Source organism: Clostridium sp. NSJ-145, assembly GCF_021044725.1.
Lineage (GTDB): Bacteria > Bacillota > Clostridia > Clostridiales > Clostridiaceae > Clostridium > Clostridium disporicum_B.
In genome coordinates this window covers 1-57,671 of sequence record NZ_JAJNOS010000011.1, presented here as the reverse complement: position 1 = coordinate 57,671, position 57,671 = coordinate 1, and the positions used below count along the sequence as shown (strand labels likewise).

Annotated in this window: 58 protein-coding genes (1 of these 58 running past the window's edge); 12 read left to right on the top strand and 46 right to left on the bottom strand. The window is 31.6% G+C overall.

The features are described from left to right. The 9 genes from LQE93_RS10995 to LQE93_RS10955 all read right to left on the bottom strand — a co-directional run. On the bottom strand, window positions 1–521 hold the 5' portion of the coding sequence (locus LQE93_RS10995; RefSeq protein ID WP_231073617.1) for a glycosyltransferase family 4 protein. Its footprint begins 517 nt before the window's first position; only the first 521 of its 1,038 coding nucleotides appear in the window; the start codon lies at window positions 519–521; its stop codon lies off the left edge, out of view. A 9-nt stretch (window positions 522–530) separates the two neighbouring features. Next, window positions 531–1,259: a WecB/TagA/CpsF family glycosyltransferase gene (locus LQE93_RS10990; RefSeq protein ID WP_231073615.1), complete on the bottom strand. Its 729-nt coding sequence runs from the start codon at window positions 1,257–1,259 to the stop codon at window positions 531–533. Between the two features lie 63 nt (window positions 1,260–1,322). Next, window positions 1,323–2,552 (bottom strand): nucleotide sugar dehydrogenase, encoded by a 1,230-nt coding sequence (locus LQE93_RS10985; RefSeq protein WP_231073614.1) that lies wholly within the window; start codon window positions 2,550–2,552, stop codon window positions 1,323–1,325. Between the two features lies 1 nt (window position 2,553). Beyond that, window positions 2,554–3,693, bottom strand: a complete 1,140-nt coding sequence (gene wecB / locus LQE93_RS10980) for a non-hydrolyzing UDP-N-acetylglucosamine 2-epimerase (RefSeq protein WP_231073612.1) — start codon at window positions 3,691–3,693, stop codon at window positions 2,554–2,556. Between the two features lie 16 nt (window positions 3,694–3,709). Beyond that, window positions 3,710–4,366 carry a sugar transferase gene (locus LQE93_RS10975; protein WP_231073610.1) on the bottom strand — a complete coding sequence of 219 codons (657 nt, stop codon included), beginning with the start codon at window positions 4,364–4,366 and terminating at the stop codon, window positions 3,710–3,712. Between the two features lie 506 nt (window positions 4,367–4,872). Further along, entirely contained in the window at window positions 4,873–5,523 is a 651-nt protein-coding gene (locus LQE93_RS10970) for a CpsD/CapB family tyrosine-protein kinase (protein ID WP_231073608.1), read from the bottom strand. Between the two features lie 11 nt (window positions 5,524–5,534). Then, window positions 5,535–6,212 (bottom strand): YveK family protein, encoded by a 678-nt coding sequence (locus LQE93_RS10965; RefSeq protein ID WP_186837691.1) that lies wholly within the window; start codon window positions 6,210–6,212, stop codon window positions 5,535–5,537. 34 nt (window positions 6,213–6,246) lie between these two features. Then, entirely contained in the window at window positions 6,247–6,918 is a 672-nt protein-coding gene (locus LQE93_RS10960; protein WP_231073607.1) for a YveK family protein, read from the bottom strand. A gap of 249 nt (window positions 6,919–7,167) precedes the next feature. Beyond that, window positions 7,168–7,407, bottom strand: coding sequence for a hypothetical protein (locus tag LQE93_RS10955; protein WP_231073605.1), 240 nt, complete (start codon window positions 7,405–7,407; stop codon window positions 7,168–7,170). A gap of 288 nt (window positions 7,408–7,695) precedes the next feature. On the opposite strand from LQE93_RS10955, the gene LQE93_RS10950 reads away from it, so the two are divergent. Next, a complete protein-coding gene (locus LQE93_RS10950; protein WP_231073603.1) occupies window positions 7,696–8,361 on the top strand; it encodes a sigma-70 family RNA polymerase sigma factor in 666 nt (221 codons plus the stop codon). An 18-nt stretch (window positions 8,362–8,379) separates the two neighbouring features. On the opposite strand, the gene LQE93_RS10945 is transcribed toward LQE93_RS10950, so the two are convergent. Continuing rightward, the gene (locus LQE93_RS10945) at window positions 8,380–9,138 is read right to left on the bottom strand and encodes a thioester domain-containing protein (RefSeq protein ID WP_231073601.1); all 759 of its coding nucleotides are present in this window, start codon (window positions 9,136–9,138) and stop codon (window positions 8,380–8,382) included. Window positions 9,139–9,356: 218 nt separating this feature from the next. Here LQE93_RS10945 and LQE93_RS10940 point away from each other — a divergent pair, with 218 nt between their 5' ends. Together LQE93_RS10940 and LQE93_RS10935 are read left to right on the top strand one after the other, a co-directional pair. Further along, on the top strand, window positions 9,357–9,602 hold the full coding sequence (locus tag LQE93_RS10940) for a DUF4190 domain-containing protein (protein ID WP_055268287.1): 246 nt from the start codon (window positions 9,357–9,359) through the stop codon (window positions 9,600–9,602). A 93-nt stretch (window positions 9,603–9,695) separates the two neighbouring features. After that, entirely contained in the window at window positions 9,696–10,475 is a 780-nt protein-coding gene (locus LQE93_RS10935; RefSeq protein WP_231073600.1) for a prolipoprotein diacylglyceryl transferase, read from the top strand. A 149-nt stretch (window positions 10,476–10,624) separates the two neighbouring features. Here the strand turns inward: LQE93_RS10935 and LQE93_RS10930 are convergent, their stop codons facing one another. Together LQE93_RS10930 and LQE93_RS10925 are read right to left on the bottom strand one after the other, a co-directional pair. Continuing rightward, the gene (locus tag LQE93_RS10930; protein WP_231073598.1) at window positions 10,625–11,380 is read right to left on the bottom strand and encodes a tyrosine-protein phosphatase; all 756 of its coding nucleotides are present in this window, start codon (window positions 11,378–11,380) and stop codon (window positions 10,625–10,627) included. 491 nt (window positions 11,381–11,871) lie between these two features. Further along, complete coding sequence (locus LQE93_RS10925) at window positions 11,872–12,468, bottom strand: ATP/GTP-binding protein (protein WP_186837685.1); 597 nt, start codon at window positions 12,466–12,468, stop codon at window positions 11,872–11,874. A 207-nt stretch (window positions 12,469–12,675) separates the two neighbouring features. On the opposite strand from LQE93_RS10925, the gene LQE93_RS10920 reads away from it, so the two are divergent. Further along, entirely contained in the window at window positions 12,676–12,954 is a 279-nt protein-coding gene (locus LQE93_RS10920; RefSeq protein WP_231073596.1) for a DUF4491 family protein, read from the top strand. A 65-nt stretch (window positions 12,955–13,019) separates the two neighbouring features. On the opposite strand, the gene LQE93_RS10915 is transcribed toward LQE93_RS10920, so the two are convergent. The 22 genes from LQE93_RS10915 to LQE93_RS10810 form a co-directional block, all read right to left on the bottom strand. Beyond that, window positions 13,020–14,420, bottom strand: coding sequence for a glycoside hydrolase family 1 protein (locus LQE93_RS10915; RefSeq protein ID WP_231073594.1), 1,401 nt, complete (start codon window positions 14,418–14,420; stop codon window positions 13,020–13,022). Between the two features lie 364 nt (window positions 14,421–14,784). Beyond that, a complete protein-coding gene (locus LQE93_RS10910; protein WP_231073592.1) occupies window positions 14,785–15,219 on the bottom strand; it encodes a EutP/PduV family microcompartment system protein in 435 nt (144 codons plus the stop codon). 168 nt (window positions 15,220–15,387) lie between these two features. Beyond that, window positions 15,388–15,741 (bottom strand): ethanolamine utilization microcompartment protein EutS, encoded by a 354-nt coding sequence (gene eutS / locus LQE93_RS10905; protein WP_055268303.1) that lies wholly within the window; start codon window positions 15,739–15,741, stop codon window positions 15,388–15,390. Between the two features lie 56 nt (window positions 15,742–15,797). Beyond that, a complete protein-coding gene (locus LQE93_RS10900) occupies window positions 15,798–16,346 on the bottom strand; it encodes a BMC domain-containing protein (RefSeq protein WP_148315782.1) in 549 nt (182 codons plus the stop codon). 3 nt (window positions 16,347–16,349) lie between these two features. After that, window positions 16,350–17,678: a 4Fe-4S dicluster domain-containing protein gene (locus LQE93_RS10895; protein ID WP_231073743.1), complete on the bottom strand. Its 1,329-nt coding sequence runs from the start codon at window positions 17,676–17,678 to the stop codon at window positions 16,350–16,352. A 183-nt stretch (window positions 17,679–17,861) separates the two neighbouring features. Continuing rightward, window positions 17,862–18,104, bottom strand: a complete 243-nt coding sequence (locus LQE93_RS10890; protein WP_055268271.1) for a EutN/CcmL family microcompartment protein — start codon at window positions 18,102–18,104, stop codon at window positions 17,862–17,864. A 415-nt stretch (window positions 18,105–18,519) separates the two neighbouring features. Then, complete coding sequence (pduL, locus tag LQE93_RS10885) at window positions 18,520–19,155, bottom strand: phosphate propanoyltransferase (RefSeq protein ID WP_231073590.1); 636 nt, start codon at window positions 19,153–19,155, stop codon at window positions 18,520–18,522. 24 nt (window positions 19,156–19,179) lie between these two features. Then, the gene (locus LQE93_RS10880) at window positions 19,180–19,458 is read right to left on the bottom strand and encodes a BMC domain-containing protein (RefSeq protein WP_055268299.1); all 279 of its coding nucleotides are present in this window, start codon (window positions 19,456–19,458) and stop codon (window positions 19,180–19,182) included. Window positions 19,459–19,842: 384 nt separating this feature from the next. Further along, window positions 19,843–20,139, bottom strand: a complete 297-nt coding sequence (locus tag LQE93_RS10875) for a BMC domain-containing protein (protein WP_055268267.1) — start codon at window positions 20,137–20,139, stop codon at window positions 19,843–19,845. Window positions 20,140–20,767: 628 nt separating this feature from the next. Beyond that, window positions 20,768–21,046 (bottom strand): BMC domain-containing protein, encoded by a 279-nt coding sequence (locus LQE93_RS10870; RefSeq protein WP_055268265.1) that lies wholly within the window; start codon window positions 21,044–21,046, stop codon window positions 20,768–20,770. Between the two features lie 479 nt (window positions 21,047–21,525). After that, entirely contained in the window at window positions 21,526–21,831 is a 306-nt protein-coding gene (locus LQE93_RS10865; RefSeq protein WP_186837677.1) for a BMC domain-containing protein, read from the bottom strand. Between the two features lie 171 nt (window positions 21,832–22,002). Then, a complete protein-coding gene (locus LQE93_RS10860) occupies window positions 22,003–23,199 on the bottom strand; it encodes a zinc-dependent alcohol dehydrogenase (protein ID WP_231073589.1) in 1,197 nt (398 codons plus the stop codon). Window positions 23,200–23,755: 556 nt separating this feature from the next. Next, window positions 23,756–25,228 (bottom strand): aldehyde dehydrogenase family protein, encoded by a 1,473-nt coding sequence (locus tag LQE93_RS10855; RefSeq protein WP_231073587.1) that lies wholly within the window; start codon window positions 25,226–25,228, stop codon window positions 23,756–23,758. 394 nt (window positions 25,229–25,622) lie between these two features. Continuing rightward, window positions 25,623–26,057 carry a GlcG/HbpS family heme-binding protein gene (locus LQE93_RS10850; RefSeq protein WP_231073585.1) on the bottom strand — a complete coding sequence of 145 codons (435 nt, stop codon included), beginning with the start codon at window positions 26,055–26,057 and terminating at the stop codon, window positions 25,623–25,625. Further along, window positions 26,050–26,418 (bottom strand): hypothetical protein, encoded by a 369-nt coding sequence (locus LQE93_RS10845; RefSeq protein ID WP_231073583.1) that lies wholly within the window; start codon window positions 26,416–26,418, stop codon window positions 26,050–26,052. The genes LQE93_RS10850 and LQE93_RS10845 overlap by 8 nt, the downstream gene beginning before the upstream one ends. 479 nt (window positions 26,419–26,897) lie before the next feature. Next, on the bottom strand, window positions 26,898–28,559 hold the full coding sequence (locus LQE93_RS10840) for a diol dehydratase reactivase subunit alpha (RefSeq protein ID WP_231073581.1): 1,662 nt from the start codon (window positions 28,557–28,559) through the stop codon (window positions 26,898–26,900). Between the two features lie 254 nt (window positions 28,560–28,813). Next, the gene (locus LQE93_RS10835) at window positions 28,814–29,203 is read right to left on the bottom strand and encodes a diol dehydratase small subunit (RefSeq protein WP_186837673.1); all 390 of its coding nucleotides are present in this window, start codon (window positions 29,201–29,203) and stop codon (window positions 28,814–28,816) included. Further along, a complete protein-coding gene (locus LQE93_RS10830) occupies window positions 29,200–29,835 on the bottom strand; it encodes a propanediol/glycerol family dehydratase medium subunit (protein WP_186837672.1) in 636 nt (211 codons plus the stop codon). Before LQE93_RS10830 ends, LQE93_RS10835 begins: the two co-directional genes overlap by 4 nt. A 16-nt stretch (window positions 29,836–29,851) precedes the next feature. Beyond that, a complete protein-coding gene (locus LQE93_RS10825) occupies window positions 29,852–31,513 on the bottom strand; it encodes a propanediol/glycerol family dehydratase large subunit (protein WP_231073579.1) in 1,662 nt (553 codons plus the stop codon). A gap of 6 nt (window positions 31,514–31,519) precedes the next feature. After that, on the bottom strand, window positions 31,520–32,299 hold the full coding sequence (locus tag LQE93_RS10820; protein ID WP_055266175.1) for a class II aldolase/adducin family protein: 780 nt from the start codon (window positions 32,297–32,299) through the stop codon (window positions 31,520–31,522). Window positions 32,300–33,072: 773 nt separating this feature from the next. Next, the gene (locus LQE93_RS10815; protein WP_186837670.1) at window positions 33,073–33,852 is read right to left on the bottom strand and encodes a DeoR/GlpR family DNA-binding transcription regulator; all 780 of its coding nucleotides are present in this window, start codon (window positions 33,850–33,852) and stop codon (window positions 33,073–33,075) included. A gap of 124 nt (window positions 33,853–33,976) precedes the next feature. Then, window positions 33,977–35,404 (bottom strand): rhamnulokinase, encoded by a 1,428-nt coding sequence (locus tag LQE93_RS10810; protein ID WP_231073577.1) that lies wholly within the window; start codon window positions 35,402–35,404, stop codon window positions 33,977–33,979. A 214-nt stretch (window positions 35,405–35,618) separates the two neighbouring features. On the opposite strand from LQE93_RS10810, the gene LQE93_RS10805 reads away from it, so the two are divergent. Then, entirely contained in the window at window positions 35,619–37,397 is a 1,779-nt protein-coding gene (locus LQE93_RS10805) for an L-fucose isomerase (protein ID WP_186837668.1), read from the top strand. A 194-nt stretch (window positions 37,398–37,591) separates the two neighbouring features. Here the strand turns inward: LQE93_RS10805 and LQE93_RS10800 are convergent, their stop codons facing one another. The 4 genes from LQE93_RS10800 to LQE93_RS10785 all read right to left on the bottom strand — a co-directional run bounded on the left by LQE93_RS10800 (window position 37,592) and on the right by LQE93_RS10785 (window position 42,479). After that, window positions 37,592–37,948 (bottom strand): four helix bundle protein, encoded by a 357-nt coding sequence (locus LQE93_RS10800; RefSeq protein ID WP_070205687.1) that lies wholly within the window; start codon window positions 37,946–37,948, stop codon window positions 37,592–37,594. Window positions 37,949–38,740: 792 nt separating this feature from the next. Then, a complete protein-coding gene (locus LQE93_RS10795; protein ID WP_231073575.1) occupies window positions 38,741–39,877 on the bottom strand; it encodes an ABC transporter substrate-binding protein in 1,137 nt (378 codons plus the stop codon). 45 nt (window positions 39,878–39,922) lie between these two features. Next, entirely contained in the window at window positions 39,923–40,975 is a 1,053-nt protein-coding gene (locus LQE93_RS10790; RefSeq protein WP_055266161.1) for an ABC transporter permease, read from the bottom strand. Between the two features lie 16 nt (window positions 40,976–40,991). Further along, window positions 40,992–42,479 carry a sugar ABC transporter ATP-binding protein gene (locus LQE93_RS10785; RefSeq protein WP_055266159.1) on the bottom strand — a complete coding sequence of 496 codons (1,488 nt, stop codon included), beginning with the start codon at window positions 42,477–42,479 and terminating at the stop codon, window positions 40,992–40,994. A gap of 183 nt (window positions 42,480–42,662) precedes the next feature. Between LQE93_RS10785 and LQE93_RS10780 the strand changes: the two genes are divergently transcribed. Next, a complete protein-coding gene (locus tag LQE93_RS10780) occupies window positions 42,663–43,088 on the top strand; it encodes an RbsD/FucU family protein (RefSeq protein ID WP_055266157.1) in 426 nt (141 codons plus the stop codon). 630 nt (window positions 43,089–43,718) lie between these two features. On the opposite strand, the gene LQE93_RS10775 is transcribed toward LQE93_RS10780, so the two are convergent. Continuing rightward, window positions 43,719–45,314, bottom strand: coding sequence for a peptide chain release factor 3 (locus LQE93_RS10775; RefSeq protein ID WP_055266155.1), 1,596 nt, complete (start codon window positions 45,312–45,314; stop codon window positions 43,719–43,721). Between the two features lie 509 nt (window positions 45,315–45,823). On the opposite strand from LQE93_RS10775, the gene LQE93_RS10770 reads away from it, so the two are divergent. From LQE93_RS10770 to LQE93_RS10760, 3 genes are all read left to right on the top strand, one after another. Further along, window positions 45,824–46,627, top strand: a complete 804-nt coding sequence (locus LQE93_RS10770; RefSeq protein WP_231073574.1) for a Cof-type HAD-IIB family hydrolase — start codon at window positions 45,824–45,826, stop codon at window positions 46,625–46,627. A gap of 99 nt (window positions 46,628–46,726) precedes the next feature. Beyond that, window positions 46,727–47,845 (top strand): acyltransferase, encoded by a 1,119-nt coding sequence (locus LQE93_RS10765; RefSeq protein ID WP_231073572.1) that lies wholly within the window; start codon window positions 46,727–46,729, stop codon window positions 47,843–47,845. Window positions 47,846–47,980: 135 nt separating this feature from the next. Beyond that, a complete protein-coding gene (locus tag LQE93_RS10760) occupies window positions 47,981–48,553 on the top strand; it encodes a hypothetical protein (protein WP_231073571.1) in 573 nt (190 codons plus the stop codon). Between the two features lie 155 nt (window positions 48,554–48,708). Here LQE93_RS10760 and manA read toward each other — a convergent pair whose 3' ends face one another. Genes manA through LQE93_RS10740 form a run of 4 tightly spaced genes read right to left on the bottom strand, consistent with a single transcriptional unit; the run spans window position 48,709 to window position 52,067 of the window. Then, window positions 48,709–49,644 (bottom strand): mannose-6-phosphate isomerase, class I, encoded by a 936-nt coding sequence (gene manA / locus LQE93_RS10755; protein ID WP_231073569.1) that lies wholly within the window; start codon window positions 49,642–49,644, stop codon window positions 48,709–48,711. Between the two features lie 47 nt (window positions 49,645–49,691). After that, a complete protein-coding gene (locus LQE93_RS10750) occupies window positions 49,692–50,327 on the bottom strand; it encodes a YczE/YyaS/YitT family protein (protein WP_055266147.1) in 636 nt (211 codons plus the stop codon). 55 nt (window positions 50,328–50,382) lie between these two features. Next, window positions 50,383–51,207 carry an HAD-IIB family hydrolase gene (locus LQE93_RS10745; protein WP_231073566.1) on the bottom strand — a complete coding sequence of 275 codons (825 nt, stop codon included), beginning with the start codon at window positions 51,205–51,207 and terminating at the stop codon, window positions 50,383–50,385. Window positions 51,208–51,260: 53 nt separating this feature from the next. Further along, window positions 51,261–52,067 (bottom strand): HAD-IIB family hydrolase, encoded by an 807-nt coding sequence (locus tag LQE93_RS10740; protein WP_231073565.1) that lies wholly within the window; start codon window positions 52,065–52,067, stop codon window positions 51,261–51,263. 167 nt (window positions 52,068–52,234) lie between these two features. On the opposite strand from LQE93_RS10740, the gene LQE93_RS10735 reads away from it, so the two are divergent. Next, on the top strand, window positions 52,235–52,492 hold the full coding sequence (locus LQE93_RS10735) for a hypothetical protein (RefSeq protein ID WP_231073563.1): 258 nt from the start codon (window positions 52,235–52,237) through the stop codon (window positions 52,490–52,492). 222 nt (window positions 52,493–52,714) lie between these two features. Then, on the top strand, window positions 52,715–52,879 hold the full coding sequence (locus LQE93_RS10730) for a hypothetical protein (protein ID WP_156334262.1): 165 nt from the start codon (window positions 52,715–52,717) through the stop codon (window positions 52,877–52,879). Window positions 52,880–52,969: 90 nt separating this feature from the next. On the opposite strand, the gene LQE93_RS10725 is transcribed toward LQE93_RS10730, so the two are convergent. Next, window positions 52,970–53,920 carry a metallophosphoesterase gene (locus LQE93_RS10725; protein ID WP_231073562.1) on the bottom strand — a complete coding sequence of 317 codons (951 nt, stop codon included), beginning with the start codon at window positions 53,918–53,920 and terminating at the stop codon, window positions 52,970–52,972. 176 nt (window positions 53,921–54,096) lie between these two features. On the opposite strand from LQE93_RS10725, the gene LQE93_RS10720 reads away from it, so the two are divergent. Continuing rightward, entirely contained in the window at window positions 54,097–55,821 is a 1,725-nt protein-coding gene (locus tag LQE93_RS10720) for an ABC transporter ATP-binding protein (protein ID WP_231073561.1), read from the top strand. Window positions 55,822–55,912: 91 nt separating this feature from the next. Here the strand turns inward: LQE93_RS10720 and LQE93_RS10715 are convergent, their stop codons facing one another. Continuing rightward, entirely contained in the window at window positions 55,913–56,854 is a 942-nt protein-coding gene (locus LQE93_RS10715; RefSeq protein ID WP_231073559.1) for a hypothetical protein, read from the bottom strand. Between the two features lie 372 nt (window positions 56,855–57,226). Then, entirely contained in the window at window positions 57,227–57,463 is a 237-nt protein-coding gene (locus LQE93_RS10710) for a hypothetical protein (protein WP_231073557.1), read from the bottom strand. Window positions 57,464–57,671: the final 208 nt, after the last annotated feature.

The following is a 57,671-nucleotide window of genomic DNA, read 5'->3' as shown; positions in this document are numbered from 1 at the left end:
AAGCAAATAATTTCACCATTTTCATTGTATTTATATTCATCAATTGATACAGCATTATTTATTACCACTATTTTATTATTAGTAATTTTTTTGTAAAATTCTTCCCATTGCTGGCTCAATACAATTAACTTATTTGGTAAACTTAAAATAAATTTAATATAAATTCTAATAATAATATTACTTTTTTCATAAAATTTATCGAATTGCGAGGCATGTATATGTAATAATACTTTTTTTCTAAATAACTTAGCTATAATAATAATTAAAGATTTTCTATAAAAACTTCCATCCTGAGCTACATGTATATGTAATATATCTATTTTTTCTTTAATTATAATCTTTATTATTTTCAATATAATTGATATTGTGAAAATAAGTCTTTCTCTTAATTTTCCTTCTTTCCAGGTTGCCATATAAATTATGTTTATATCATCAAATTTAAAATTCTCATAAAAATTTTTAATAACTGTTGAAATTCCACCCATAGAATCTTTACTTGGCCCTAACATTAATACATTCATGTAAATTACCTACCTACTATTTAAAACTAATTTAAGAAATTTTAAATTTCCGATTATATATCTTTTAAACATTCTTTTTGGTTCTTGAATAAATCTATGAAACCATTCCAGTCCACACCTTTGCATCCATTTCGGTGCTCTTGTTGTTTTACCTGCAATAACATCAAAACTACCACCAACCCCCATGGCAAATGGAACTCTCATAATATCCATATGTTCTCTTATCCAAAATTCTTTCATTGGAGAACTAAATGCTACAAATAATATATCTGCATCTGAATTTCTAATTTCTTCTGCAATATTCTTAGATTCTTCCTCTTTAAAATACCCATTTCTATATCCTGCAACATTTAATGTAGGATACTTTTCCTTAAATATTTTTACTACTTCTTCTACAACTTCTTGCTTAGCTCCAAAAAAATACGGTCTATATCCTTTTTCAGCCGATACTTTAACCAATTCTGTAAATATATCTATTCCTGCAACTCTTTCTGGTAACGGATTCCCTAAGAATTTTGATCCCCATACTATAGATTGCCCATCTGCATTAATTAAAGGACATTCATTAATTATTTTAGTTAGCTCTTCATTTTCCTGCATTAAATTAACTTTACTTGCATTAATTACAACATGCTGTACGCATTCTTTACTTTCTATATATTTTTGTATTTGATCTAATGTTTCATCCATAGTTAATGCATCAACAAATGTATTTAAAAACTTAACTCTTTTGCTCATTAAATTCTATCCTTTTCTTATAAAATGTTAGGTTACAAAAATTGTAACCTAACATTTTTTATTTTATATTCTATAAACTTTTTTACCTGAATGAATTACATTTCTTGTATCATAAACTATCTTTCCATTTATTAACTCTTGATTGTTTCTAATCTCATCATGATTTACTAAAACTACTACTAATTCAGTATCACTTAAGAAATCATCTAAATTCATAACTTGATTTTCAAATTTCTTTTCTTTTATAAATGGATCATATATTTTAACTGTATCTATATTATACTTTTCAAATATATCCAATAATTGTAATGTTGGACTTTCTCTCATATCATCAACATTTTCTTTATATGTTAATCCATATAATCCAACCTTTGAATAATCTTTAACATTATTTTCCTTCATTATTTTATGTATTTTATCAAATACATATTGTGGCATAGCATCATTAACTTCTCTAGCACCTAGTACAACATTAACTATATCAGGATAATCACCAACTAAGAACCATGGGTCAACTGATATACAATGTCCTCCAACTCCTGGTCCCGGAGTTAATATATTAACTCTAGGGTGCTTATTAGCTATTCTTATAAGTTCATATACATCCATACCTTCTTTATCACACATCTTAGCTAACTCATTAGCAAATGCTATATTAATATCTCTAAATGTATTTTCTACAACTTTACTCATTTCAGCAGTTTTTATATCAGTAACAACTATTTCATTTTTACAGAAACTTTCATACCAAGATTTAACTTCTTCTCCAACTTCTCTTGAGTCAGCGCCTATTGTTCTTGAGTTATGCTCTAATTCATAAACCATTTTTCCTGGTATTATTCTTTCCGGAGCGTGAACTAAATGAATATCTTGTCCAATTTTAAATCCAGACTCTTCAATTATCGGTCTAACAAATCTATCAATTGTTCCTGGTGAAATTGTTGATTCGATGACTAAAATCGTATTTGGTTCACAAACTTTTAGTACTTGCTTAGTTGCTGCAATAACATACTTAGCGTCTATCTTTTTTGAGTCAGCTATATATGGAGTTGGTACTGTAATTATGTATCTATTAGTTCTCTCATATTCCTTTTTAAATGTAATACCTTTATCTAAAGCAGTTCTAAAAACTTCTTCTAAGCCTTCTTCTTCAAAAGTTAATTCTCCTCTATTTAAAGTATCAACTAATTTTTCATTTAAATCAGTCCCTACTACTTCAACTCCATTAGCTGCAAACATTAAACTTGTAGGTAGTCCTATGTAACCTAATCCTATAATATTTAATTTGCCCACTCTATTTTCCCCCTCCAATAAAATTAAAATTTTCTTCTATTATTTCTAAAATTCTGCCACATGCTCTCCCATCCCCGTATGGATTAGTTGCTTGTGCCATGGTTTTATATGTTTCTTCATTATTTATTAATTCATTTGCTATATTAATTATTGTTTCTTTATTAATCCCTGCTAACTTAACAGTTCCTGCTTCAACTGCTTCCGGTCTTTCCGTTTCTGTTCTTAAAACCATAACTGGCTTTCCTAATGCTGGAGCTTCTTCTTGAATTCCACCTGAATCAGTCATTATTAAGTAAACCTTAGCCATTAAGTTAGTAAATTCAACATATTCTAATGGTTCTATTAAGTGAACTTTATCTAAATATTCATCAAAATATTTATGTGCTAATTCTCTAATCGATGGATTTTTATGCATTGGGAATATTACTTCTACATCATCATTACCACTAATTAGTTCAATCATAGCTTTAAAGATATTCTCCATTGGTTCACCCCAATTTTCTCTTCTATGAGTAGTAAGTAATATAACTTTTTTATTTTCAAAATCAATATTATTTAAAGTTTTATCTTGAAATATATGATTTTCATTAACAACACTTAATAATGCATCTATTACTGTATTTCCAGTTACATATATCTTTTCTTTATTTACACCTTCAGAAAGCAAGTTTTTCTCATTAGTCTTTGTAGGCGCAAAATGTAAATTAGTTATAACACCAGTTAATTTTCTATTAGCTTCTTCAGGAAATGGTGAATATATATCATAACTTCTTAATCCTGCTTCAACATGCCCTACTGGAACTTTATTATAAAAGGCAGCTAAAGCTCCATTTAAAGTAGTTGATGTATCTCCATGAACTAATACAATATGTGGAGTACATTGCTTTATAACTTCATCTACTCCTTTTAGTACCTTATTAGAAATATCAATTATAGTTTGACCGTGAGCCATTATATTTAAGTCATATTGTGGTTTAATATCAAATATCTCCAAAACTGAATCTAACATCTCTCTATGTTGTGCTGTTACATAAACAATAGATTCAAATCTTTCATCTTTTTCAAGAGCTTTTACTAATGGAGCCATTTTAATTGCTTCTGGTCTAGTACCAAATACGCTCATAACCTTTATCTTTTCCATATTTTATCTCCCTTTATTAACTTGCATTTTTATCCCCAAACAGCACCAACACTGTTTTTAAAATCAATTTAATATCTATTAATAAACTTCTTTCTTCAACATATTTAATATCAAGCTTCATCCACTCTTCAAAATCAATGTTATTTCTTCCGCTTACTTGCCAATAACAAGTTAATCCTGGTTTTACTTCATGTCTCTTATTCATCCAAGATTCAAACTGTTCAACCTCTTTTGGCAAGCTCGGTCTCGGTCCAACAAGACTCATATCTCCTTTAAGAATATTTACAAGCTGAGGTATTTCATCTAAGCTTGTCTTCCTAATAAATCTTCCAACTTTAGTAACTCTAGGATCATCTTTCATTTTAAACATTGGTCCTGACATTTCATTTTGTGCTTCAAGATTTTTCTTTAACTCTTCAGCATTTACTACCATTGATCTGAATTTGTACATTTTAAATTTCTTCCCATATCTCCCTACACGCTCTTGAGAAAATATTACTGGACCTTTAGATTCTAACTTTATTAAAACCATAGTTACTAAAAGTATTGGGCTTAATAAAATTAATCCACATAATGAAGCAATTACATCTATACCTCTTTTAAGAAACTTATAGTTTTTGCTCTTTTGCAGTACAATATCACATTCATTAACGCTATATTGTAATTCCTCCATAACATAGCACCCCTAACTTTTTATATTTATTAATCAAAAACAAAAAAACACTATAAAATTAATTAAAACAACTAAAAAACTCCATAAAAAATTCCGGTATTCCCCCAAATACCGGAATCTAAAACATACCAAAACAAACTTACTGCACTTGTTTTAAATGAAACCTCTCTTCCTAATATCAGAAGTATAGTTTCAAATACCCAAATTCCGTGTATTCTATGGTAAAAATTAAATTTGAATCTTTAATCACTCAATTTTATGTAAATATTTTTCACTGCAAACTAACCTTTCACTTTACCTCTTTTGCGAAGCAAAACTATCGCACTCAGCATAGCTATGCTTTAGACCTTTACGCCAGCAAAACCTTCCCCCTGACATAGTCACTTCCCCGCTAAACATAACTACATTTTTACTTTAACTCTTTTGCCAACCAAAGCTACTGCCCTTAGCGTAGCTGACTTTTTGGCTTTTGTGCTAGCAAAACTTTCCCTTCGAGTCAGAAACTACTAATTCCCATAATAGTAATAGTATTTATTCTTACTATTTTCTACCCCATTAAGAACAGTTCCGATAATATTTCCATTAACTTTCTTTATTGCATTAACAGAGTTCATAACAACATCTTTCTTCGTTTGTCCAGCTTTTACAACTAAGATTGTCCCATCCACCTTTGTTGAAAGTACCTGTGAATCTGTTACAGCACCAATTGGAGGTGTATCCATTATTATGTAATCAAAATGCTTTTTCATTTCATCTAAGAAAGTCCCCATAGCTTTTGAACCTAGCATTTCTGAAGGATTTGGTGGTATTTTACCAGCTGGTACTACCGTTAATCCTTCATTATATTTAACAGCTACATCTTCCATAGTCTTTCTATGTAATAAAAGGTCTGATAAACCGTAATTATTTGATATTCTAAATAATTTATGAAGTGAAGGCTTTCTCAAATCACAATCAATTAAAAGAACTTTACTTTCGCCTTGAGATATTGCTAATGCTAAATTTCCTGAAGTTGTACTCTTTCCTTCACCCGGTTCTGAACTTGTAACTACTATAGTCTTATATTCTTTATCAAAAGAAGAATATTGAATATTAGTTCTAAGAGTTCTATAAGCTTCCGCTGCTATAGATTTAGGTTTTTTATCAACTATAAACATTCTTTTACCTCCTAAACTTCATCTAAATTTGGAATAATTCCAAGTACAGGTATTTCTAATTCTTTTTCTAACTGTTCTTTATTTTTATAAGTATTATCTAAGTATTCAAGAAGGAATACTAAACCTACACTTACCATTAATCCTAAAAGAAAAGCTATTGCTATATTCATAACTTTATTTGGACTTACTGGGTTCTTTGGAGTTTCTACAGCTTCTATTACTCTAACATTACCATTTGGTACTAACTCCTTAGCTGTTTTTATAAAATTATTTGAAATAGCTTTAAGCATTACTTCTGCTTCTTTCGGATCTTTACTTTGATACTTTATTTGTAATATTTGAGTATCTGTAACTGGCACTACTGTTAAAGCACTTGATACAGTTCCAACTTCTAAGTCATATTTCGAGTCCTTAATTGCACTTGTTAATAAATCTCTAGTCTTAATTGTTTCTGAATAAGTCTTTAATAGCTTTTGATACATAGCTATATCATTGCTATTATATGTTTCTGTTGAATTTTCTTCTTTACCAACAAAAAGTTTTGTGCTTGCTTCGTATACTGGATCAATTATAAAGAAACTAAAAACCCCTGCTATAACTGTAGCCAAGATAGTTATTAAAGCTATCATCTTCCAACGTTTCTTTAAAGCTTCAAAAATCTCTTCAATGCTTATCACTTGTTCTTCCATTAAACTCACTCCTATTTTAAATTTTATAATGTCATTACTTAATATTTGGAATCATACCTAAACAAGGTATATCTAAACTCTCTTCAATTTCGTCCTTACTATTAAAACTGTTGTTCATAAATTCTTTAAATAGCGCTATTCCAACACCAATAGCTAGTCCCAAAATTAGGCCAATTAAAATATTTATAACCTTATTTGGCCCAATGGGATTTACTGGAATTATTGGTTGCTGAGTAATATGTACATTCCCATTTGGATAAAGAGTTTTTGAAAGTTTCATAAATTCCTCTGTTAATCCATAAATCATATTATAAGATTCTTCTTTACTATCACTTACATACTTTAACTTAAGAATCTGAGTATCTGAAATAGGTACTGCACTTGATTTACTCATAGCCTCTTCCACAGTCACATCTTCACCCACATTGCTTATAGCTTTACTCATGAGATTCTTTGTCTTAAAAATCTCGCTATAAGTCTTAAGCAATCTTTGATACAAAGTAATCTCTTCATTAGTATAATCAGAAGATACATTTTTAAAATTCTCTTTACCTATAAAAACCTTAGTAGTAGCTTCATACTGTGGTGATATAAAGAAAAAAGTTATAATTGCAGTTACTAAAGTTACGGTTAAAGTAGATATTAAAATTAATCTAATATTATCTTTTAAACTTTTTATAATATTTTCAATCTTCAATTCCCTCATATAACATCCCTTTGCTGTTTTATTTTTCCAAATCAAAACACTATTCATATAGATTGCATACAGAATTATATCAATTAATAATTATTTTGAAAACATTATTCGACATTTTTCTTACATCCTCTTTTTGTTATTTTTTATGTTTTTTTAATCTATATTAAAACATTTCAATTAATTCCAAAAAAATGTAGTTTATTTTTATAATAAACTACATCTCTTATTTTATTAATAAAAAAACGATTATGTATTTGACTACATAACCGTTTCTATAACACTATCATAATTAACTACCTTTAATATAACTTTTTTAAATAATTTACCACACTCTTCTTTTATAGCATAAAAAGAATTATCAGTTCCAATCCTAAAATTTTCTGTTTCTTTATTCTTTTTAATATAATATATTTTAGAATTAAAGATGTCCTTACCTATAATATAATTTTTATTCTCCTTTAAGAAAATACATCTATAAAGTTTCAATTCTTCCCTCATATATTTGCATCCTCCTTCTATAATTTCACGGAAAAACCTTATACATTTACATTAATCCGGTATTCACTTTAATTTATTTTTATATTTCACTATTTTCAGAAACTTTTTATCATATGCAGACTAATTATAATTTATAGAGATAATTTAGTAAACATACTTACACTTTTTATATTTTTCCAAATTAACATATATTTTTCTTTATCTCTTCATATTATCACCAAAATATGTTATACTTTATTTAGAACATATGTTTTCTATTCTAAATTTGAAAGGAGCTTTTTCTTATCTATGAAAAAATCTAATATCATCTCTAATCTTGATATGAATAATCAATTCACATCATCTAAAAACTCACCTAAAGTAAATTCTCACTATAAAAAGGAAATAAATTTAGTAGAAACTCTAAAAAAAGCCAAAGAAAAAGACCAGGGTTCAATACTTACCTTAATTAATAAGTACTATCCCCTGGTAGATAAATATAGTAATATATATAAATTAAAGAATTATGAAAAATCTGACCTAAATCAAGAAGGCAATATAGCAATTCTTAATGCCATAAACAAATTTGACCTTTCTAAAAATCTAAATGCCTTTGATGGATATACTATTAACTCTATAAGAAATAAATTTGGTACTCTTGCTAGAATCCATATTAAAAGAAATACTGAATCAAGTCTTAATATTTTGGGCAACGATGAAGAGCTGGTAGAAATAATTGACCTTATCGAAGATCCTATTAATATTGAAGAAAACTATATCAAATCTGATGAATCCTCAAGAATACACTCTGCTCTTAATACTCTCTCAAAAGAAGAACTTACCTTAATAGATGCAATCTATCTAACTAAATCTCATTCTCTTTTAAAATACTGTAAAGAAAATAATCTCACCTACCATATAACTAGGAGAAAATTAAAAAAGTCACTAGAAAAACTTAAAACATATCTCCAATAAGGTTGCTCACATCTATTATTACTTTCCAAGCGGAGCATCATTTTGAATATTATCGTTAACTCCAGCTGTACCTTCATCTGTTGTATTATTATTATTATTGTCTACTGTTGGTTTTTCATCATTTGTTGGAGGTATTACTTCTTCTGGTGGAACTACCACAGGAGGTACTACTTCTGTAGGTGGTATTGGTTTTATCTCTATCGGTTGTTTAACGTATATAACAATACCTTGAATATTGCTGTCATTAGTTCTATAAAGAATTGTATCATTTTCTAATTCATATCTTTTATTATTTATTACATTATTATATATATTTCTTGCAGCTGCATTAACTTCAGCATTGCCAGTATCAATCTTTTTCACATTATACCCTTCAAACAAAGTCCATAATGCAACCTGAGTAGCTAAATAAGCTTCATCTTCATCATTTACACCTAACTCTTCAACACTTCTATTTGGATATCCATTTGATAGTATAATATTTATATCACCATTTGCCGGTCCATCAGATTTAAACCTCTCTCCAGTAGGATAATCTTTATCTAAATCAAGACAATACCCAAGGCCTGCTGCTGAAACTATCTTCTGAACATTAACAACAAAATCATCATAATAGAATTTACCTATTATATTATCTTCAGTATTTATAAATAATCCTTCAGGTGCTACACTATAATTTTCATTATTAAGTGCAAATCCACTCACTGTTGTACTTAATAAAACAAATGCTAATACTAAAATAATAACTTTAAACTGAAAAGATTTAAAAGCTTTCATAATTATCACCTCTGTACTTTTTTATCATTAGCTTTTATTAGTGTTACTTAACAGTTATTAATAGTATTAGAATTTTTTATATAATTATTACTTATTCTTTCAAATTTAGTATTCTCTAAAAATTTATAAAAATTTAATCTATTACATGTAATATTTCAATAATTAACCTTATATATTTAAATGTCTAACTTTTTATTAATTTTTGAAAGGAGTATTTTATGGCAGTAGCTTCTCTAGTACTCGGAATAGTTTCCATTATCTTTAGTTTCTTTGGTGGAATTAATTTCTTTGGTGGAATCATAGGTATTGTTGGAATCATATTAGGTGTTTATGGCAAAAAAGATGAATCAAAAAAAGGCATGGCAACAGCTGGTTTAGTATGTTCTATTATTGGAACTGTTTTATGCTTTATATTCTATGTAGCTTGCGTTGCATGTGTTGGAAGCCTAGGAGCAATGTACTAATAAAAATTATCATTACTAATATTCAAACGGCTATCTCAAACTTTAAAGTTACTATATTTTGAGATAGCCTTTTCATTATTTAAGGAGATATATATGAATTATTTTAGTTTTTTTAATATAAATATTCCATCTTATAGTATTATGATACTTATTGGATTAATTATAGGAAATGTTTTTGCGTTTTTTATAATAAAAAAAAGAAATTTAATCCTAGACGATTTTATACTCATTGAAACATACGGATTAGCTTTTGGAATGCTAGGAGCTAAATTGCTATACTTATTTATTTGTAGGAAAGAAATTGATTTTACTAGAATTTTAGATTGGAATTATATTCAGCCATATATAAAAGGTGGCTTTGTATTTTACGGTGGCTTTATTGGTGGTCTACTCGGAATTTACCTGATTAAAATTATTCATAAAATAGATGTACTAAAATATTTATCAGAATTAATATTCTGTATACCATTAGTCCATGGTTTTGGAAGAATTGGATGCTACCTATCCGGTTGTTGCTATGGAGTTCCCTATGACGGTCCTTTCAATATCGAGTATCATAATATACCTTATACATTATGTGATGTTAAGCTATTTCCAATACAATTAGTTGAAGCGATATCATTATTTTTACTTGCCATGATATTCTTTTATTTAATATTAAAATATAGAGGCTCAATAAAACTAATTTTATATTACTTCATTTCATATAGTATTCTTCGTTTTTTTATAGAATTTTATCGATACGACTCAGCAAGAGGTGGAATATGGATACTATCAACATCACAATGGATTAGCTTAATTATACTTATTATTAGTATTATAATTCTAATTTTTAATAGAAGTTTATGTACTAAGGTAACGAATGCAAGGTAATTAATGGTAATCTTATATACCTCAAATTAAAACTATAATTTTCATTTTATAGATACGAAAGGACAAGTTATATAACTGTATATAACCTGTCCTTTTATTATTTTGTAATCCATCTATCTAAATAGACAGCCCCATTTATCATATCAAACTTAAAAAATTCCTAATATCTTCTTTCTTTCTTTAATAGTATTTCCTACAAACTCAACCTCTTCATTATTTAACATAGCTTCTGAAGACTCTTTGAATAAACTTATATCTTCTTTTTCTACTATATTTAAAAATTTAGTTAAATCAGTATCTCTCTTACTATCTCTATGCCCATCAGAACCTACAAAATTATAAACTCTATTCATCAAATAAATTTCAGCTGTTTTCTTAACATCTTTACCAAATCCACCTGTAACACTTCCAGCATTAAGTTGGAATAAACATCCCTCATTTATTAGCTTGTTTATTAATGATGGTTTCTTTATAAATGGTCTATATCTTTCAGGATGAGCTATTATAGGGGTTATCCCTTTTAGCTGTAACTCATATAAATTATCTATAACTTCATCTAAATTAAACTCTAACATCGGCAACTCAATTAACATATATTTTGTTCCATTAATTGTACCAATAATCCCTGCATCATAATATTTAATTATTCTGTCTGCATAATAAACCTCTTGTCCTTGGTATATCTCAATGTTTATATTATTATCCTTAGCTAACTTCCTAAGCTTATCTACTTCTCCAGTAACTTCGCTATACTCATAAGCAAATCTTCCTCTCATAAAATGAGGAGTTGCCACTATCTTTTTAGTGCCACATCTTTCAGCTATCCTTAACATTTCCAATGCCATTTCCTCATTTTTTGCCCCATCATCAATTCCTGGTATAATATGCGAGTGTATATCAATCATACTTTCTATATCCCTCTCTTTAAAAATCCTTAAATATTACCTATTTTATAATCTAATATACTAAACATTATACAATATAATATATGATTTTAACTATAGCATTTTTATGTACAAACTGTTACTAAAATACAATTATCATTTTAATATCCAGAATCATAGCTTTCAGTTATTATATTTATACATATTATTCTATATAGCATTTATCTATAAATCTGACCCATATAAAAAAGACTCAGTCAGATAAAAATCCAACTGAGTCTATACTATTCTTTCCCCTTGCCGAAGGCAACCTTTCACTTTTAACGAAGTAAAACCTTTCCCCTCACCGCAGGTGACCTTTCACTTTTGCGAAGCAAACCTTTCTCCTCACCACAGGTGACCCTTCACCTTTGACAAAGTCAAACCATCACCTCACCACAGGTGACCTTTCACCTTTGACGAAGTCAAACCATCACCTCACCACAGGTGACCTTTCCCCTCGACGTAGTCGACTAAATCGCTTCTTCTTCAATAGCTACTGGTTGTACTACTTCTTTGTTAATTCCAACTATCTTCATGATTTGCTCTGATCTTTCCTTAGTTGATCCTTTGATTACTGAGTATTTAACATTTTCAGCATCTAAGAATCCTAAGATAGCCTTGTCCACAGCTTGAGCAACTTCCTCATCTTGCCATCTTACTCCGTCTTTCTTATATCCAAACTCTCTTGGTACGAAGAATATGTAATCATATTGTGGTAAATCTCTTAAAGCTAAGCTATATAAATCTTTTAATATTTCGATTTCCTTCTTAGATCTAACTTTATCTCCAAGCATTAATCTTCCATATATATATGGTACAAATGTAGCATAGTCAGTTACCGCATAATCAAAGCTATCTAAGCTTTTTTCTAAATGTAACTGACCTAAATATATTCCGTATTGTTCAGAGATTGATTCAATCATTCCCTTTTCTCTTAAGTAATCTGTGCTATATTCTGTAGCAACACCTACATTTATATCTCTAATCTTTAAGTCTACATATAGTTGTTGAATTAGTGTTGTCTTCCCACATCTAGGTCCCCCTAGGATTGCAATTCTTACTGGCATTGGCAACTCCTCCAAATATTTATAATAAATTTCAATCAATTATTCGTTATAATAGATTTTAATTATAACAACAAAATTCGACTTTTTCAACCTTTAAGGTAAAAGTAATAATTAGCAATTAAAGTATCATATTTTATCATCTCATTTGTCATAATATAACTCATCACTTCATATTATTAATTAAATTATTTATAATTGGAGGATATCTTGAATTTTGATGGTATTATTATTGGTTTAGTTTCTTTTCTCATAATAGGATTATTTCATCCTATAGTAATAAAAGGTGAATATCACTTTTCTAAAAATATTTGGCCAATTTTCTTAGTAGTAGGAATTGTATTTCTTGCAATATCACTCTACATTGACAATTCTATACTCACTGCTTCATTAGGGGTAACAGGCTTTAGCTGTCTTTGGAGCATAAAAGAATTATTTGAACAAGAAGAAAGAGTTAAAAAAGGCTGGTATCCTAAAAAGCATAAATAATATAACTACTATTTTAATATATAAAAAACAGCGCTACTTAAATGTAGCACTGTTTTTTATATTGATTATTCTACTATTTTAGTTTCAGCAACCTTTGCAATCCAATCCGCTGATTTCTTTTTCTTTCTCTTATATCCATCCATAAGGTCTACTGAAACAAATCCATATCTATTCTTAAATGCATTCATCCAAGACCAGTTGTCTATAGCTCCCCAATAATGATATCCTACGCAGTTTGCTCCATCTTCAATAGCTTTTACAACCCACTCAAGATGTTCTTTAACAAACTCTATTCTATAATCATCTTGGATTACTCCATTTTCATCTGCATATTTAGCTTCGCCTTCAACTCCCATACCATTTTCTGATATGAAGAATTCTAAGCCTGGACACTCATTTTTAATCTTCATTCCAAAATCATAGATTCCTTTAGGGTATATCTCCCATCCTCTATGGACATTCATCTTTCTATCTGGCCAGATATATGGGTCTGAGAATATTGGATTTCCCTCTTCATCAAACTTTTTAGCTGGAGCTTGTACTCTTGCTGGTTGATAATAATTAAATCCTAACCAATCAACTTTACCCAAGGATATTATTTCTTTATCTCCTGGTCTAATATATGGAGCTATTCCGTACTCTTCTAATGTATCAAGTACATCTTGAGGTAATTCCCCCTTGCTTACAACATCTAACCACCATCTATTATGAATTCCATCTTCCATTCTAACTGCTTCTAAATCTTCAGCTGATGGATTTTCCTTAGTATATGGAGGTGCAAAACAGTTTATTAAACCTATCCTTGCTCCTTCGCATAATTCCCCTGCTTTTTGAGCTAATCTAAACTCATTAACAGCTAAACAGTGAGCTAAAGTTATATGATATTGTACTGTCATAGCTCTTTTTTCATCTCTTATATATGGATACCATAAAGCTTGATGGAATGTACACATTGGCTCAACTATTGGCTCATTAAATGTAAACCAATGCTTAACCTTAGAGCCAAATTCCTTAAAAGCTTTTCTAGCATAATTAGCATAAGCTTCTATAACATCTCTACTTTCCCAACCACCTCTATCACAAAGGTAAGCTGGCATATCAAAATGATAAAGATTAATAAAAATATCTAATCCATTTTCTAAAGCACAATCTATTACCCTATGATAAAATTCTGCTCCCTCAGGATTTATGTTTCCATCTCTATCTAAAAAACGAGACCATTGTATTGATGTTCTAAAAGAATTAAAGTTTAAAGACTTTAACATCTTTATATCATCTTCATATTTATTATAAAAATCATTTCCCACATAACTTCCAACATTATTATGGAACTTATTAATTTCTAAGTCAGAATATCTGTCCCAGAAGCTTGGTAACTTTCCACCTTTGTTATGAGAACCTTCAGTCTGCGGACCAGACATTGCTGCTCCAAAGAAAAAGTCTTTTGGTAATCTACAATCTTTCATAAAAACTTCCCTCCATCAATAAATTAGCTAATATACCCACTCTCTAAAAGTATTAATAACTCTAATATAGTTAATAGTTATAATGACTATATTTTTAATATCAACACTATTTAGTACAAGTTCTAAAATTACTAGCCAACTTGTCCCTATTTACACTTTTATACTATAATAAATAGATATATCTGTAAACAATTTCAGGATAGTTTTCAATTTTTGAAAATTAACCTATGTTCCACACTATTCAGTTTATTACTTTCTTTTATTGTTTATAATAAATCATCTTTTATTTTATAATTATCTATTTACTCATAAATCTTATCTATTACTTTCTATAAAGATGGTCTTACCCTGCCAATAGGCCTTTTTATAGTCCATCTACATATCTCTTCAATTCTTCTATTCCTTCAGTAGAATAGGCTGAAACCTTAAAGACCCTACTAACTCCTGCAACTCTCAATTGTTCTTCAATAATATCTATACTATCTTCACAACAATCTATATCAATTTTAGTTATAATGCCTATAACTTCTCTACCAAAAGTCCCTGCAAATCCAGGTGGCATTATAGAAATCGTATCCCCACACTCCTGAACTAAAGCAATTATATTAGCCTCAGCAGCTGTTGTTATTAAAGCACTATAATAATTTCTATTCTCCAAATATTCACCAGGAGTATCAATAGAATCAACATATAAATCTATAAACTGAGTCTTCTTATACCTAATCTCCTCCCCCTGAAGTCTCTGACAAAGAGACGTTTTACCACAACCACTTTTACCTATAAATATAACCTTCTTCATAATCTCACCAACTTTAACTATTAATAAAAATTGCTAATATATAATACTTACACAGGTAGATTAATCTATTTTATATGTTTTAAGGAGGAAATCATATAAATTATATCTTATCTATAAACTACCATATTAAATATTACATATTAGCAATACTTTAAACTTTAATATATTTTAAGACCTTGTTATATTTGTTGCTGTAAACTTAAGCATATCTCCAAGAACCTTCATAACTTCCCTTAAAGATTCTTCAACTGAAGATACAGAACCAACTATAACTAAAGATCCACTAAACCTATCAATAAATCCAATAGACACATCAGAAGCCTTAGTTGCAATATCAGCAGCTATTATAGTCCCTTCACTTGGAGTTATTGTCATTATCCCAATAGCTCCCTTTTGATTAGTTACCAAACCTAACTTTTGATACAATTCAGGCACAGGATTAGCAATAACATGAGCCAAAGTAACCTGCTTACCAGGAACAAACTCCTGAATAATTCTAGTAGTCTCGGATTTTTCAAATATATTATCCACAAATCCCACCACCTTAATTTCCAATTTTCTGGACCTTCGAGGTCCAATTAATACAAGTTCTCTATAAAGTTATCTGATGGATTTGCAATTACTGCTGAGTCTAGTAGCATTCCACTCTCCATTAGATGCTTCTTTGCATTTTCTACTGACATTTCAACGGCGGATAATTCTCCATTTATAATAAAGAAGCTTTTTCCACACATCCCTCTTGCAAGTCTAACTTCCACAAGAGTAACTGCTGATGTTTTTGCTGCTATATCTGCTGCTTCAATTATAGATGCAACTGAATAGCTCTCAACTATTCCAACAGCTCCCTTAATTTCTACAGATGTACTTCCTGATATTGCACCATATATTTGCTCAGTAGGATTTCCTAATAAGAATGAATCTATCACATTATGCTCAAAGCCTATCGTTCCACCTTCTATGGCAGCCTTAACATCTGATAAGTTTCCCTTAAATAATACAATATATTTCCCAGGACATACTGTTGCAGCATGAATAATGTCTATATTTGATGTCTTTGACATTTTATCTGCAGCCATCATCCCTGTTGGAATCTTTAAATATTCAACTAATCCTAATGCACTAACCAAGAATTATCCCTCCCTTCTTATTACTAAATAATCTTTATTTATTTCACTAATAATTCCATCTATAGGACTATGTAAAAAGACTCCTAAAGACTTCTCATCTATACTTCCTATAACTTGTCCACTAGTTACCTTATCTCCCTTATTAACATTAAATGTTACTGGAGCACCTATTGATTGTCTGGCTTTTATAGTTAAAATATTTGGCTCTAAAGTCATCTCATTTAGAGGAGCATCAACGTTGTACTGGGTTAACTTTAACCTTGCAACAACTCTACCTACAGGCACTCTTCTAAATTCCTTTTCCTCTTTAACCTTACTATCAACCTTTGCTAACTTAACACCATTAGCTCTAAGTCTTCCTTTTAAATCAGCTATAATTGCTTTAGGATTTAATCCTTGATGACAAGAATAAGCTGAACAAAGATTACATTCACAACATGCCAATGCATTTACAAAAACTTCTGAATTATAATCAAGTCCAAAAGCTAACGAATTCATAATTTTATGTGGCTCAATTGAATGTCCTAATAAATTTCTTGGACATAAATCTGTACACATTCTACATTGAGAGCAGACTCCCATGGCTCTCTTTAAAGCAATTTTCAATCTATATTCTCTAAGCTCAATTATTGGATTGTCCATTGGTAATACAAATATACCCTTTGTAGTTTTAGTTACAGTATCATTTAAGTTCCCTATTACACCAGTCATTGGTCCACCAACTAGAAGCTTATAACTATCTATAGATGGTCCACCAGCTTCTTTAAGTAAATCACCAAACTTTGTCCCTATTGGAACTCTTAAAGTCTTTGGCTCATTAACTGCTCCCCCAACTGTTAAATACTTGTATGTAACTGGCTCCTTCTTTTCTACTGCATTATAAACATTTAGCGCTGTTTCAACATTCATAACCATTGCCCCAACATTTATAGGAATTCCTCCTTGAGGTACTACCCTACCTGTTGTTTCATAAACTAAAACTACTTCATCACCTGCTGGATATCCATCCTTAAGCAATTTCTTTCTAAGTCGTGGGTACTTATAAATAACTCTCTCAATAGCTTCATCAGCATCATGATAATGTTCCTTATAAGCCAATATTCCTTCCTTCGCTCCTACAGCTTCAACAACAAGACTCAATCCTGTCAAAATCTCATCTGTATGAGTTGCTAACAAATTCTGATCAACCCTAAATAAAGGTTCACACTCTGCACCATTTAAAATAACAGTGTTTACATCATAAGATAACTTCGCATAAGTAGGGAAACCCGCTCCCCCTGCACCAACTATCCCACTTTCCTTAAGTAAATCCTTTAACTCCTGAAGCACCATCTCAATCACTTCCTTTACCTCTATACCTTATGACCAAACAATTCCATAATCTTTTGCGTAAGCAAAACCATCCTCTTGCCACAGGTAACCACTACCTTTGACGAAGTCAAACCATCACCTTTGCGCAGCAAACCATAACTTCGCTATAAGCGACCATCACCTTTTGCTTCAGCAAAACCATCACTAATCTACGATTCCAACAATAGCTGCATCAGCTGGTACCTCTTTATTAAGTCCTAACCTAGCACTAGACCCAGTAGTAACTATAACCTCAGTATTTATCCCAGCTCCTACCCTATCAATTGCAACTATATTCTTCCCATTATTATAATCATCAGCAGGCTTAACTATCAAAAGCTTATACCCCATCAAATTATCCTCTTTTCTAGTACTAACAACATTCCCAATAACAGTACCAATAAACATTTTTTTCTCCTTTCAAGAAAAAACAAGACTTGTCCAATCTTCATCCTTGTCCAAATCAACTTCTGTTACTTTCTTCATTAACCTTAAGACCTTTTATATCAAATCCCTTAAGAAATTTTTAGTATTTTTTGTTAGTTATGTATGTTTATATTTGATACATACACAGGAATATCATGAACTAACATCTAGAATTTCATTATTTCTGGAATGAAAATTACGTTAAAAAGTTTGTGCTGTTTTTTTAATGAAGCTCCTTCTCCTAACGTCGAATGAGTAAGTTCGATTAACAAAATTAAAATTTTGAATCTCACTTAAGTTCACAAACTTTAGTAATTTTCATGTAAGAAATAATAGAAATTCTTATGCTAGTGAATTAATTCCGAAGTATGAAGCAAATATAAACATTTTTCTAACATTAAATAATTTCTACAAAGCTTCCATTTTTGATTCCTAATGCATTAGCCTCATCTGTATCTATATGCATTTCAAAGTGGAAATCTTCTCTTACTCTAACGTCTACGTTTTCTAATATTCCAGCTCTATCGCCTTTTATTCTTACAGATACAACTCCTTCTCCAATTCCAAGTCTCTTAGAATCTTCTGGATGCATATGTATATGTCTTTTAGCAACAATACATCCTTCATCAATTCTTACAGTACCCTTTGGTCCTACTATAGTTATTGGTGAAGAAGACTTAGTATCTCCTGAAAGTCTAACTGGAGCCTTAACCCCTAAGGTTATTGCATCTGTAGCTGATATCTCAACTTGAGTTTCTTTTCTTACTGGTCCTAAAATTCTTACTTTTTCAATACTTCTTAACTTAGGTCCAACTATTGTAACAAGCTCCTCTGATGCAAACTGATCTCCCATTAGATATTTCTTAACATTTAACTCATACCCCTTACCAAATAAAACTTCTAAATGTTCCTTTGATAAGTGTATATGTCTTGCAGAAACCCCAACCTTCACCTCTTTTTTAGATGAAGGTTGTTCATTTTTCAATACGTCCATTACTTTTTCAGTTATAAGTTGTACTAATGTTTCGTTCATTTAAATCACCAAACCTAACTAAAATTAAGCTTGTTTTGGTAAAATTGATTCTACAGTTGAGTGTGGTCTTGGAATTACGTGAACAGCAACTATTTCACCTAATCTTGAAGCAACCTCCGATCCAGCTTCAACAGCAGCCTTAACAGCTCCAACATCTCCTCTTACCATAACAGTAACTAATCCAGATCCTATTTTTTCAGTTCCTACTAATTCAACATTTGCAGCCTTAACCATTGCATCTGCACCTTCTATAGCAGCTACTAATCCTCTAGTTTCTAACATTCCTAATGCTTGTTGTCCCATTTTAATTCCTCCTAAATTCTCATCTTTTTTATTAAAAACTTCTTCTTTATTAATCTCTAAAATAATCTCATCTTCAGCCTTATCTTCCTTGCTGACTACTTCAATAACTTCAGCTTCTTTGACATCAATTCCATCTTGAACAATATCATCTTTATTTACAGCATCTGCTGCTTTTGATTCTTCAATATTAACTTCCTCTACCTTTGAAGCCTCAACCTTAACCTCTTCTACTTTAACATCTTCAACCTTTGCTTCGTCAACTTTAGCTTTAGACTTTTTAGGCTCTTTTACATCTTTCTTAGCAGATGTTTTTCTGCCTCTTTTAGGCTTTTTTTCTACAGACTCTTCAGTTGATTTTTCAATATTCTTTTCATCCATAAACTATCATCTCGCTTTGTTAAATTTCAAGCTACTCCTATCTAGCAAAGCCATTATTTCTTCATGTGGTCTTGGAATCACAGCATGAGCAACACATTTAGTTATAGAATCTGCAGTTCTCGTTCCAACCTCAACAGCAGCTTGAACATCTTCCACAGAACCTTCTACAACTATTGTTACTAATCTTCCACCAAGCTTCTTCTCCATAGTCTTAAACTTAACATTAGAAGTCTTAGTCATACTGTCCAAAGCCTCAACCGAAGCCACAACCCCAACAACCTCAACTATACCTATTGCATTCATTATAACCACCCTAATTTCAAAACACTTTTTTTAAACTTAAACCTTCACCTTTTGCAAAATGAATCTATCTAATTTAAAAATAAATCTATCCATCTCACAAAAGATGATTATTAAACTCTAGCCTAAGAAAAACCTTATCCTCACTGAGTGTGACTCCATGCCTTTAACGTAATTCAGAACTTACCACTCAAAAAAAGATAATCCTCAGTCTTTTGCGCTAGCAAAACTATTACCCTCAGTGAAGCTGACTCTTGTACTTTTACATCAGCAAAACTATTCTCCTAACCTCAGCTTACTCTTGGACTTTGGCGTTAGCCAAACTTTTGCCCTCAGCGAAGCTGACTTTGGGACTTTTGCGCCAGCAAAACCATTCATCTAACCTCAAACTTACTCTTGGGCTTTGGCGTCAGCCAAACTATTGCCCTCAGCGAAGCTGACATTTGGACTTTTGCGCCAGCAAAACCATTCTTCTAACCTCAACTTACTCCTGGACTTTGGCGTTAGCCAAACTATTGCCCTCAGCAAAGCTGACTTTGGGACTTTTGCGCCAGCAAAACCTTCTCTTTTCTCTTCACCATAAGTGACTTTTCACCTCAGCGAAGCTGACCTTTCTCCTCGACGCAGTCGACTAGCCTAATGTTGGTAATATTTTTTCTACATCTCCATTTGGTCTTGGAATTACATGTACAGCAACTAACTCACCTAAATTAGCTGCAGCGCTTGCTCCAACTTCTGTAGCAGCTTTAACAGCTCCAACATCTCCTCTTACCATAATAGTTACTAATCCAGATCCAATCTTTTCAGTTCCAATTAAAGTTACGTCTGCTGCCTTTACCATTGCATCTGCTGCCTCTATAGCTGCTACTAATCCTCTTGTTTCTACCATTCCTAAAGCTTCTTGTTTCATAATAAAATCCTCCTAAATCTTTCTTTTTAATATTTTAATTCGATAATTTTTATAATAAATTTTAATTTAATACATAATATAATCTTTTCAATTTAACCCAATCAGCCATCTCTATTCTTAACTAAACTGATATTGGGTCTTTTAAGTTATCAAAGTCTTCTCTTTTCATATCATAACTAGATTCCCTTTGGTCTTTTGCGATAGCAAAACTATTGCCCTCAGCGAAGCTGAAATTGGGACTTTTGCGCCAGCAAAACCTGCTCTTTTCATATCATAACTAGATGACCTCTGGTCTTTTGCGCTAGCAAAACTTTTGATCTCAGCGAAGCTGACATTTGGACTTTTGCGTCAGCAAAACCTTCCCTTTTCTACTCAGCAAAGCTGACTTTTCCCTTTTGACGAAGTCAAACTTTTCACCTCACCGAAGGTGTCTTTTCACCTTTTCCGCCAGGAAAACCTTTCACCTGGCCGCTAGGCCACTAACCTATACAGCTTGTATCTACAAACCCTTTAATTCCTTCATCTACTCTAGGTATTACATAACTACAACTAACTCCTGAAACCTTATTAGCTGCCGCTATTCCAGCTTCAATAGCCATTTCAACATCACTTACAGTACCTTCAAACTTTATTACAATAAGAAGTGGTACCTCAAGCTTGTCAGCATTGCCAGGTTTATTCTTATCTATAGTAACAATCCTAACATCCCCAGCCTTACAAGCAGCATCAGCAGCTACCAGTGCCGTAGTTAAACCAAACACCTCTAATAATCCTAAAGCCTTCACCCTATAGCACCTCATTCAAACATTTCTTCTTACTCTCTGACGAAGTCAAATCTTTACTTCAATCTCAGCAAATCTGACTCTTGGACTTTGGCGATAGCCAAACTCTTGGTCTCAGCGAAGCTGACATTGGGACTTTTGCGCCAGCAAAACTTTTCACCTCGCCTCAGTCGACTACTTATTTATAATCGCTATCTTTATTCCTTCTTGTCTAATATTTGTTTCAAGCGCTTCTTGTAATTGCTCTAGTGGGAACTCATGAGTTATAAGTTCTTTTATTGGTAATCCAATTCCATTAGCTCTCTTTAAGAAATCAAATGTTGTTAAGTAATCTTGTGGTGTATAAACCCAAGAACCTACAGCTGTAATTTCTTTATTACAAAGGTCAAAGTGTGGGTTGATTGTAGCATCTCCATTATTTACGAAGAATCCTACTTCACATAGTCCTCCACCTCTCTTAACAAGCTTCCAAATTCCTGCATGAGCCTTTGGAGAACCTGTACATTGGAAAGCGAAATCTGCTCCAAGTCCATCTGTTAAGTCTTTTATTTTCTCTATAGTTTCATCAAATGAACTGCTCTTCATTACATTTACAGTTGCAGTTGCACCTAATCTCTTAGCCATTTCTAATCTCTTTTCATTTCCATCAAGAGCTACTATGTTTTCAATTCCCATAGTTCTTAATACGCTAAGTAATAATAATCCTATTGGTCCACACCCTTGAACTAAAACCTTAGAGTTAAACTTTAAAAGTCCAGTTGTCTTAGCTCTTTCAACAGCATGTACAACAACTGCTGCTGGTTCTATTAATACTCTTGAGTGTAAATCCATATCAGATACATTAAACACTGTTGAGTTCTTTCTTATTACTATATAATCACCAAACCATCCATTTAAATGAACATTGTCATCAGTCATTAATCCATATATACCTTGATTTTCACAAAGGTTAGTTCTTTCAGGATGTTGTAAGCAAGTTGGACATTCTCCACAAGGAATAATACAAGTTACTATCTTATCTCCAACATTAAGTGATTTTCCTGCCGAATCTCTCTTGATGTTTTTACCCATCTTTATGATTTCACCAGTTCCTTCATGTCCAAGAACTACTGGAATTAATTCAAATGGGTCATTCTTATATTCATGTACATCTGTACCACAGATTCCACAACCTTCAACCTTAACTAACATTTCATCGTCGCTAATTTCAGGTATGTTGAATTCTTTTATTTCAATTCTTTCCTTAGCTGTCATCATACCAACCTTTGCAGTGTTAGCATTAGAAACAGCCTTTGGAGCTTCAGCCCCTGTAGTCATTTCTTGAAGTATACTTTTAACTATAGCTTCAATATTTATATTATTAATTTCCATATCCCTCTCCCCCTTTATTTCTCTTTACCCAAATCAAACTATTGCTTTGCCACAGCCACTCTCAAAAATTTGTGTAGTAAATCTTTTGGACTCAGCATAGCTGACTTTTGGTCTGCTGTAGGCACATTTGGACATTTGCGTCAGCAAATCTTTTCAATTACTTCCTCACCTTAATTTATACCTACAAATCACATTTGACTATTTAACTAAGCCAAATTACTTCACTGTCGTATTAATTCTCGGACATTTACGCAAGTAAATCTCTTGGTCTCAGCGTAGCTGACCTCTGGACTGCCGTAGGCACATTTGGACATTTGCGTCAGCAAATCCTTTCCCTTACTTCCTCACCTTAATTTATACCTACAAATCACATTTGACTCTTTAACTAAGCAAAATTACTTCCCTGTCGTATTAATTCTCGGACATTTACGCAAGTAAATCTCTTGGTCTCAGCGTAGCTGACCTCTGGACTGCCGTAGGCACCCTTGGACATTTGCGTCAGCAAATCCTTTCCCTTGACGCAGTGATTTTTCACCTTTGCGTAAGCAAACCATCTCTACTTTATTGAAAGTGAATCCTTAAGCACACATCTCCTTGCCTTAGTAAATGTCTTTGCTGAACTTAATCCTTCACCAGTTTTACTTGCAATTGTGAATGTTGGATAACCTTCAGCCCCTACCCCTAAAGCAGAGTATGATGGTGCATTCTTAACAAATATTGCAGTATCAACTTCTCTTGCAAAGTAAGTTAATCTATCTATATTCTTTGAGTGCATATGAGCTGAATGTCTATTTCCATGCTCTAACTCAACAGCAACTTCTACAGCTTCTTCAAAGTCCTTAACCGTTACTATTCCTAGTATTGGCATCATTAACTCTTCAACTACTAGTAAATGCTTTTTGCATCCTTTAAAGATAATGCATCTTACTGAATCTTCAGCATAAACTCCTATAGCATCTAATATAACCTTGGCATCTCTACCAACAAACTTTCTATTTAAAATTCTCTTATCACCTTTTTTAATTAGAACTGTATCTACTAGCTTTTTAACTAACTCTGGATCTTCTAAAAGATAAGCCCCATTCTTTTGCATTTCCACTATTAATTCATCACATATTTGCTCAACAGCTACTACCTCTTTTTCAGCTATACAAGGTAAGTTATTATCAAAAGTTGCCCCATCTATAATATCTCTTGCTGCTGCTTTTATATCTGCTGTTTCATCTACTATTACAGGAGGATTTCCTGCTCCAGCACCTATTGCTCTCTTTCCTGCTGAACAAGCTTGTTTAACAACTCCAGGTCCACCAGTTGCTGATATAAAAGGTACATCCTTGTGATTCATTAACGCTGAAGTTATCTCAATGCTCGGATTATCAAAAGTAACTACAATGTTCTTTGGTCCCCCAGCTTCTATTGATGCTTCATTTACTAGCTTAACTGCAAACTTAGAGCACTCCTTAGCACCTGGATGTGGTGCAAATACTACTGTGTTTCCTGCTGCTATCATTCCAATAGAGTTACAGAAAACTGTAGCTGTTGGATTTGTTGATGGAGTTATAGCTGCAATTACACCAAATGGTCCTTGCTCTACTAAAGTTAATCCACCATCTCCACTCCAAGCTGTAGTTGTTAAATCTTCAGTCCCTGGAGTTTTTTCTGCTACTAATAAATGCTTTGTTATCTTATCTTCAACTCTTCCCATACCTGTTTCATCAACAGCCATCATTGATAATCTCTCAGCGTATGTTAAGCACTTTTCTCTAATTTTTTGTATTATCTTTTCTCTATCTTTAATTGAAAGAGTCTTTAATTTCTTATAAGCTTCTTTAGCTGCTGCTACTGCTGAATCTACATCACTAAATATGTAATCCTCATGACTCTTACAGCTACCATCACCTTTACAGCTACCCTTGCCACCACATCCACCATTACAGCCACATTTTTTATCTGCAACAACTTCAGTCTTAGACATTTCCTTCATTATCTTAGCCACAATCTCTTGCACTAATTCTGTACTAGTCTCCATACTACTCCCTCCCATCTCATTTCTCTTTGACTAAACCAAACTCTTACACCAAATCACACTTTGCTTTTTAACAAAATCAACTCTTGCTCATTTGCAAAGCAAATCTTTTAGTATGACGAAGTCAACATATCGCTCTGCCTTATAAGCTCTTGCTCTCAGCGAAGCTGACTTATAAACTGTAGTAGTCACCTTTGGACATTTGCGTAGCAAATCTTCTTGGACTGCCGTAGGCACATCTGGACATTTGCACAGCAAATCCTTTCCCCTTTGCATAAGCAAACCTTTCACTTACTGAAGGTACTTTTCACTTCAGTGCTAGCTGACCTTTCCCTTTTTGACGAAGTCAAACTATTGCACTGCCGTAGGCACATCTGGACATTTGCGCCAGCAAATCCTATCCTCTTTGTGCAGCAAACTCACTCCATATTTCTTTTCCGATATAAGCTAACTTATTATCGTAGTCAGCAGTTCCTCCACTTACTCCAACAGCTCCAATAACTTTTCCACCAACCTCTAAAGGAAATCCTCCTGGGAAAGTTACTATTCTTCCATTGTTAGTGTTCATAATTCCAAAAAGTTCTCCACCGTCTCTTGATAACTCCTTAAGCACTTCTGTGGATAATCTTACAGTTGCACTTGTGTAAGCTTTATTAACCGCTATATCATAACTTGCAGGAAGTGCTCCATCCATAAAATGAACTGCTATTGGAAGTCCCCATTCATTAGCTATAGCTATTACAATAGGTGTTCCTAACTCTTTTGCAGCATTCTCAACTTCCTTCATAACTTTCGTTGCTATATCTAGATTAAGATATTTTAAACTACTCATACCAATCACCCTTTAGTGGAATTTTCTTAATATACCTTCCTACATCAAGGCCAAATTCCTTAGCTATTTTTTTATTATTAATAGTGACTTTAAAATTTACTACCCCCTTAAAATCACTAGATTTAAGTTCTACATTATTCTGATTCAACTCTATAGCCATGTTAAAAGGAACCTTTGCAAGGTTTAATTCACCAATCAGCTCCAGAGCCAAAACTTCATATCTTATATTCTGTTCCTCAAGACCATCTAACACAAAACCTAAATACACATTATTTTTATCTGAATAAACCTTCAAAAAATTATTATCCATTCTAATGCTTGTCCTCACATCATCCTCTTTAAGGTAAACTCCTATTTTCAAAGAAAATCCTTTCACCTTTTCCGCAAGGAAAAACTTTCACCTCACCGAAGGTAATCTTTCCCCTTTTCGAAGCAAATTATCGCTCTGCCTTATCAACTCTTGGTCTCAGCGAAGCTGACTTATGGACTACCGTAGGCACATTGGGACATTTGCTCCAGCAAATCTTCTCATCCTAGCAAAATAACCTTTGGACATTTGCGTAGCAAATCTTTTGGACTGCCGTAGGCACATTGGGACATTTGCGCCAGCAAATCTCTTCACCTTGGCAAATCAAACCTTTCACCTCACGCTAGCGACTATCGCTCTGCCGTAGGCACATTAGGACATTTACTCCAGCAAATCTTCTCATCCTAGCAAAGTAACCTTTGGACATTTGTGTAGCAAATCTTTTGGACTGCCGTAGGCACATTGGGACATTTGCTCCAGCAAATCTTTTCCCCTTGGCGAAGCAAACCTTTCCCCCCGACGCAGTCGACCTCTTACGCCAACCAATCCAGCACCAATCCTGTTGACACTGCATGTCTTGGTCCTTCTGTATTTCTTATATTTCCTGACCCTGCTATAATTCCGTAATTTGAAAGTTCCAAAGATACCATATCTGGTACCTCAAAATCTAAAGCTGATCCTCCTACTAAAACTACATTAGGTATTGAATAAAGATTTCCCATATCACTTACTATCTTTAATCCTCTAATTATATTTTTAATAAAAATCTCTTCCTTAGCTCTTCGTCTTACCTTAATAACTCTTTCTATAGTTACGTCATTATATATAGGAAGCAATTCATCATCTTTTACTACAACTACTCTTCCATAAAGCTTTGAGTTTAATGGTTTATCGTAAAATCTTACCTCTCCATTTTCTAACCTAAGAGTATAAAGTGATTCAACCTTACCAACTATATGCTTCTTAACCTCTTCAGCTAAGTTCCTATCATTTAGTCCAAGCTCTAGATTAATCATCATTGTCACTAACTCTCCAGCTCCTGCTAGATGTATAGTTTTTACTGTACCTTTTTCATCTAACAGTGCTACATCAGTGGACCCTCCCCCCATATCTACAATAGCTATAGGAAGTTTTGTACCTCTTGTAGTCAATGCTCCAATTGATGCCATAACAGCTTCAACTCCATTTATTTCAACCTTTACTTTAAAGTAATCTTCAAGCTCCTCTTTAATCTTCATAAGTGGTAGTTTTTCAGTTTTAACCATAGCTGCTATTGCAACAGCCTTTTCTCTATATCTTTCTCCTGCTATTCCACCTTTAATTTCTAACGGAACTGTTGTATCTATTGCCAATAAATCTTTTATTTTAACCTTTTCCATATCTAAGCCTGTTAATTTAGCCATAGAATCTTTTATAGATTTAATCATAAAAGATATATTAGTCGCTCTTTCACCTTCAATATCCTTTATCTCACCAACCTGTGATAATTTTCTCATGATATTGTAAGCTCCAGAATTTATATCAATTTCTTCAATAGACTTATTTCCTATTATTCTAAGCTTTCCAGCCTTAACCTTGTGCTCTTTTACTTCACCTGATGGAGTCCTAATAACTACACCAGATCTAAGTCCAATTAACCCCTTAGCTATAGGTGTGATTTTCTTAGTTTCCTCTGGGTTTAAACCAAAGATACCTGCAATTCCATATGGATTACATAAAACCTTTAAGGTTTTTCCTGGCTTTGCAACTTCAATGGCAGCTTTTCGCCCTATGGGAACTTTTTCTATCTTTTGCACTTCATCTATAACTGGTATTTTTTTATCTAACCTATTATTTAGAAGCACACCTTCATCTTCTTTTAATATAACCCCTGTTATATTCACACCATTTTCAACTAATTTATTTATTAATTTTGAAGAATTATCATAATTAAAATTTTCATCAATAACTACGATATATTCCTTATTAGAATCATCAGCTTGTACTTTATCAAACCCACAAACTTCATAACTTGGTAAATTGCTATTTTTATCCACATTATTCCATAAGTTCATATGATTTTGTCCACAGTATTTTCCACTTAATGTTTCTAATTTTATTGTTTCTCCAAAAGCTACCCCAAAACCACCTGGAGTATCTGGATTATGTCCAATCATTGCAGAATCTGTTATTATCGTTTCTGATATTGTCTCCATGGCACTTTCACCTATAACTGGTGATGCTTCATTTATCTTTATAAGGTCAATATCATTAACTCTTAAGTTTGCTTTATCTAAAGCTCCCTGTATACAAACTCTAACACCTGTTACATTATCTCTAGTTCCTTTTACCCCTGTTGTTTTTACCCGATTTGAACTTATATACTTTATATTTTTTAAACTCTCATATATCTCACAAATAGTAACTTCTGTTGATGAATTACCAATATCTACACCACATATTATTTTCTTTATTTTAATATCCCTCTCTTACTGTATACATTTACAGCATCCATAATAAGATTACTACAAGCTATAGCATTATACTTGTCTCTTATTTCCTTTGCCTTATTAAGAAGCTCTTCCTTTGTACTTCTGTTAGGCCTTAACATGTTATAGATAATTAGTAACTCTTCATCTGGTATATCAACAAGTTCGGAAGCTCTCTCAAAATTTTCTCCTAATTGAGTTCTACCTTCTTGCCTTGCTATTTCACCTTGAAGCCTTAATGTTTCCTTAGATATCTTTATATCTTCACCAGTTACTCTTCCATTAATAACTTCATCAATAGTTATTTGGTCTATTGATTTTCCACTTTTACTCTTTATATCTATGTCACTTTTACTTAATGGATATTTCATATAAGCTCCTCCAATGGTATTTCTATTGATTTAGCTCCTCTTACTACCTTTTCAGTATCTTTTATATGAAAAAGAGCTGCTTTTACTTGAAATTTTGGTCTGCTCATACAATCACTTTTTACTCTTATAGGTATTGGATTATCAAGCTTTGCATACTTTGCTGCATTCTTGCCTATATTCCTATATGTCTTTAAATCTATAAGTGGTGCTTGTGGAAATAATTCTAAGTTACTTAATGGATATAAATCCTTTTGATGAATTACTGCTGTTCCTTTAGCTTGAAGACCTATTCCTATACCTGAGCCACTAAGTGTAGCTGCTTCTTTTCCTATAAAAGCAACATCTGCACTTGTAAAAACTTTAATAACTCTAGCTTTTAAGCCTTCTTCTTCAATTCCAGCAACTATTTCTTTAATTACATCTTTGTGATTTGCTCCAGATAAAGTTTGCTTTACTTCTTGATTAAATGTTGGACTAATACCTATTACGACCTCATCCTTACCTTCACCAATCTCTGCTTGCTTTTCTTCAATAGCCCTTTGGAATAGATTATCTAAAGATACCTTATTATTATTTTTTAATTCTTCTATTACTAATTGTGTAATTCTCTCTACTAATACACTTTGGTCCATCTCATACCTCCTAACCCTAATAGGAGTTTCTATCTATAATATTATTTAATTTTTTAACCTTTTCCCATTCTTCACCGTCTAATCTATATCCAGTGCCAGGTCCAAGATAATCATTTTTATTATTAATTGCAGATATTACATTGAATTCTTCATCAAGTATTGCTGATGTTTGGAGATAATCCCCTGAAACCCTTTGCTTAAGCATTTCCAATATGTCACTTGCCACATCTCTATGCCCTGCATTTATCAGAGCTCTTACTATATCAATACCTGTAATACCTTTTTTCATTAATTGTTCGATAGCTTCAAAATCCTTTATAACATCTCTATCTGGAACATCATTGCTTCCATGTGCATAAGCTACAGCTATAACTTCTTCATCTTTAACAACTGCTAAATCAAGCTCTCTAAACAAGTCTTGAATTACCTTTGCTGCTTTTAATCTAACCTTTACAACTTCCTCTTCTTTAACTGGTCTTAATCCACCGTCAACTCTTAAATCTCTTTGAAGTACGTTGTAATCATCAAAATCTTCAGCATCGAAGTTTGAACCTGCAAACATATTGTCATAGTTAGGTGTTCCACTATATCCTGAGAATATAAAGTCTGTTCCAGGTAAGAATTGCATCAATAATCTCGCTGTTCTTCTTATATCACTATGAGAAAATGTTTGGTCATTTGACGATGCCACTTCCAAATCAAGCATTGCTGCTATAAGATTTTCACCTAATACTGCTCTTATACCTGATGGTACCGATGAGGTAACCCCTATAGTAGATACTGAACCATTTTGTATTCCTTGTGCCCCAGCTCCCTTAGTAACCATCAAACATCTTGTTTCTAGGTAAAGCATTGATTTTTTATCTGCATCACCCATTAAAACTTCTGAACCAGTACCTGAAGTAAACCTAGTTTTTAATCCTCTTGAAGCATATGCTGCATTTAAAAATGCCTTTGAATATGGAGTATCATCTCCATCTATAAATACATTTTCTGTACCATATACAGACATTGTCTCTGCATATGTTGTAAATCCTCTCATCCCAAGCTCTAATTCAGTAGCTTCTTCGACGGCACATTGAGTTAAAACTCCTTTTTTACCTATTTGAGAACCTATGAATAAAGCTATTGCATTAAAAGGTGCATATCTAACTATCCCAACTGTTGTTTCCTCTTCCCTAAAGCCTCTTAATGCACCTTCAGCTGCATCTGCTGCTATAAGTAAAGGATTGTCCTTTAAATTAGTTATATGTGCTTGGTTAGCAGGAGTTTTCCTCGCTCTAACCTTTTGCATAGCCATCATCATTTCAACAACATTAAGATGATTAACTATTTCTAATATCTTAGCTGGTGTAAAACCTTTTACTATCCTTATGATGGCCTCTCTTGGAGTTACTGTATCAACAAGAAGTCTTGCAAATAATAATGAGTCTAACTCCATAGCTTCCTTTGCCATTTCCTTATCTATAGCATAATCAGCTATGAAATAATCAAGAAAGTCAAAATCTTCCCTCTTCTTTCCATCAAGCTCAGTTATCACATTTCCTTCTATTTTTATCGAAGGTTCTGGATCATAAGGACTTCTCATCGCTACAAACCCTTTTTCAGGCCATTCTTCCATGAAAACATCCTGATTTATAGGTCTTTTTCCTAAAGCTTCAAATCTCTTTGATTTCATTTTTCACTATTTACCTAAAATCTTAGAAGTAACTTCTTTAGCAATTTTAGCTATAAGATCTTCATCGACTGCTGGTTCTTCATTATTAGCTTTGCATGTGCATGCTCCACCTTTTTGGCATAAAGCTGGATGTTTTCCTGTTAAGTTCATTGCTTTTCTTATATCTATTAACTTATCAACTTGAGTGTTGTCTAATACTTGAGGTTGTCCGATTTGGCTAGAGATAAACATTAACTTAGCATAGAATTCTAAAGATTCCATTTTGAAGTATGCTGCCATTAAGTCTGGTCCGTAAGTTAATGCACCATGGTTTTCTAAAAGAACTGCATCATAGCATTGTAAATACTTAGCTACTGCATCTGGAATTTCTTCTGTTGATGGAGTACCATATTCAGCTATTGGAACTGCTCCTAAAGCTATAACTGCCTCTGGCATTATTGGCTTATCTAGTGGAATCCCTGCTATAGCATAGCTTGTACCATAAGGTGGATGAGCGTGTACTACTGATTTTACGTCTGGTCTTTCTTTATATACTCTTAAATGCATCTTTACTTCTGAAGATGGCTTAAACTTTCCATTAGCTTGAAGTACATTACCATTCATATCAACCTTACAAATCATATCTGGAGTCATATACCCTTTTGAAACTCCTGTTGGTGTACAAAGTACTTCCTTATCATTAATTCTTACTGAGATATTACCATCATTAGCAGCTACAAAGCCGTTTTGGTATATTCTCTTACCTATTTCACAAATTTGTTTTTTGATTTCATATTCTGAAAACATAAATTCCCCTCCCAATTAACCTTTATTTGATTTTATTTCTGTTTATCTGTATTTATGTTTGTTTTTATCTTTGTTTATCTTTATTTTACCAATATAAGTATTCATAGTCAATATTAGGTGAGATATTTTCTTTATTTATTATTGTTAAAATTTAGCTTTCTTTAAAATACAAAACACTTAAGAACAGTTTTTCTCTCCTCAAAAGTAGACTTTTCCTTATTTTTAAGGCATTTAAAACACATTTTATGTTGCAAATTGATAATTTTTGTTTAATATGTTGTTTTTGATACAAATTCAACATAAAACTTTAAATACTTCCAAAATATTTACTTTATAAATTCAACCTAAATCCAAATTAATATGATTAATAACCATATTGTTAATCCTTTTTAAACAAAAAAAATGCCTGTAGTATAAATTAATCTATTCATACTACAAGCATATTTACTAACAACTAAGTGAATACTTCACATTTACTTTCGATATTAGCCAATTCCCTTGGACATTTGCACAGCAAATCCTTTGACCTCAACGTAGCTGACTTTCGGACATTTGCGTCAGCAAATCTCTTAACCTCTGTATAACTAACTTTGGGACATTTGCGCCAGCAAATCTTTTGCCCTCAACGTAGGCTACTTTTGGACATTTGCGCCAGCAAATCTCTTAACCTCTGTATAACTAACTTTGGGACATTTGCGCTAGCAAATCTTTTGCTCTCAGCGTAGCTGACTTTTGGACTTTTGCGTCAGCAAAACCTTTCCCCTAATCACAAATTACCCATTGCAGATATTTACTTTAACATCATTTTCTCTTAATACTTTTTCCCATTTCTTTGATAATGGTTCATCCGTATATAAATAGTCTATCTGATCAAAATCAACTATATTTACAAAGGAGCTTCTATCAAACTTCATAGAATCCACAACTAAGAATACCTTATCCGCAGATCCTGCCATAAGCTTCTTAACTTCAGCTTCTTGTTCGTTAGAATCCATTACTCCTCTATTTATATCCATACCTTTACAGCATATTATAGCTTTATTTACATAATAATTTTGAATTACACTTTCAGACCACTTTCCAACAAATGATTTAGCACTTTCTCTAAAGCTTCCACCTGCTAATATAAGATTTACATCTTTAGTATCCTGTAACTCAATTAATACCTTTAATGAATTTGTAATTATGGTAACTCTCTTCTTGCTTTTCTTTATACATTTTGCAACATAGAAAGCAGTTGAAGATGAGTCTAGCATTAATGTATCACCTTCTTGTATGCTTTGGGAAACTTGTTCAGCAATCTTCATCTTACCTTCTTTATTAGATATTTCCCTCATATCTACTGGCATATCTACATTAGTGCCTTGATTAATTATCGCACCACCATAAGTTCTTTTTAGTATTCCTTGCTCTTCTAACTTTTCTAAGTCACGACGAATAGTTTCTTCAGTCACAGAAAAATTAGCAGCCAATTCCTGCACTAAAACCTTCTTTTTATCCTGGATGATGTCAACAATCTTCTGTCTTCTAACTATTGCTAACACTAACTTCACAACCTTTTCTTTATTCTATCTTTAAATTATACCTGAAATTTTGTAAATTTAAAGTATATTTTTCAATTTTTGATATAGTATTAGTTAGACTGTTATTATTTTTAACTGTTATGATAATTACAATTTACTCTAAGACAACCTCTTGAGAATATACTTCACAGCTGAATGCATTAAAGATAAGTTCTCTACCTTCTTCAATAGATTCTATCTCATTATTTGCTATAGCTTGTATCATAACATTTCCTAATACAGCAGCTTCAATAGGTCCTGCTATTAAAGTTTTTCCTGTTCTTTTCATTGTTAACTCACATAAAAACTTATCTTGAATTCCTCCACCAACAACGTTGATACCTGGAATCTCTCTTCCTGAAATCTCTTCTAATTCTTCTATTGTAGCTTTGTACTCACTAGTCAATCCATTATATATAGCCATAGCTATTTCCCCTAACTCTGTAGGTTCACCTTGTCCATGTTCTATACAATATTCTTTAATTGATTTAATCATATTCTTCGTATTCATAAGTCTTTGGTCATTTGTATTAACTTTAAATGTACAATCTTCATACTTTTTAGCTTCTCTAATTATATCTGGGAATCCTATTTCCTCATGGAATTCACACCAGTTCTTTCTTAATTGTTGAAGTAACCATGTACCATTTATATTTTTTAATAACCTTATCTTATTTCCTACTCCACCTTCATTAGTTAATGATGCTTTAAATGTTTCTTCACTAATTATTGGTGAATCTATTTCTAACCCTAGAAGTGACCATGTTCCAGAGCTTAAAAATGCATTACCTTTATTTTTAAATGGTGTACCTGCCACAGCTGATGCAGTGTCATGTCCACCAATTGCTATTACAGGAACTCTATCCATTCCTGTTTCATCCATTACTTCATCTGTTAAATATCCATAAGTTTCTCCTGGCTCAATTATATCATTAAAGATATTTTCAGGAATTCCTAATGCATTTATTAGTTCCTTATCCCAAGTTCTATTTTTCATATCTAAAAGTCCTGAAGTTGATGCTATTGTAAATTCATTTTTCTTTTCATTAGTTAAATAATATGCAAAAAGGTCTGGCATAAATAATAAAGAATCTGAATTCTCTAAAATCGTATTTCTTTTTAATCTATCACCAACAAGTTGGAATGCTGTATTAAAAGTATTATTCGAAATACCAGTTCTTAAATAAAGACTTTCTAAATCAATTTTCTTTTCAACCTCTTTTACGCCTTCATAATTTCTTTCATCTCTATAATGCATAGGCATCCCAATTAAATTATTATCTTTATCTAAAAGGCCATAATCAACTCCCCATGTATCTATTCCAATAGAAGTTATTTTTGTTCCTGATGCTACTACTTTTTTAAGAGCTGTCTTAGTTTCATTTAATAATCTAGGAAAATCCCAAACATATTTATCTCCTAAGAAAACTGGTTCATTAGGAAATCTATGTATCTCCTTCATATCAATGTAGTCCTTTTCAATCTTAACCAAAATAGCTCTTCCTGAAGATGCTCCAAAATCAAATGCTAAAAAATTGCTCATAAATTCATATACCCCCGCTTAACTTTATGTAAATATTTACCTGTGTATTTATATAATACAACATAAAAACAACATAAACAATATTTTTTACATGTTTTTTTCTGTGTTTATTTTGGTTTTGATTGACTTGTCCATTTTTTTGTTGTAAACTAATTATTGTAAAATATGTATACGTTTAGAATGTATATGTTTTAAATATGGGAGGGTTAGAATTATGGGATTAAATACTAAATATCCAAAGATAGGTATTAGACCTACTATTGATGGTAGAAGATTAGGTGTTAGAGAATCATTAGAAGAACAAACTATGAATATGGCAAAGCAAGTTGCTGATTTATACTCTTCTACATTAAGATATCCAAACGGTGAAGCTGTAGAATGTGTTATTGCAGACTCTACAATAGGTGGAGTTGCTGAAGCAGCTAGATGTGCAGATAAATTTGCAAAAGAAGGCGTAGGCTTAACTCTTACTGTAACTCCTTGCTGGTGTTATGGTAGTGAAACTATAGATATGGATCCACATAGACCAAAGGCTATCTGGGGATTCAATGGTACTGAAAGACCTGGTGCTGTTTACTTAGCTGCTGCTCTTTCTGGACATAGCCAATTTGGATTACCTGCTTTCGGTATATATGGAAGAGATGTTCAAGATGCTAACATGACAGAAATACCTGAAGATGTTAAAGAAAAATTATTAAGATTTGCAAAAGCTGGATTAGCTGTTGCTCAAATGAAAGGAAGATCATACCTTTCAATTGGATCTGTTTCAATGGGTATTGCAGGTTCAATTGTTGATCAAAAGTTCTTCCAAAAATATCTTGGAATGAGAAATGAATATGTTGATATGAGTGAAATCAACAGAAGACTTGATAGAGGAATATATGACCCAGTTGAATACGAAAAAGCTTTAGCATGGGTTAAAGAAAACTGCAAAGAAGGAACAGATAAAAATGCTCCTGAAAATCAAAGAACTAGAGAAGAAAAAGATAAAATTTGGGAAACTGTTGTTAAGATGACTCTTATTGCAAAAGACTTAATGGTTGGAAACCCAAGACTTGCTGAATTAGGATTTATTGAAGAATCAGAAGGTCATAATGCTATAGCTGGTGGATTCCAAGGTCAAAGACACTGGACAGACCATATGCCAAATGGTGACTTTATGGAAGCTATACTTTGCTCTTCATTTGACTGGAATGGTATAAGAGAAGCTTATGTATTAGCTACAGAAAACGATTCATTAAACGGTGTTGCAATGTTATTTGGTCACCTTTTAACAAATACAGCTCAATTATTCTCAGACGTAAGAACTTACTGGTCTCCAGATGCAGTTAAGAGAGTTACAGGAAAAGAATTAACTGGACGTGCTGCTAACGGTATTATCCACTTAATAAACTCAGGGGCTACTACTATAGACGCTACTGGAAGACAAACTGATAAAGAAGGAAATCCAGCATTAAAACCATTCTGGGAAATCACAGAAGCTGAAGTTAATGATTGCTTAGAAGCTACAACATGGTGGCCAGCAGTTCACGAATACTTCAGAGGAGGCGGATATTCTTCTAAATTCTTATCAAAAGCTGGAATGCCAATGACAATGTCAAGAATATGCTTAGTTGATGGATTAGGACCTGTTCTTCAAATAGCTGAAGGTTATACTGTTGAATTAGATCCAGAAGTTCACCAAACTATAGATAATAGAACAGATTCATCATGGCCAACAACTTGGTTTGCTCCAAACCTAACTGGAGAAGGTGCATTCAAAGATGTTTACTCAGTAATGAATAACTGGGGAGCTAACCACGGTGCTATATCATATGGACACATAGGAGCTGACCTAATAACTATGGCTTCAATGTTAAGAATTCCAGTTGCTATGCACAACGTACCAGAAGAAAAAATCTTCAGACCAAGTACTGCTGGAATGTTTGGAACTAAAGACTTAGAATCTGCAGACTTTAGATTCTGTCAAAACTTTGGCCCTTTATATAAATAAAATAGATTTGCTATCGCAAATGTCCAAGATGTCGACTTCGTCGAGTTCAAATGTGCCTGCGGCAGTCCAAGAGATTTGCTTCACAAATGCGCAATATTCGCTATCGCAAATATTCAATGTGGCTTTGGCTCATTTATAACTATTAATAATACATTTGCTAATAATTATCTTAATATTTTTAACCCTCAGTTTTATTATTTACTGAGGGTTTTCTTTGTTGTTTTTATAGTAGCCCATAGTAACCTTTTAATGCTAAAACAATTATTATATAATCTTTTAATTATGATCTCATCTTCAATTATGCTATTATCTTTAATAGTTCTTATCCAAAAAATACTTTCACTACATTCTTTAATTGAAATATTCAACTTATGTATAAAATCCCTCTTACTTTCAGCATACATAGCTTCACCTATGTTAGCTCCTACACTAGTACAAGACCTTTTTAATTGATCAGCAATTGAGTATTCTCTCAATTTAATTAATTCTCTACAAATATAGATAGAATCAGTAGCAATACTTCTACTTAACTCCAAAATCTCTGAATTCATAAAACCACATCCTAAACAAATACTCCTATTATAAATAACTCTCTCCATATTAATAATGTAATAAACACAATTATAGAGTTTATTTATCTCGGACTTTTGTATCAGCAAAATATTTGCTCATATATTTGCTCTTTTGCACTCCCCAAACTTGTCCATCTTGCCAAAATACAATCTTGTTACTCAAAAATAACTTATCCTCTTTAACCTAATCACTCAACGCTCTCAGCAATATCTGACTATGGGACTTTTGCGTCAGCAAAATTATTGCCCTCGCGTTAGCGACTACTGCTCTTTTGCGCCAACAAAACCCCTCATTACTTCATAAATCCAATCTTGTTACTCAAAAATAACTTATCCTCTTTAGCCTAATCACTCAACGCTCTCAGCAATAGCTGACTATAGGACTTTTGCGTCAGCAAAATTATTGCCCTTGCGCTAGCGACTACTGCTCTTTTGCGCCAACAAACCCCCTCATTACTTCATAAATCCAATCTTGTTACTCAAAAATAACTTATCCTCTTTAGCCTAATCACTCAACGCTCTCAGCAATAGCTGACTATAGGACTTTTGCGTCAGCAAAACTATTGCACTCGCGTCAGCGACTCCTGGACTTTTGCGCAGCAAAACTATTGGTCTCGCTTCAGCGACTTCTGGACTTTTGCGTCATCAAAACTATTGCCCTCGCGCTAGCGACTACTGCTCTTTTGCGCCAGCAAAACCCCCCCCTCTCTCATAAAATAAAAAAGAATACTGCCCATAAAAAACAGTATTCTTTCTTTATTTCATTAAATTCTAGTCATATAATAATTGGTTTATATCTTCATCATTGAAGTTAGATTGATTGTACCATTTAGCACCTGTATCAACATCTGATACTTCTTCACCGTTCATAGCTTTAACAGCTAAAGCAACAGCTTGGTAACCGATTTGGTATGGATCTTGAGTAACTGATCCTAAGAACCAACCTTTTTCAACTGCAGTTTTTTGTCCTTTTCCTGAGTCAAATCCAACAGCAACTATATCTTTATATTTACCGTTTTCTTTGTTGAAGTCGCTTCCGTCGTTAGAAGCTGCTAATATACCATCTACTCCACCTTGGTTAGATCCATATATAGCAATTAGGTTTTCTGTTGCTAATACAGCTTGTGCAGAGTTTTGAACGTCTGTAGCTGAAGTTGTTGGAGGAACGTTTACAACTATCTTAACTATTGCTTCTCCTGTAGCTTTTTTGTTGTAAGAATCATGTCCTACAACTTCTACATTTCCAGCCCCTACTAATTCTTCGCATTTTTCAAATGCTCTGTCTATAAATCCTTTAGTTCTGTCTATAAGTGAAGCACTTGTAGCATCTTGAGAAACTACTCCTATAGCAACTGGAGATGCTGCTGTAGCTCCCTTAATTTTTTCTACTATTGTTTCAACTTCTAATAATTTGTCTGCTGGTATTGTAGCTGCATTATAGTTGTCTGTTGCTGCATTTGCTGCAACTTGTCCTTCTGGAGCTCCTGGAACACCTGAGTCAAATCCTACTACTGGAATTCCTTGTTTTTGAGCTTCTGCTAATTGTGATGATACAGCTTGTGTATCAAGTGCTGCTAAAGCTAATGCACTTGGTTTTTTAGATAAAGCTGAATTTATCATGTTAACTTGGTCGTTTATATCACTTTCTGAAGCTGGTCCTTCAAAAGTAATAGTAACTCCTAAATCTGCAGCCGCTTGGTCTGCACCTTTTTTAACTACTTGCCAGAATTGATGTTGGAATCCTTTAGAAACTACTGCTACATAAGGTTTGTCTCCACTTGAATTAGATGTATCTCCTCCTTCAGAAGTTCCTGATGATCCTGATGAGTTTGATGATCCACACCCTGCTAAACTTCCTACTAATGCAATAGTAGCTGCAAGACTAACAATTTTTTTGATTTTCCTCATAAATATACCCTCCCATTTTTACCTTATAAATATATTTTCAGCATTTTACTGCTTCAAAGCACCACTAGTTGATTTCACTTCTCTAACCTTTTTACTTTCTTTTTTGTCTTTCTTAACTTCGTTAGCCTTTTTGTTTCTATATATATCTATTAATACAGCACAAATAACAACTACACCTGTAAAGAATACTTGCCATTGTCCTTGAAGGTTCATAGACATTAATCCATTTTTAAGGACGCTCATTACGTAAACACCAATTATTGTTCCAGTTATTGACCCTATTCCACCAGCTAGTGATGTTCCTCCAATAACTACCGCTGCAATTGCTTGTAATTCTATACCATTACCTGTACCAGGTATAATAGTTGTATATGTTGCAGCATACATTATTCCTCCAAGTCCTGCGAAGAATCCACTTATTACATAAACCATTATCTTCCACTTATCTACGTTTACACCTGAAAGTCTAACTGCTTCTTCATTACTACCTATAGCAAAAGCATATCTTCCTATACGAGTTTTGTTTAATATTATAAATGCCACTATAAAGAATATCGCCAGGAATATAATTCCCATTGGGAAGCCACCTTCAGTTTTGAAGAATACTGATTTAAACCATCCTGCTTCTTCATAAGCTGTAGGATAACGTTGTGTTTGAACCTTAGCTATAATTGACCCTAAACCTTGAGATATTAACATTGTTCCCATTGTTGCTATAAATGGAGGTAACTTTAATTTTGCAATAAGTATTCCATTAACTAATCCAAAAAGAGTAGCTACAACTACAATTAAAGCTAATGCCATTCCTATAGACCAACCCCATACGTTATAAGCAACACCACCTAATAACGCTGAACACATCATTACTGTTCCTATTGAAAGGTCCATTCCTCCAGTAATAATTACAAAAGTAACACCAATTGCCATAAATCCTATATAGTATGATGAATCTAATATATTTACAAAGCTTTCTTTACTAAAGAAGTTTTGTCCTAATAATGAGAATACAAGAATTAACACTACTAAAGCTATTAAAGAAAATAATTTTTGTAATCCTTGACCTTTTATTTTTTCAATTAAACCATTTTTATTATCCATTTTTTATCCTCCCTCATTATCTTTGCGTAGCATATTTCATAATAACTTCTTGATTTGCCTCTTTGATATCAAGTATCTTTGTAAGCTTACCTTCGCACATAACCGCTATTCTATCACTCATACGTAATATTTCTGGAAGCTCTGAAGAAATCATTATTATTGATTTTCCTGCTTCAACAAGTTCATTCATTAAATTATAAATTTCACTCTTTGCACCTACATCAATTCCACGTGTAGGCTCATCAAATATTAATATATCTGCATCTTTAATTAACCACTTTGCAATTACAACTTTTTGTTGGTTCCCACCTGATAAATTTTTTACTAATTGTTTAACAGATGGTGTTTTAGTTTTGATTTTTTCTACAAACTGTTGACTTATATCTTCAATCCTTTTATCATCAACTATTATTCCTTTTGAAAAATTTTCAAGGTTAGCTAATACTGAGTTATCTGATACTGAAAGTCCTAATGCTAATCCATATCTCTTTCTATCTTCTGAAAGATATCCTATACCTGCATTTACTGCATCCGAAGTATCCTTTATATTAATTTCTTTTCCATTTACCTTTATAACTCCAGATTTTCTATGGTCAGCACCAAATATTAATCTAGCAGTTTCAGTTCTACCTGCTCCCATTAATCCTGCAAACCCTAAAATCTCACCACGTTTTAAGTTAAATGAAACATCTTTAACGTCCTTTGAGTTTAAGTTATTAACCTCTAAAACTACTTCAGCACCATCTTTAACATTACTTTTTTCTTTTTTATTAGAAGTAATATTACGGCCTACCATCAATTTGATTATTTCGCTCATTTCTGTTTCTTTAGTTTTTAGTTCCTTTATGAATTCACCATCCCTCATTACAGTAATTCTATCTGTAATTTTGAATATCTCATCCATTCTATGAGATATGTAAACCATTGCAACACCCTTATTTTTTAAGTCCTCCATTATTCTAAATAACTCTTTAGTTTCAGCTTCAGTTAATGCAGCTGTAGGTTCATCCAAAATAAGTATGTTAGATTTAAAAGAAATAGCCTTTGCAATTTCAATCATTTGTTGTTTACCAACTGAAAGATTGCCAACTATTTCTGTAGGTTTAATATTTAGCTTTAACTCTTTAAAAAGTTCCTCTGTCTTCTTATTTAAAAGTGCATCATTTAAAAAGAAACCTTCTGATTCTCTTCCAATAAAAATATTTTGAGCTGCTGTTAAATGGTTCATTAAGTTTAATTCTTGGTGAACAATTGCAATACCAGCCTCTTGAGCTTCTCTTGGATTATTAAAAACTATTTTTTTACCATTATAAGTGATTTCACCTTCATCTCTTTGATAAATTCCAGTAAGGATTTTCATCAAAGTAGACTTTCCAGCTCCATTCTCACCGGCTAATGCATTAACCTCTCCTTTTCTAAGAGTTAATGAACAACTTTTTAAAGCATGTACACCTAAAAACTTCTTGTCTATATTCTTCATTGTTAATACTACTTCATTGTTCATTTAATCACTCCTCCCCCTTATTATTGTTTGTTCTTGTTGTTTTTTTTTGTTTTTCATTGTTTACGATTTCATTATACCTATCTTTACCATATTTTACAATATAAATTTTTCATAATATTGAAAAATTTATAATTATTTAGTAAAATTATATTTAAATACCAACAGAATAAAGGAGAGATTTATATGTTAAAAGGAATACCTTCAATACTTTCACCAGAATTATTAAAAATATTAATGGAAATGGGACATGGAGATACTATAGTTATTGCAGATGGAAACTTCCCATCCAACACTTGTGGACAAAGAGTCGTTAGATTAGATGGACATAATGTTCCAGAAATTCTAGAAGCCATATTAAAACTATTTCCACTAGATACATATTCAGAAAAACCAGTATCACTTATGAGTGTTGTACCTGGAGATGATGTAGTACCAACAATTTGGGATACATACGAAACAATAATAAATAATAACTTCGATAAATTTACTTCATTTGGATTTCTACCAAGATTTGATTTCTACGAAAAAGCTAAAGAAGCTTACGCTGTAGTAGCAACATCAGAAAAGGCACTTTATGCAAACGTTATACTAACAAAAGGAGTATGTTAGTCGCGCAAGCGCAAAATGAAAGGCCTGCTAACGCAGATGGTAAAGGTTTTACTTTGTCAAAAATGAAAAGTCGACTTCGTCGAAGGAAAAGCTCTGCTGCGCAGAAGTGAAAATCTTGACTTCATCAACTGACAAGGGTCTGCTACGCAAAAGAGAAAGCCATACTAAGTATGAATTGAATTAAAAACCTACTATGAATTATAACCAAAACATCATTTGGTCACTTATTTAATACCATGTGTTTTACTAATTAAAACAGTATAAAGCTTAATATTTAAAACATAACTCAAAAAAGTCACATGCTGATCCATATAGAATCACGCATGTGACTTTTATTAATATTTTAACCTTATTAGGTAAGTTTCACCTTTTTCGTAAAGAAAACTTTTCTCTATCGTCTCAAGACACTCTTTCCCCTTCACCGAAGGTGAATTTTCACTTGCCGTAGGCACATTTCCCCTCAGCAAAGCTGATCTTTCCCTATTGTCGCTAGACAATCTTTTCATCTCACTAAAGGTGACCATTCACTTGCCGAAGGTGACTTTTCTCCTCAGCGCTAGCTGACTATCGCTCTGCCGTAGGCACTATTGGACAGTTGCGAAGCAACTCTATTCGCCTTAGATGAGCTGACTAATCGTCACTCTTTCCTACACCAGAAAGTACAAGTCCTTTGTTATGGTCTAGAGCCCAGTTAATACCCCAATCATTTTGGAATATTAGAATGTTTCTATCCTTAAAGTCCTTAACTCTCTTAGCATCAGAAGTTAAGTTTAATTTATCTACATCAATATCTTCATTTTCAATCCATCTAACATATCTGAATGGAAGTCTTTCCATCTTAATATCAACGTTGTATTCGCTCTTAAGTCTGTATTCAAGAACTTCAAATTGTAGTACCCCTACAACCCCAACGATTATTTCTTCCATACCGATGTGGTTTTCTCTGAATACTTGGATAGCCCCTTCTTGAGCTATTTGAGTAACACCTTTAACGAATTGTTTTCTCTTCATTGTATCTACTGGTCTAACTCTTGCAAAGTGTTCAGGAGCGAAAGTTGGAATTCCTTCAAACTTGAACTTCTTTGATGGTGAACATAAAGTATCTCCTATTGAGAATATACCTGGATCAAATACCCCGATAATATCTCCAGCATATGCTTCTTCAACAATTTCTCTGTTTTCAGCCATGAATTGTTGTGGTTGAGCAAGCTTTAATTTCTTACCACCTTGCATATGGAATACATCTTCACCTTTTGTAAACTTACCTGAACATATTCTCATGAAAGCAATTCTATCTCTATGAGCCTTGTTCATGTTTGCTTGAATCTTAAATACGAAAGCAGAGAACTTATCATCAAATGGGTCAATTTCTCCAATATTTGAGTTTCTAGCAAGTGGTGATGTAGTCATTTCTAAGAAGTGCTCTAGGAATGGCTCAACACCAAAGTTAGTTAAAGCTGATCCAAAGAATACAGGAGTTAATCCACCTTCTCTAACCTTATCCATATCTAGCTCGTCTCCAGCTATATCAAGAAGTTCTATATCTTCCATTAGCTTATCGTGAAGAGCTGACCCTAATATTTCTCTGAATTTTTCATCATCAACAGAACCTTCAATAGCTTCAACTTCTGTAGAACCATGGTTTCCACCATTGAATGCTATGATTCTTTGGTTTTGTCTATCATAAACACCTTTGAATTCTTTACCTGAACCTATTGGCCAGTTCATTGGATATGTCTTAATTCCAAGTTCTGATTCAATATCCTCTAATAATTGGAATGGATCTTGAGCTTCTCTATCCATCTTATTGATGAAAGTGAATATTGGCATTTCTCTTAAAGAACAAACGTGGAATAACTTTCTAGTTTGATCTTCAACCCCTTTAGCAGCGTCAACAACCATTACTGCAGAGTCAGCAGCCATAAGTGTTCTATATGTATCCTCTGAGAAGTCTTGGTGTCCTGGAGTATCAAGTATATTTATACAATGTCCAGAATAATTAAATTGCATAACAGAAGAAGTAACAGAGATACCTCTTTGCTTTTCTATTTCCATCCAGTCAGAAACAGCATGACTTGCAGCTTTTCTAGCCTTAACAGATCCAGCAAGTCTTATTGCTCCTCCGTATAATAGAAACTTTTCAGTTAATGTAGTTTTACCAGCATCAGGGTGAGAGATTATCGCAAAGGTTCTTCTCTTTTTTATCTCATTAATTAAATCAGCCAAAGTTTTATCCTCCTAAAAATATATGTAAATTTCTTATAAAAATTTCTTAAGTGAGATTCTAAATTTTAATTTAGTCAATCGAACTTACACCTACGAATGTATATGAGTAGTGTGTTTCCTAATTAAATATTATGTTTCATAACTAATAATCAAAATTTTATATTTTGTAATTGAAAGTTACATCTTCCACTATAATACAGAAGATATTTCATATTAAATAATCAAATATTACTATTTTAATTATTATATTTTTTATTATAACTTAATCATTATATACTGTTTTTATTAATATTACAAACCTAAAGAATTTTACATTTATCATAATAATATTACTTTAAATAATTATATTTTTAATTAAATTTTAACTTACCTTTATTAACATATGTTAATGATTAGTTTTCTTCATATAAAATAATTTCATCTATTAATATCTCTTTTTCATAAACTGATAATCATTAAAACTATTATATTGTAGAATAAAAGTATTAATAAATTTATGGGGGTATATGATGTTTAAACTAATAGCTATAGATATGGATGGTACTTTACTTAGAAGTGATCATACAGTATCTCAATACACAAAGGATATCTTAAAAAAATTCTCTGATAATGGTACTAGAATTGTAATTTCAACTGGTCGTCCTTTAAATGCAGTAATTCACTATATAAATGATATAGGTATTTTTTCAGATGATGATTTTGTAATTTGCAACAACGGTGCTTCTATATATTCTATAAAAGACTTCTCACCTATTTATTCAAACTATATGGATACAAATATATGTAAAGAAATATTTGATTTAGGCAAATCATTTAATGTTGCTATAGAAGCATTTAGTCATGATTTTTCTATTGCCTCTGAAAAGCATAATCATTTTGATAATGGTGATAATAACGATTTACCTTTAAAAGTCCACTATGTAGATACTTCTAATGATTTAGATAGTTTTGATAATTTATTTAAAATAATGTTTGTAGCTGATGAAGATAAGATTGATGAAATTATTCCTCTTATTCCTTCACAGTATTTAGAAAATTATAATGCAATTCACTCACTACCTAAAATATTTGAGTTCTTAAATAAGGACTGTGGAAAAGGATTTGCAATATCTAATCTTTGCAAAATACTTAATATAAATATAAATGATGTAGTTTCATTTGGCGATGCCCCTAATGACGTAGATATGATAAAAATGTGCGGTACAGGAGTAGCCATGGGTAATGCTTATGATGAAATAAAAGAAATTGCTAATTTCATTACTAAAAATAACGATGAAGATAGAGTAGTTTATTTCCTAGAACAATACTTGTAATTTTATAATATTATGTAGAATTCCACTATTAATCACTGTATAATATTGCCTTGTGTGTTATAAACATATTACTTTACTAACATCTACAAGAGGGACATAATGACTTTAAACTTTACAAAAGAAAATACTCAAACTAGAAATGTAAATATCGATTTATTGAGGACTATTTGCTCAATCTGCATTGTTATAATGCATATAATTGATTTTTATATTTTAGATTACAATTCAGTGGGGGAAGAATTTTGGACATTCATAAATTTATTTGAATCTATAATAAGATTTGCAGTTCCTATATTCTTCATGGTAAGTGGAGCTTTATTAATTAAAAACTTTAAAGAAGGATCTATAACTTTCTATAAAAAGAGATTTACTTCAATAATAGCTCCTTATATAATCATTTCTATTTTTTATTCCTTTGGTAATCAAATTTTAAAAACAAAAACAATATCACTTAAAATACTTTTTAGTAACGTCTTAAATTTTGATGCTCATTATCATTTATGGTTTTTTGGACCTTTAATTACCATCTATTTATTAGTACCTTTAATTCGTAAAACAATTAAATTTTTAGAGGCTAATAATAAACAATTTATTCTAAACACTTATTTAATAATATGGTTTATCTGCGGAATCACTCTACCTTTTATTATTAATATAATTAATTTTACAAGCATTAAATATACTATAGATATCCTTGGATACTTAGGTTACTTTATTTTAGGTTATGTTCTAAATAGTTATTTTAAAGAAAAACTAAACTTAAAGTACAAGCTTGCTATACCTACATATTTTTTAGCTATTATTATTACCTTCATAGGGAACTATCTTTATCTAAATAAGGAAACAGGCACTTATAATAATTATTTTATTAATCCAATGTCATTAAATATTTTCATAGCATCAGCTAGTATATTTATATATTTCACTAATAAAAGCTTTAATTTTAACATTAGCTTTTCTAATATTGTAAGAAGAATTGGAATGAGTAATCTTTACATATATCTATTCCATCCTATTTTTATATTATTTATAAAAGACATACTTAAAATAAACCTATTGTCTGGAAATCTATACTTTAAATGCTTTTTGGCAATTGCTATAGTTACTTTTAGCACTATAACTTTTTCAGTTATATTAGATAGCATACTTAATATAATTAAATACAAAGAAGGTTTTAACTTTAAATATATTATAAAAAAGTCACCAGAAATAGCTTAAACATGCTTAATTTTTTCAGTATATAATTCCATAATTTTCTGTTACTTTTTATTTTATTATTTATTTAAAAAGGATTTTTACCATATTATGTAGAATTATATATTTGCATAAATACAGTAAAGGAAGGCATGGATTATGAACTTAAACTCAAAAAAATTTCAAAATATATTAATTGTAGTCTTAGTATTAGCATTAGTTCTAACATTTTCTATAGATGCAATACAAGCTAGTATTGATAGAAATGAGTCAACTTCTATTAAAGAAAGACCACCTATCAAAAATACTCTTAAGGATTATGTAGTAGAAAAGGAAGAAGAACCTCTTTATGAGATCGAGGTAGATACTGAAAGTGAAACTGAAGAAGTTATTGAAGAAGTAACTGATACTCCTGAAGACTATGTAACTCCTGATAATACATATGAAGAAGATTATGATAATAACATAGATGATGGTTCTGGTAATGAAGGTGATAGTAATGGTGATCAAGGTGAAGGAACACCTACTCCACCAGTTGTGACTCCTCCTGTTGTAACTCCACCAGTAGTTACACCTCCAGAAGTTACTCCACCAACTGAACCAACTCCAGATCCAGAGCCAGATCCGGAACCAACTCCTGACCCTGAACCAACTCCTGACCCAGAACCTGCTCCAGATCCTTCACCAACTCCTGAAGATACTCCTGATCAAGAGAGTACTCCAGAACAATAGCCACTTGCCTATGATACTAATCATAAAACGCATTAGTATCATAGGCAATTTTTTATTAACACTATTGATTTATTACCAATAAAATATACCTCTGAGGTAAACCTATTTTATGGATTTACCTCAGAGGCACATTGGCAACTCATATCGACAACTAACTAATTTGGATAGCTCTTTAAAACTTCCACTTTACCTTTTACTGTATACTTTCCTAGGTTTGCAGGAATTAAGAAACTATCACCCTTCTTAATCTTTTCAGAGAAGTTTTCACCTTCGATAACTCCTTCTCCTTCAACGCAAGTTAGAATGAAGAATTTCTCTTTATTACTCTCATCTGTCCATTCAGTAGATATATCAAACTTTTCAACTCCAAAGTATTCACTATCACAGAATTCAACCTTCTTAAATCCATCAAATTCCTTAACTTCATTGTTTGAAAGGTTTATTGCTTCTAAGTCAAAGTTTATTACATCTAATGACTTTTCTACATGAATTTCTCTTGGTCTTCCGTAATCATACACTCTATAAGTTATGTCTGAATTTTGTTGAATTTCTGCAATTACTAATCCTTCGCAGATAGCATGTACCAATCCACTATTAATTAAGAAGAAATCACCTTTTTTAACTTCTATTATATTAAGATAGTCTTCGCTCTTTCCTTCTTCAATAGCTTTTGCAAAAGTAGCTTTATCACAATTCTTTGTTCCAACTATTAATTTTGCACCTGGTTTTGCATCAACAACATACCAGCTTTCAGTTTTTCCTAAAGAGTTTTCATGAGTTTTTGCATATTCATCTCCTGGATGAACTTGAACTGAAAGTTTTTCCTTAGAATTGATAAGCTTAACTAATAGAGGGAATTTTTCTGTACTAACCTTTGTCCCTACTAAATCATGTCCTAACTCATCTATTATTTCTAAGAAAGTCTTACCTTTTAATTCTCCATTGGCAACTACTCCAGTTCCATTTTCATGACAGCTTACATCCCAAGTTTCACCGATTTCTCCTTCTGGTAAGTTGTCTCTAAAGTTCTCGAAGTCTCTTCCTCCCCAAATCTTTTCAAAATATATGTTTTCAAATCTAATTGGATACATACATAAACACCCCTTTTACTATAGTAATTTAAAGTTTTCTTTACAAATTAGCTCGCAAGCTTTTCTTCATTTATTACAATTTCTTCTTTACCTACAAAAATATTTTCTATAGGCTTTTGAACTATATTTATCATAGGTCCTAGCAATACAGTTGCTAATATAGTTCCTATTCCTATTGGTCCTTTTACAATTAATGCAAGGACTATACATATAAAATCTACTATTAACTTTATAGTTCCTAGCTTTATCTTATATGTTTCAGAAAGTGTAAGTACTAGATAATCTATTGCATTTGGTGGCAATTTAGCTAGTAAATATATTGATATTCCAATTGCAAGAATTACAATTGCTAATAAAAATACTAAATACTTAGAAACTAAACTATTGATAACTATTGGTTCTGTTATCTTAATCCATATTTCAATAAATACTCCAACTATATATGCAGTTATAAAACTAAATATATTAGGAATCTTTTTATTTACTATAGATGCAATTATAAGCGCTATTAAAGAGCTCACTGCAACCCAAAAGCTTAGGTTCCCTCCAAACTTTGACTGTAAACCAAAATTTATTGAGTCAAATGACCCATTTCCGATATCAGCCTTTGCAATTAACGCTACGCCTAACGTTAAAATAATTATGCCTAGTAAAAATGTTGCGTATCTTTTTATTTTTTTCATTTGTCCATCCCCTTATAATAATTCACCCACATACATAATACTATTTAAAGGGGTATTATATCAATATATATTTGTCTATACACTGAGCTACAGTTTCAACTACATGAGTAGTTTTTTTCTGTAAACCTTCTTCTGCATAAGTAAATGTAAATGAATTTTTAGTAACTTGGAACATAGAATCATCATTCCACGAATCACCTATTGTATAAACATTATCCATATGTAAATCTACAATTTCACTTACACACTTAACCCCATGACCTTTAGAACATCCCTTTGGAACTATATCTAAAAATATTGTATTTCTATAACACTCCACATAGTCACCATAATTATTATTTATGTAATCAGCAACCTTTTGAATTTCTTCTACTGGATACTTATTAAAATTAGCAGCCATTAAAGTAAAAGTTTCATTTTTAACATTTTCTATTTCATCAAGATTTTTTACATAGACCCTTTCATCCTTGTAATTTAATCCATAAACTAAATTTTTAATTATCATTCTAATTTTGATTTTTAATTTTGTAAGCTTTGAAACTATAGCATAGGATTTAAAGCCTGTTTGAATAGATACCATATCAGTATACTTTTTTATATAAGCTAATATTTCTTTAGTAGCTTTATAATCAAGATCACTTTTATGAATTATTTCAGCCTTATCATCAAGGATTAATGCTCCATTATTTAAAATAAAATAATCTGGTCTTATATCCATCTCTTTGATGATATTCTCTATTTCGTTATAAGCTCTTCCTGTTGAAAGAGAAAAAATCCCTCCATTAGTTTTAAACTTTTTTAATGCCTTTTTATTTTCATCTGAAACCTTTCCCTTAAATAAAAGAGTTCCATCTAAATCACTTGCTAACATCTTTCTCATTTTTTACCCTCATCCCCAGTTTTTATATTTAATTTTATAATCTTACAGGTACATTATTTTAAAATATATTTATGAATGCACTCTGCAACAGTTTCAACTATGTAATTTGTCTTAGTTTTCAACGCCTCTTCTGCATATGTAAAGGTAAAGGATTTATCAGTTACTTCAAACATAGAATCATCATTCCATGAGTCACCTATAACGTAGACATCCTTAATATGAATACCTTCTTCTTTGCTTACCCACTTAACTCCAGAGCCTTTTGAACATCCAATAGGTACAATATCTATAAATCTTGTGTTTCTATATGCAATAACATAATTTCCATAATTATCATTTACATAATCACAAGCATCTTGTACTACATTAACATCAACCCTTGGAAGGAATAAGGATATTGCAGCAATCTTTTCTTTATCCTCTTCAAAAACCTCGTCTAAGTTGTCTATTAGTTCTAAATTTTTAAAAGTAGAATCTATATCAGATATAAAAGCAGCTTCAGCACCTTTACTCTTTAAGTCTATTGGATAAGTTCTAAAACCAGTTTCTACAGAAATTAAAACCTCATCATTATCCATATCATTAAAAATACTTTTTACTACATTAAAAGGAATAAATTCTCTATGAACTATTTCTTCACTTCCTGTAATGATTAGTGCCCCATTATTTAAAATTAAATAATCAGGTTCAACCTTTAATTCCTCTATAACCTTTTCAACACCATTGTAAGGTCGTCCAGTTGAAATAGCAAAAACTCCTCCAGCTTCCTTAAAACTTCTAATGGCCTCTTTATTCTCTTCTGAAATCTTATTATCAAATATCAAAGTTTTATCAAGATCACTAGCCAATAATATTCTCATAAAATCACCTCGATTAACATTATAACATATTTATTTTCACCAATTGTCATGAATTAAATCTTATATCTTAGCAATACTAAGTTTATAGGAAACTTAATATTAATTTAATTAATATTAGTGAATCTTATGTAAATTTTATTTGAAAATTTCAGTTAGGAGGGATTTTTATGAGTTCTAAAATAACAAAAGAAAATGCCGAAATAGAAAAATCTTATGATAAAAACCGTGATTACCTTCCAAGGGCAAGAACTTGGTACAAACCTGACCCATCTGAATTAGTTAGTGAAGCTCCTGATGGAAGTAAAACAAAACTACCTAATCCATTAAAAGATCCTATAGTATGTAATAACATAGCTTGTAATGAGTTTGATTATACTGAAGGACCTTACTTAGATGATGAATTAGATTTAAATCCAAGACAATAATTTTCCAGAACAATATGTTATAGATGATAAGTGACAGATTGCAAACTTCAGATGCCTAATGGCAAATGACAAATTTAAAATAAAACATAACAAATGCTAAGTAGCAAATTAAAAATGACAATATGCCAGTAACAATTTTCAAATAATAAGTTAAAGATAACAAATCACAGATTACAAAATATAATTGATAATCGTCAATTTAAAAATATGGAGGTGTCTCTATTGGCAAAATCAAATAATAAACAAAATAGAACTGACGGAACTATAACATCTGCTGGAATTAAATTTCCTACTTCTATGAGCAATGTAAATAATCCAACATCTGCTTATAGTTATACTGATGAAAAGAAAATAGAAGAGCATGCTAAGCAAAATAAAAGATTTTAATTAATTCAAATAATAAATATCTTCTCTAATTATAAAAAAAGCAAATGGCAAGTTAAAGATTATTTATATCTTTGACTTGCCATTTTACTTTTATTCTTTATCATAATTTTTTATTAATGTAATCAAGTTAATTTCAGGTCTATTAAAAAGTCTAAATCGCATAAATTCATAGGTTCCTCCTGCTCCTAATCCCCTTGTTACATATTGTCTTATTCCCCCTACTTCTGTTAGCCCACTTACTCTATCTTGTGATGGAAAATATGCTGCTTTATTTATATCTGGTATAAACAACGCTCCTATCCCTGGTATTCTCCACTGTCCACCATGATAATGTGCTGCCAATACTAGTTCGTATTGTGATAAGTGTTGCCTATAGTTCTCATCATCAAATACACTTTCCATTGGATAATGAGTTACAGCTATGTTTATAGCATTATTATCATATTCATTATTAGTTATTACATCTAATTGTTCCTTATACAAAAGCTCTGATACCCAAAGAGAACTATCTCCTCTTTTTATTTCATATGCTTCATTTAGAAGTTTAACTCCTAAACTTTTAAGTCTCTCCCCTGCTTCACTTAAAGTTTTTTCATTATTATATACTCTTCTATGTCTTCCATTAAAGTCACTACTTAAAAAATTAGTAAAACCAGTATCATTTTCAAAAGGAAATGGTCCATGGTTTCCAGGTGTATAAAAAACATACTCCTTATTATTAATACCTTCTAATAATGTAATAAAATTCTCATATCCTTCTTCATCATTATCTTGCATATCACCACAAATAGCTATCATATCAAAATTCTGTTCATTAATTATATTTATAAGATCTTCTTGATTTTCTCCAAAACTTTTACTATGAAGATCTGCTAATTGTAAAATAGTAAATCCATCAAATTCTTTTGGTAAGTTCTCTATTTTAATCTCTTCTGTAACAATACTTATTTGATTATTATTATAAATATTATAAATAATAATTCCTGCAGTAAGTGCAACTATTGATATTAAAACAATAACTTTAATTCTTACTTTAATCATCTCCTTATTTTCTTAATCTTTATATAAAATTGTTGTTTTCATAGTTTCCCTTGAAGAACTCACTTCTTTATGATACCATATTATTACATATTTTAAATATTTTTCTAAACAGTTTTATGAAATTCAATATATATTCATTAACTACAGAAAAATTTCATAAAAACGGAGGCATATTGATGGAAAACTTAAAAAAGCTTAAACCGACAAAAGAACTTTGGATAAAAATTAAATGGATACTTTCTCACGCAAAACCTGTAATACCTTATTTAATATTTTCAATAATAGTTAATGCTATCTTTGCAATTATAGGAATATATAATGTAGTTGTTTCGAAATCACTTATAGATTCAGCTATTGGAGGAAATAGTCAAGAAGTTATTAAATGGCTAGTTATTATGGTTTGTATAAGTTTATTTTCAATGTTATCAAGTCCAGTAACATCATTTATGAGTACTCATTCATCTATGAAGTTAAACCAAGGTATACAAAGAAAAATATATAAACATATAGAATATTCAGATTGGCTTGAACAAAGTAAATTTCACTCTGTTAGCTTACTTACAAGAGTAACATCTGATGTAGGAAATATTAGTTCTGCATTGCTTGGGACAATCCCTAGTCTTGTATCTTTAACTATAACCTTAGTTGGATCTTTTTATACACTTATTAATTGGGCTCCATCCATAGCATTAGCTGCAGTATTTATCGGACCATTCTTAATATTAATAGGTAGAATTTTTAGTAGTAAGCTAAAAGCTCTTTATAAAGAATCACAAGAAATAGATGTTAAATACAGATCATTTATGCAAGAATCAATACAAAACATTATGATTGTAAAAACCTTCTGTATGGAAAATATAAACCTTAACAAATTAATAGGAATACAAAATGAAAAATATAAAATAGGTATGAAAAATACTAAACTTTCAGTTATGACTTCAATGTCAATGAGCTTCTGCTCATCATTAGCTTACTTCACAATCTTTGGATGGGGAGTTTTAAATATAGCTAAAGGGGTAACTACCTACGGTACATTTACAGGTATGCTTCAATTATACAACAAGGTACAATCTCCATTCTCATCATTAGCTAGTATGATACCTGGACTAATATCAACTATTGCAGCTACTGAAAGACTTATGGAAATAGAAGCTATTCCACTTGAAAAAATGTCTCCAATAAATATTTCAAATGAATTCACTAATCCAGATATCGAGTTTGAAAATGTTTCATTTGGATATAAAGAAACTAGCACTATTATAAATGATATAAACTTAACTATAGAATCAGGAGAAACAATTGCCTTTGTTGGACCATCAGGCGAAGGAAAAACTACACTTATAAGAATGATTTTAGCTCTTATAAACCCGACAAAAGGTAAGGTAACACTTACTGAAGGAAATGTTAGAAAAGAACTTACAAGAGACTATAGAGAAATAATCTCATATGTTCCACAAGGAAATACATTATTCTCTGGAACTATTGCAGACAATCTTAGATTCGGTAATCCAGATGCTACAGAAGAAGAAATGATAGAAGCTTTAGAAAATGCCTGTGCCTTAGATTTCGTTAATCAACTAGAAGATGGTCTAGAATCACTAGTAGGAGAAAGAGGAGTAGGAATCTCAGAAGGACAAGCCCAAAGAATAGCAATAGCAAGATCATTCTTAAGAAAGAAACCAATCCTAATACTTGATGAAGCAACATCAGCATTAGACCCTGAAACAGAAGTTAACGTATTAAAATCAGTACGCTCACTAGAAAATAAACCAACTTGCATAATAATAACTCACAGACCTTCTGCTCTTAATATTTGTAATAGAATTATCAGACTGCAAAAAGGTACTATCCGTGAAGTTGATAAAGAAAGTATATTAGAAGTAGCAAGTGAATTAGTATAGCTTTATTAAACTTAATAATCCTTAATTATAAAAAAGAAACCACCAAAAATATATTTAAAATATTTTTGGTGGTTTTATAATTAGCTATCTATTATTTCTTCCAAGGAAACTTATTTTTTATACTGTTAATAGCATCTTTAACAGCTTGTTCCATAGCTTTTTGAGCCTCGAGCTTTAACTCTTCAATCTTATTTTGAATTGCATCATTTATCTCAGCTCTGATAGATTCTATTCTCTCATTAATAACATCTCTAACTGCTCTCTTAGCTGCGTTTGCAACTATTTCTTCATAGTTAATTGAAGATAAATCTGGAGTTTCGTATCCTTTTCCTACTAGAGCTAATAATTCAATATTGAGTCTTATTTTTACACCACTTCTCTTCCATGCTGTAAAAGTATAGGTTGGATTATACCAAGGACCTGTTTTATCATATTCGCAATAAGTAGTAATTTTTTCTAACTGCGATGCATTATAAATATAATTAATAGTATTTTTTGAAACCTCTTCTTTAGATGATTGAAGTATATCACCAGCTGTAGGTATTTTAACCATATTCATAATATCATCAACTGCATATTCTACAGTTCTATCTATAATATCATTAACTAAATCACTTGTTAAAACCTTTTCTACAATACCACTATCTAGAACACCATCCAAAATTTTTTCAACTACTCCAGCTATATTTATACTATCTGGTATATTGGCTTGAGAAACGGCATTTTCTACTAATCCAATTATTATCGGCCTAACCATTGCTTTAATTCCATCAGCCGTAAGAATAGTATCAACTGCTGCATTAACTCCTGATTGTACTGTAGTAGTTACAGTACTGTTAATTCCATCGATAATTTTGTCAATCCCTAAGTCACTAAAGTCAAGCTTATCTACTTCTTCGTAAACTATTGTTTCTAGTTTGTCTTTTGATACTGGATCATTTTCAGTAGCAAATACTGTAGTAGGTAATATTCCTACTGTCATAACCCCCGCTAAAACTCCTGCTAATACATTTTTTCTTAAATTAAATCTCATACCTTCTCCTATAATTATAAATTTATTTACAATAGTCTTAGACTCATTGTATCAAATTAAAATTAATAAATGTTTAAATAATATTTACCATTTATTTACATTTATAATTGTATCATCTTTTCCTAATTTATTCACCATTATTCATTGTAAAAAATATTAGTTTATTCAACAGCAATAGATGTTGATTTTTCTGAGTATATTAACTTATTAACCTTTATGTATCTAATTATTTTTTATAACTTTTATATAATTAAAATTTTAGTTATATAAATAAAATACTATAATTAAACATATCTCTATCTATAATATATTAAATAGGAATTTCCTATCTCCTATCATTTCTTTAGTTCATAATCTTCCATATAAAATTATCTATAAAAAAATAAAAACCCCTGAATAATCAGAGGCCTTTATCATTTTAGCTAAGTCCAAAGCAACAACAAGCTTCATTCCCTGGCCCATGCTCTGGACAAGGTACTCCTGTATATCCATGTGTTTTACCACTTGCAGCTCCATCATCAGCATGATCATTAACAGATCCTTTGCACTCTCCCTCAGTTGCATGACAATATCCACTATGAACTGGTGGTTTGTATTCTGCCCAATCATCACTTCTGGTATTTTCTACTCATAAAACCATTAACTCAGGATTATTCCATTTTTTCATTATTATTACCTCCATAAACTCTTTTATTTTTGGCTCTGTTAGACAATAATGTTGATATGTGCATATAAGTCTTAAATAGTGTTATAATATAGATAATAACACTATCGGAGGTAAGATTTATGGCAACTCTTTCAAATATAAAGTCAGATA

Coding starts and splice junctions, on each gene's coding strand:
- LQE93_RS10990 (WP_231073615.1), bottom strand. CDS start 1,259: ATGAGCAAAAGAGTTAAGTTTTTAAATACATTTGTTGATGCATTAACT.
- wecB (WP_231073612.1), bottom strand. CDS start 3,693: ATGGAAAAGATAAAGGTTATGAGCGTATTTGGTACTAGACCAGAAGCA.
- LQE93_RS10975 (WP_231073610.1), bottom strand. CDS start 4,366: ATGGAGGAATTACAATATAGCGTTAATGAATGTGATATTGTACTGCAA.
- LQE93_RS10970 (WP_231073608.1), bottom strand. CDS start 5,523: ATGTTTATAGTTGATAAAAAACCTAAATCTATAGCAGCGGAAGCTTAT.
- LQE93_RS10965 (WP_186837691.1), bottom strand. CDS start 6,212: ATGGAAGAACAAGTGATAAGCATTGAAGAGATTTTTGAAGCTTTAAAG.
- LQE93_RS10960 (WP_231073607.1), bottom strand. CDS start 6,918: ATGAGGGAATTGAAGATTGAAAATATTATAAAAAGTTTAAAAGATAAT.
- LQE93_RS10955 (WP_231073605.1), bottom strand. CDS start 7,407: ATGAGGGAAGAATTGAAACTTTATAGATGTATTTTCTTAAAGGAGAAT.
- LQE93_RS10950 (WP_231073603.1), top strand. CDS start 7,696: ATGAAAAAATCTAATATCATCTCTAATCTTGATATGAATAATCAATTC.
- LQE93_RS10945 (WP_231073601.1), bottom strand. CDS start 9,138: ATGAAAGCTTTTAAATCTTTTCAGTTTAAAGTTATTATTTTAGTATTA.
- LQE93_RS10940 (WP_055268287.1), top strand. CDS start 9,357: ATGGCAGTAGCTTCTCTAGTACTCGGAATAGTTTCCATTATCTTTAGT.
- LQE93_RS10935 (WP_231073600.1), top strand. CDS start 9,696: ATGAATTATTTTAGTTTTTTTAATATAAATATTCCATCTTATAGTATT.
- LQE93_RS10930 (WP_231073598.1), bottom strand. CDS start 11,380: ATGATTGATATACACTCGCATATTATACCAGGAATTGATGATGGGGCA.
- LQE93_RS10925 (WP_186837685.1), bottom strand. CDS start 12,468: ATGCCAGTAAGAATTGCAATCCTAGGGGGACCTAGATGTGGGAAGACA.
- LQE93_RS10915 (WP_231073594.1), bottom strand. CDS start 14,420: ATGAAAGATTGTAGATTACCAAAAGACTTTTTCTTTGGAGCAGCAATG.
- LQE93_RS10910 (WP_231073592.1), bottom strand. CDS start 15,219: ATGAAGAAGGTTATATTTATAGGTAAAAGTGGTTGTGGTAAAACGTCT.
- LQE93_RS10895 (WP_231073743.1), bottom strand. CDS start 17,678: ATGGTGCTTCAGGAGTTAAAGGATTTACTTAAGGAAAGTGGGATAGTT.
- LQE93_RS10890 (WP_055268271.1), bottom strand. CDS start 18,104: ATGTTTATTGGTACTGTTATTGGGAATGTTGTTAGTACTAGAAAAGAG.
- pduL (WP_231073590.1), bottom strand. CDS start 19,155: ATGAACGAAACATTAGTACAACTTATAACTGAAAAAGTAATGGACGTA.
- LQE93_RS10880 (WP_055268299.1), bottom strand. CDS start 19,458: ATGGGACAACAAGCATTAGGAATGTTAGAAACTAGAGGATTAGTAGCT.
- LQE93_RS10875 (WP_055268267.1), bottom strand. CDS start 20,139: ATGAATGCAATAGGTATAGTTGAGGTTGTTGGGGTTGTGGCTTCGGTT.
- LQE93_RS10870 (WP_055268265.1), bottom strand. CDS start 21,046: ATGAAACAAGAAGCTTTAGGAATGGTAGAAACAAGAGGATTAGTAGCA.
- LQE93_RS10860 (WP_231073589.1), bottom strand. CDS start 23,199: ATGGAAATTAATAATATAAATATTGAAGCTATAGTTAAAAGTATACTT.
- LQE93_RS10855 (WP_231073587.1), bottom strand. CDS start 25,228: ATGGAGACTAGTACAGAATTAGTGCAAGAGATTGTGGCTAAGATAATG.
- LQE93_RS10850 (WP_231073585.1), bottom strand. CDS start 26,057: ATGAGTAGTTTAAAATATCTTAATCTAGATATAGCAACGAAAGTTATG.
- LQE93_RS10840 (WP_231073581.1), bottom strand. CDS start 28,559: ATGGAGACAATATCAGAAACGATAATAACAGATTCTGCAATGATTGGA.
- LQE93_RS10835 (WP_186837673.1), bottom strand. CDS start 29,203: ATGAAATATCCATTAAGTAAAAGTGACATAGATATAAAGAGTAAAAGT.
- LQE93_RS10830 (WP_186837672.1), bottom strand. CDS start 29,835: ATGGACCAAAGTGTATTAGTAGAGAGAATTACACAATTAGTAATAGAA.
- LQE93_RS10825 (WP_231073579.1), bottom strand. CDS start 31,513: ATGAAATCAAAGAGATTTGAAGCTTTAGGAAAAAGACCTATAAATCAG.
- LQE93_RS10820 (WP_055266175.1), bottom strand. CDS start 32,299: ATGTTTTCAGAATATGAAATCAAAAAACAAATTTGTGAAATAGGTAAG.
- LQE93_RS10810 (WP_231073577.1), bottom strand. CDS start 35,404: ATGAGCAATTTTTTAGCATTTGATTTTGGAGCATCTTCAGGAAGAGCT.
- LQE93_RS10805 (WP_186837668.1), top strand. CDS start 35,619: ATGGGATTAAATACTAAATATCCAAAGATAGGTATTAGACCTACTATT.
- LQE93_RS10800 (WP_070205687.1), bottom strand. CDS start 37,948: ATGAATTCAGAGATTTTGGAGTTAAGTAGAAGTATTGCTACTGATTCT.
- LQE93_RS10795 (WP_231073575.1), bottom strand. CDS start 39,877: ATGAGGAAAATCAAAAAAATTGTTAGTCTTGCAGCTACTATTGCATTA.
- LQE93_RS10790 (WP_055266161.1), bottom strand. CDS start 40,975: ATGGATAATAAAAATGGTTTAATTGAAAAAATAAAAGGTCAAGGATTA.
- LQE93_RS10785 (WP_055266159.1), bottom strand. CDS start 42,479: ATGAACAATGAAGTAGTATTAACAATGAAGAATATAGACAAGAAGTTT.
- LQE93_RS10780 (WP_055266157.1), top strand. CDS start 42,663: ATGTTAAAAGGAATACCTTCAATACTTTCACCAGAATTATTAAAAATA.
- LQE93_RS10770 (WP_231073574.1), top strand. CDS start 45,824: ATGTTTAAACTAATAGCTATAGATATGGATGGTACTTTACTTAGAAGT.
- LQE93_RS10765 (WP_231073572.1), top strand. CDS start 46,727: ATGACTTTAAACTTTACAAAAGAAAATACTCAAACTAGAAATGTAAAT.
- LQE93_RS10760 (WP_231073571.1), top strand. CDS start 47,981: ATGAACTTAAACTCAAAAAAATTTCAAAATATATTAATTGTAGTCTTA.
- manA (WP_231073569.1), bottom strand. CDS start 49,644: ATGTATCCAATTAGATTTGAAAACATATATTTTGAAAAGATTTGGGGA.
- LQE93_RS10750 (WP_055266147.1), bottom strand. CDS start 50,327: ATGAAAAAAATAAAAAGATACGCAACATTTTTACTAGGCATAATTATT.
- LQE93_RS10745 (WP_231073566.1), bottom strand. CDS start 51,207: ATGAGAAAGATGTTAGCAAGTGATTTAGATGGAACTCTTTTATTTAAG.
- LQE93_RS10740 (WP_231073565.1), bottom strand. CDS start 52,067: ATGAGAATATTATTGGCTAGTGATCTTGATAAAACTTTGATATTTGAT.
- LQE93_RS10735 (WP_231073563.1), top strand. CDS start 52,235: ATGAGTTCTAAAATAACAAAAGAAAATGCCGAAATAGAAAAATCTTAT.
- LQE93_RS10725 (WP_231073562.1), bottom strand. CDS start 53,920: ATGATTAAAGTAAGAATTAAAGTTATTGTTTTAATATCAATAGTTGCA.
- LQE93_RS10720 (WP_231073561.1), top strand. CDS start 54,097: ATGGAAAACTTAAAAAAGCTTAAACCGACAAAAGAACTTTGGATAAAA.
- LQE93_RS10715 (WP_231073559.1), bottom strand. CDS start 56,854: ATGAGATTTAATTTAAGAAAAAATGTATTAGCAGGAGTTTTAGCGGGG.
- LQE93_RS10710 (WP_231073557.1), bottom strand. CDS start 57,463: ATGATTGGGCAGAATACAAACCACCAGTTCATAGTGGATATTGTCATG.